Origin of the sequence: Bacillus sp. M13(2017), from assembly GCF_002218325.1 — a bacterium.
Lineage (GTDB): Bacteria > Bacillota > Bacilli > Bacillales > Bacillaceae_G > Bacillus_A > Bacillus_A thuringiensis_K.
This window is the reverse complement of the sequence record NZ_KZ268522.1, coordinates 1-50,238: the sequence shown is the minus strand read 5'-3', so window position 1 is coordinate 50,238 and position 50,238 is coordinate 1. Positions and strand designations below refer to the sequence as shown.

Here is a 50,238-nt window from a genome sequence, read left to right as displayed (position 1 = left end):
GTAAATAGTTTTTTTGTCATTTTCAACATTCTCCGATCCCAATTTTCCTTTTATTATACAAGAAATACCCTATAGAATAGACTTTTTTCAAGTGTCTATTCTATAGGGTACATTTTATTCAGATGCTTTACTTTTTTTTTACATTAGTTTAGACAAGCCTTAATAATAGTTTATTAAAATGAAAGTGTATTCATTCATTATATTCACTGTGTATAAAGTTATAATGATATGAACATTTGCATATTTTAATTTAGTGATAGAAATTTCGTGAAAGGTGGGATATTCTAGTCATAGGTTAACCGGACGACATCATAGGATCCTAACAAAATGTTTACAATAATTCAATTATAAAATGGAGGATTTTATATGAAAAAGAAAGTACTTGCTTTAGCAGCAGCTATTACATTAGTTGCTCCATTACAAAGTGTTGCATTTGCTCATGAAAATGATGGGGCACAGAGATTTGGAGTTATTCCGCGCTGGTCTGCTGAAGATAAACATAAAGAAGGCGTGAATTCTCATTTATGGATTGTAAACCGTGCAATTGATATTATGTCTCGTAATACAACACTTGTAAAACAAGATCGAGTTGCACTATTAAATGAATGGCGTACGGAGTTAGAGAACGGTATTTATGCTGCTGACTATGAAAATCCTTATTATGATAATAGCACATTTGCTTCACATTTCTATGACCCTGACAATGGGAAAACTTATATTCCGTATGCAAAGCAGGCAAAGGAAACGGGAGCTAAATATTTTAAATTAGCTGGTGAGTCTTACAAAAATAAAGATATGAAACAAGCATTCTTCTATTTAGGATTATCTCTTCATTATTTAGGGGATGTAAATCAACCGATGCATGCGGCAAACTTTACGAACCTTTCATATCCACAAGGGTTCCATTCTAAATATGAAAACTTTGTAGATACGATAAAAGATAACTATAAAGTAACGGATGGAAATGGATATTGGAACTGGAAAGGTACGAATCCAGAAGATTGGATTCATGGAGCGGCAGTAGTTGCGAAACAAGATTACGCTGGCATTGTAAATGATAATACGAAAGATTGGTTCGTGAGAGCTGCTGTATCACAAGAATATGCAGATAAATGGCGCGCTGAAGTTACACCAATGACAGGTAAGCGTTTAATGGATGCACAACGTGTTACTGCTGGATATATTCAGCTTTGGTTTGATACGTACGGAAATCGTTAAGTATTTAAAAAAGGTCAAATCTCAGAATAGAGTATTTGGCCTTTTTATCACTATACAATACATGGAGGTATGAAACGTGAAAGGTAAATTGCTAAAAGGTGTACTTAGCTTAGGTGTTGGTTTAGGGGCTTTATATAGCGGAACGTCAGCTCAAGCAGAAGCGTCTACAAATCAAAATGATACATTAAAAGTGATGACGCATAATGTATATATGCTATCAACAAACTTATATCCGAACTGGGGACAAACTGAGCGTGCTGATTTAATTGGGGCGGCAGATTATATAAAGAATCAAGATGTAGTTATATTAAATGAAGTGTTTGATAATAGCGCCTCAGATCGTTTATTAGGGAATTTGAAGAAAGAATATCCAAATCAAACAGCGGTATTAGGTCGTAGTAGTGGTAGCGAATGGGACAAGACGTTAGGAAACTATTCATCTTCAACTCCTGAAGATGGTGGCGTTGCGATTGTGAGCAAATGGCCAATCGCTGAAAAGATTCAATATGTATTTGCAAAAGGATGCGGGCCAGATAATTTATCGAATAAAGGATTTGTATACACGAAAATTAAGAAAAATGATCGTTTCATTCACGTGATTGGTACGCATTTGCAAGCGGAAGATAGCATGTGCGGAAAAACTTCACCTGCATCTGTACGTACAGACCAATTAAAAGAAATTCAAGACTTTATTAAAAATAAAAATATACCAAAGAATGAGTATGTGTTAATTGGTGGTGATATGAACGTAAATAAAATAAATACAGAGAACAAGAATGATTCAGAGTATGCATCTATGTTTAAAACATTGAACGCTTCTGTACCATCTTATACTGGACATACAGCGACTTGGGACGCGACGACAAACAGTATTGCAAAATATAATTTCCCTGATAGTCCTGCTGAGTATTTAGATTATATTATTGCAAGTAAAGACCATGCGAACCCATCGTATATAGAGAATAAGGTGTTACAGCCGAAATCTCCACAATGGACTGTTACATCATGGTTCCAAAAATATACGTATAATGATTACTCTGATCATTATCCAGTAGAGGCGACTCTTTCTATGAAGTAGTTTCAAAAAGTTTCTTCGTAAAGAAGAAACTTTTTTTATTTGCAAACAGGAAAATCACACTTTCTTTCCAATATGTATAAGACATATTGAGAAGAGGAGAGAAAAATGTGGATCGAGGACTTTTTAAAGAAGTTCCATTACCGTGTGCATTTTTGGATGAAGTGGCTTTAGATAGAAATATTCAATCGATTATAGAGTTAAGTGGAAATAAAAAGATTCGTATAGCGAGTAAATCGTTACGCTCTGTTCCGATTATGCAAAAGATTTTAGCTGCAAATGATCGATTTCAAGGTATTATGTGCTTTTCACCTAGAGAGATTTTATTTTTAATAGAACAAGGATTTAATGATTTATTGCTTGGATATCCTGCTTACGATGAAAGAGCTCTGTATGAAATTAGTTTGTTAACAAAGAAAGGTTTCATTATAACTTGTATGGTGGATTGTGAAGAGCATATTGTGTATTTAGAAAACATTGCTGAGAAATCTAAAGGATGTTTTCGTGTTTGTTTGGATATTGATATGAGTAGTCGTTTCTTTCAATTTCATTTTGGTGTACAAAGGTCCCCAGTAAAAAATGTGCAGGATGCGTTGAAAGTAGTAGAAAAGGTGAGAAGGTCATCATATTTAATGTTAGATGGTGTGATGGGTTATGAAGCTCAAATTGCTGGGGTGGGAGATCATATACCGAATCAATGGTTGAAAAGTAAAGTGATTTCGTATTTAAAGCAGAAATCAGTGCTAGAAGTTAAAGAAAGAAGAGAACATATTGTAAAAGCAATACAAAACATTGGTATTGAGCTAAGGTTTGTAAATGGAGGCGGAACAGGAAGCATAAAAACAACCGAGAAAGATAATTCAGTTTCAGAGATTACAGTAGGTTCTGCTTTTTATTCTCCAAAGCTGTTTGATTATTATAAAGAGGTGAAATTTCATCCAGCGGTCGGATTTGCCTTACCAGTTGTGCGGAAACCAGTCCCGTTTATTTACACTTGCCTAGGTGGTGGATATATTGCTTCAGGAGCAGTTGGAAAAGATAAAGAGCCTGAAGTTTGGAGACCGAAGGGTGCAAAACTATTAGCTTTAGAAGGTGCTGGAGAGGTACAAACACCAATTTTTTATAACGGCGAGGAACGAGTGGATATAGGAGAGTCCATATTGTTTCGCCATAGTAAAGCTGGTGAGTTATGTGAGCGTTTTCCTTTTTTGTATCGTGTTAAAAAAGGAGAGATTGTTGGGGAGTATTCAACATATCGGGGGGATGGCCAATGCTTTCTATAAAGGGACAAAAGTGGAGAAATTGGACAGGGAATGTAGAAGGAACGCCGCATTATACGATGTATCCAGAAAGTATACAAGATGTAGTAGAAGTTGTGGGGCTTGCGCGAAAAAAGGGGAAGAAAATTCGTGTTGTCGGTTCAGGACATTCGTTTACACCCCTTGTGCAAACGGAAGAAGTTTTAGTTTCTTTAGATGAATTGAAGGGTATTGTGAATATTGATGCAGAGAAGATGGTTGCTGAAGTATGGGCAGGAACAAAGTTATATGATTTAGGGAAGTTACTTGAGGAAAAAGGTTATGCGCAAGAAAATTTAGGAGATATTGATTTACAATCTATTGCAGGAGCGATTAGTACGGGGACTCATGGAACGGGTATTACCTTTGGGAGTTTATCAACACAAGTTATAGAGATTACGGCAGTTTTATCTAATGGTGAGAGTATAGTTTGTTCGGAAGCTGAGAACGTAGAATATTGGAGAGCGTTTCAGTTGTCACTTGGAATGTTAGGTATCATTGTAAAGATAAAATTGAAGGTTATTCCAGCGTATTCACTCGTTTATGAAAGTGAGAAACAGTCATTATCTACTGTAATGAACAAACTAGAAGAATATAAGAAGCATCGTCATTTTGAATTTTTCGTTTTTCCTTATTCTGATGAAGTACAAGTGAAACTTACGAACGAAACAACGAATAAAGGCAGTGATTTGAAATGGCATAAACTAAAGGTAGAGTTACTTGAAAATAGGATGTTCTCTTTACTATCTAAAGGATGTAAATGGTTTCCTTCTATAAGTAAAGGAGTGAGTCGATTATCAGCTAAAGCTGTACCAAACACAAAAATAATTGGCCCGAGCTATGAAGTATTTGCTACATCACGTACGGTACCATTTTATGAAATGGAGTATAGCATTCCTTCAAAGTATATGAGGACGGTTGTAGAAGAAATCTCAAATCTTATTGAAAAGAAAAAGTATAAGGTGCACTTCCCAATCGAATGCCGCTATGTAAAAGGGGATGATATATGGCTTAGTCCAGCCTATGGAAGAGATTCAGCGTATATCGCTGTTCATATGTATAAAGGTATGAAATATGCTGCTTACTTTGGCGAAGTGGAAAAAATTTTTCTGAAGTATGAAGGGCGTCCGCATTGGGGGAAAATGCATACATTATCGTATGAGCAATTACAAGATATATATCCAGAGTTTCATTCGTTTTTACAGGTGAGGAAATCTCTAGATGAACTTGGAATGTTTTTTAATCCTTATGCAGAAAAGTTATTTATCCCGCTATTTGTCAGGCAGTAAGACCCCCACCTCAAAATTCAGCGGAAGCAAAGAAGTTAGGTCGGGGCTGATTAAAGTTTCACATTATGTATATGAAAAAGCTGACAAATAATTATTTGTCAGCTTTTTTTAGTGTAATTGCATTTCTTGTATGACTAATATGTTCATAAAATAGTAGTTTATCACGGCTAAATACATGAAGTAAAACATGAATAATGAATAGGCCGTTAATGATAAATAGGAATAACAATGTAACGAGTAATACTAAAGGCTCTGTGTGATTTAAAATAGAGCTACTAGAAAGAATATAATTGATTCCGCCTAACGCAAAATAAAATATACCGTAGCGAATAAATAGTTCTTTTAATGTAATACGATTTGATTTTCCTTTCACGTGAATGCGAAGCAATGCTTTCCCAATTGTTTTTCCATTCGTAAAGTATGGAATAATAATAAAGTAAATAAGGATTGAACACGTAATGAAAATGAGTTCATACATATTCGTGTAAGATTGCATATTAGAAACGAAGAAAGAATTCCCTTTGTTTTTAACGACAGGTACGACGATAGATAAGAAAATCCAATCAATTTGCATCGCGATAAGGCGACGAATGAATCCGACTGGTTTCGTTTCCAAATTAATATGACTATCTAACTCGTTTGTCTTCGGAAGGAAGTACGTAAATATTGGTGCAATGATAAAACCAATTACGCCACCTAATGTATTTAAAAATAAATCATCGATATCAAATAATCGGTATGCACAATTGTATATACCGTATAATCCAGTCACTTGTGTTAGCTCAAAAAATAGTGAAAGGAAAAAGGAAATGCAAATTGTTTGTAAGAAACTACGTCGGAAATAATAACGTAAGTAAATGCCGAATGGAACAGTTAATAGAACATTAAAGGCAACTTGTAAAAACGCAGACTCTTTTAATAAGTAGAAATAAGTAGTTGGTTTCGTTAAAACTGCCGATGTATGACTACTAATCTCTTGTATGAAATAAAATGGTGAGAGTTGCATGTGTTGTGTATTAGCCGGTTGTAGGCTACAAGTATCAAACGTTTGTGGCAACGGCAAAATAACAAGAAAATAGGCATTTAATAAGTAAAGTAATAATGAGTATAAAATAAATGAGCGCCATTTATTTAAATAACCGTATTTTCGATAATTAAATATTAAAAAAGGGATTAAAAGAAACATTGCTAAAAAAGGAAATAAAATAAATGCTGTTTTCACTGGAAATAAATATGCAGTCAAAGTAAAACTCCTTTCAATAAAAATTCGTTTATCATTATAGCGCTAAAAATATTTAAATACAAAGTTAAAATTTTTCGAAATAGAAATAATTACTAATTTTATAGGGATTAAGTTATAATAAATTAAATATAAGGATATTGTGATTACATAATTTGAGAGAGGGTACAAGAGATGCGATATGAACTTTTTTCTGTAAGTGGGGATCATATTACGACTTTTGAAAGTGCATGGCGTTTTCAGGAGGGAGAACAGATTTTTGTTCATGATGATCAAACAAAACGAAACTTTATTATTATTCGGCTGACACATGATGTATTTCAACAAAATAAACATGTTATTCGTTTGTATTGTCAAGAGAAGAAAGTGTATGCATAAGAGAAGCCCTCTTACAGTATGAAAAGTAAGAGGGTCCTTATCTCGTTATTTGTGAACAGCCCAATTGATGAGGGCTGATTAAAGTTTCACTTTATCATTTTGGCCCTCGTAAGGAATAAAAAGAGAAGGATTAATGCACATAGGTAGCATTTGATTTGGAAGAAAGGATATAGCCTTGTATTTTGTGCTTCAAAGTTTCATTGCCTTCTTTTTGAGAAAGCCATGTATGGTAATCTTGTTGTGTTTTCCATAACATACGAATCATATACTCTGCCTTATCATTTGTACGATGAACATGTGAAAACTCTATGTTAATACAACCGTTCGTTCCAGGGGAAGGATAATATTGTTTAAGCCCATAAAGTAGCTCATTTTCATATCCGTACTTAATGTGAATGAGTTTAGTAACTATAAACATATAAACACCTCTTTTACGATAATAGTAGGAAAGATAGAATTACTGTAATAGTGAACTTTATAAAAAATATACTATTCAGAAAATTATAAGTAAATAATAGGTTTTAACTTAATAAAGGTATAAAAAAGCGAGTTATTCTATTACACTAGATGACTCGCTTTCAATTTGTAAGTTTTACTTTATAAGAAAATAAGAGTAAGTACACCTACGATAATACAATAGAAAGAGAAATATTTTAAATTTCCTTTTGCCATAATGTTCATAAACCATTTTAGTGAAATATACGTCATGATAAATGTTGCGATGAATGCAACGACATATGGTACGAATAATGTGTCTAGATTTGGATCATTTGCAATGTCTGTAATGCTTAACAATAAGCCACCTAAGCTAACAGGAATGTATAGTAAGAATGAGAAGCGAAGAGCTGTTTCTTGCTTCATACCAAGTAATATTGCTGCTACGATTGTGGCACCAGATCGGCTTATTCCGGGAATCAGTGCGCAAGCTTGTGCTAATCCGACGATGATTGCATCTTTCATAGAAAGGTCGCCATCATTTTTACGACCGCGTAAATTTCTAATAATCCAAAGGCCGACAGCAGTAATAAGAAGGGAAATCCCAACCATCTTCACACCTTTTAAGTACTGATCGATGTAATCTTTAAATAAAACACCAATAAAACCTGCTGGAATGGTTGCCATAACAAGATAAATAATAAAGAAGAAATCTGATTTTGCGTCTTCTGCTCTTGTAAATATATAAGAGAGACCATTCTTTGTTAGACGAATTAAATCATTTCTATAAATAAGTAATACAGCTAATAATGAAGCTGAATTAACAAGTAGTTCGAAGCTAAACCCTTCTATTTTTAGTTCTAGCAAATGTTGTGCTAAAACGAGATGACCACTTGAAGAAATCGGAATTGGTTCTGTTAGTCCTTGGAACAGACCGAGAATTAAATATTTTAAAACGTAGTAAAATTGTTCCATAATAACCTCCTTGTTTATTAGTTGAAAGAAACAACTTTTCCATTATAACAAAGATATGGATGAATATTGAAAAGAAATAAATATTCGAAATAAAATAAAAATCCCTTATAGCAGTATAAGGGATTTTTATTTTTAATTAAGAAGTTACTGTTCCTTGAAGACTTTTAGACAATTGAACATCGACTTTTTCAGCATCATGAATATGATTCATAATAGTAGTATTTAATTTTTGGAACATTTGTTGTGTGTTAGCGAATTCTCGTAATATGTCATCATTACAAGATTTTTGGTTTTCAATAGCCTTAATAACATTTGTAGCACCATTTTGTAACGTTTGAATCATAACTAAAATATTTTCAATTCTAGCATTTGTATCGGCGCTCATTTCTACACCTTCATCGACTAAATGTAAATTATCTTTTGTGTTATCATATGCTTTTTCAATTTCTTCTTGAATTTTTTTCGTTAAGTTGCCGATGTTTTTTGTACTTTCTGCTGTACTTTCCGCTAGTTTTCTTACTTCATTGGCAACGACAGCGAATCCTTTACCGTGCTCTCCAGCACGTGCGGCTTCAATACTCGCATTTAAAGCAAGTAAATTTGTTTGTGCTGCAATGTTTTGAATGACTTCTACAATTTGCTCGATTTCCTTTGAGCGTTCGCTTAGATGATTCATACTATTAGACGTGCGTTGAGATTGTTCACCTAATTTATTAATTACAATAAGTAAGCGGTGAACGGATTCTTTTCCTTCATTAGAGCAGTCAATAATTTCTGCAATAGATTGAATTAAGCTTTGTTCCTTTTGTAACATTTCATTATTTAGCTCATTGGAATGTGTCGTACGTGTTGAAACATTTTCGAAACATGAACTTAATTGTTGAACTAAATTTTGAAGTGTATTATGTTGGTTATTTACAAGTTGATGCTCTTGGACAACACTTTGTACACGATCGTGGATAGTAGAAATAGTCTCTTGTTTTTCAATATCTTTTTGTTTTAATTCTGCTTCTAATTCTTGTATACGCTCTTCTAATTGAGCAATTGTATGTTGGAGTGATTTTTTTTGAGTAAACATGTATTTATTTCAACCGCCTTCGAAAGTTATATTTTCTCTATATTTGGATTTTAGCATCTTTTGTATTTTTTAAATATAGGAATTGTTAAATATTTAAGAATCTATTACATTTTATTCATAATTCTCTTTTTTTTGTCACGAAAAATAAACTGTATTTAATCGTTTTGTAAACAAACTGTAAAATAAATCATGTATAACTGTATAAGAAGGGAGTCGGATTATGAACTATTTTAAGCGAATCAGCTGTCTAGTATTAGCAGGAATTATCGGTCTTTCTAGTACAGTCGCTGTTAAAGCAGAGTCAAACGACGAGAAACTTAACAACATGCAACAGCAATTGCAACAAAACGATGCAGAAATGCAAAAGAAAGAGCAAGAGAAGCAAGCTGTTAGTAAAGAAATTAAAGGTATCGAAAACGAACTACATAATTTAAATAATACAATTGCAAAAAATAAAGAGGATCAAGCTGCTATTCAACGTAAAATCGATGAAACACATAAGCAGATTGAGCAAAAAAAGCAAGAAATTGTCGTTTTGGAGGATAAAGTCCTTGCTCGTAAAGATATTATGAGAAAACGTATGGTTTCTGTTCAAAACAGTTCAAATACAAGTTTAGTAGTAGAAGTTGTAGTAGAATCAAAAAACTTTGCAGACTTCTTACAACGTATGAACGCAGTTTCTACTATTCTAGAAGCTGATAAAGAAATTTTACGTCTACAAGAACAAGATCTTCGTCAAATTGAAGAAGATAAGAAAACAATTGACGAAAAAGAAGCATCTTTAGTAGTAGACAAACAAAAATTAGCAAAAGCGCAAGCTGAACTGCAAGATAACTTGAAAAAGCGTCAAGATAACTTACAAACAGTTCAAGCTAAATATAATGAAGTTGCAAGTCAACTTAATTTAGCAGCGGAAGAAAAAGCTAAAATTGAATCAAATATGAAGACAGTACAAGAAACGATTGCTCGTGAGCAAGAAGCAGCAAGAATCGCAGCGGAAGAGCGTGCAAAAGCAGAAGCGGCTGCAAAAGCAGAGCAAGAAGCTTTAGCGAAAGCACAAGCAGAAATTGCTGAAAAGCAAAAGCAGGAAAAAGCTAGTAAACCAGCTGAACCAGTTGCTAATAATAATTCGAAGGTACAACCTACCAAACCTGCACAACCTGAACCACCTTCTAAGCCAACTGCTGGTGGGAAAGAAATTTATGTAGAAGCTACAGCTTATACAGCTGATCCAGCGGAAAATGGTTATGCACCAGGTCAACAAGTATTTTCTGCATGGGGACACTATAACTTAACTGCAAACCCAGGAATGAAATTAATTGCTGTAGATCCAAATGTTATTCCATTAGGTAAGACTGTAAATGTTGAAGGTTATGGAGTAGCAATTGCAGCCGATACTGGTGGAGCTATTAAGGGGCATAGAATTGATGTTTTAATGCCAGATAAAGGTTCATCAAGTAGTTGGGGCAGAAGAACAGTTAAAGTTACAATTTTAAACTAAAGCGAAATCCAACTTTACAATATGTAAAGTTGGATTTTTTTATAATAATAATGTTAAGTTGAGTTTACATTTTGTTAAGGATAGCATACAATAATGGTGAGAGGTGGTAAATTTGACCATTTTAAACAGAGTAAAAGAATTAAGAGCTCGTTTTAACTTTACGCAAAGCGTATTAGCAGAAAAGGTTGGAGTAACGAGACAAACAATTGCAGCAATTGAAAAAGGGGATTACGTTCCTTCGTTGTTATTAGCACTTACGATTTGTGATGTGTTTCAGTTAAAGATGGAAGATGTGTTTGTTTTAAATAAGGAGGGGGAAGAGGATGAATAGAATTGTTTTTTCTTATATCATAAACGTGCTTTATACTGCTTTAGCATGCTGGACATTTGTTGAATTTTATAGTGTCATTACAGAGTTAGCAGATATAATTAAAAACGAGAAATTCCCATTTGAAGTATGGTTTAATGGAGTACCATTCATTTTATTATTTATTGGAGCAATTATAGTTACAATTTTTTATAGAATTCAAAAGAAAAAATATAAGAATTTATCTTTTTGGATGTATCCATTATTATTTCCACTAGAAGATGAACGTGAAAAAGCGATTACGGATAAAGCTTGCCGAACAACATTTGTATCGTTATGGTTTGTGTTACCTTGTGCAGTTGGATTTTTAACTTTTTCGCCTATTATTAATGAATATCTTCCTGGATACCCATTATATATTATATTTTCGATTTTCTTTATTCAAATGACAGTATTTCACGTATCACTATACAGAAATAAATTAGCTTAAAAAGAAACCTTCTTGCACCGGCAAGAAGGTTTCTTTTCAGCTAATACTTGTACATATGGCGATATTATTTTATCATTTTATATAGAGTAAGATTTTGTAAGGGAAAGGAATTGTATATGAATAAGCAAAGAATTTATAGTATAGTAGCAATCCTTCTATTTGTTGTAGGTGGCGTGTTAATTGGAAAGCCATTTTATGATGGATATCAGGCTGAAAAGAAACAGACTGAAAATGTGCAGGCTGTTCAAAAGATGGATTATGAAAAGCATGAGACGGAATTTGTAGATGCTTCCAAAATTAATCAACCAGACTTGGCGGAAGTAGCGAATGCATCATTAGATAAGAAACAAGTAATCGGTCGTATTTCGATTCCAAGTGTTTCAGTAGAACTGCCTGTTTTGAAAGCTTCTACTGAAAAAAACTTATTATCAGGTGCAGCGACAGTAAAAGAGAATCAAGTTATGGGAAAAGGAAATTACGCACTAGCAGGACATAACATGTCTAAAAAAGGTGTTTTATTTAGTGATATAGCTTCTTTGAAAAAAGGCGATAAAATTTATTTGTATGACAATGAAAATGAATATGAGTATGCGGTTACTGGTGTATCTGAAGTAACTCCTGATAAGTGGGAAGTTGTAGAGGATCATGGGAAAGATGAGATAACGCTTATTACATGTGTATCTGTAAAGGATAATTCTAAGCGTTATGTTGTTGCTGGTGATTTAGTAGGAACGAAGGCGAAGAAGTAAAAAAGAAGGTGAACTCTTTAAAGAGTTCACCTTCTTTTTTACTAATGTTGAGAAATAATAGAATATTTCGGTTCGTATTTAAATATTCTTCTATTTATGTATAATAAAGTTAGAATTCTATATTTTGGGAGGAACAAGAGTGAGACAACAAGTGAAGAAACTTCTTTTAACAACGAGTATAGCGTTATTGGTAGCTCCAATTTCAGCTTATGCGCATCCAGGGCGTACAGATGCTAATGGCGGACATACGTGTCGTACAAATTGTGAGAAGTGGGGATTACAGTATGGGGAATATCATTATCACAATAAACCAGCTTCTAGTAGTGGCGTAACGAGCCCAGCTCCTAGTCAGAATAATAATAGTGCTGTAGAAACTGAGAGACAAGCAGAAGCACAGCGCAATACTGAGGCTGAAAAACAACGTGCTGCAGAAGCACAGCGCAACGCTGAGGCTGAAAAACAACGTAATGCAGAAGCACAGCGTAAAGCTGAAGAAGAGAGACAACGTGTAGCCGAGGAACAAAGAAAAGCTGAAGAGGCACGTAAGCAAGAGGAAGCACAGCGCCAAGCTGATATGGAAAAAGGTCAACTTGAAGGTCAAAAGAATGGAGAAACTGATTTTAAAGCAGGAAAAAATGATGCAGAAGTGCATGTAGCTGGAAAATCTGATGCATATAAACAAGCGTTTAAAGCGACTTATGCAGCCGCATGGTCTTTAGAAGAGCAGAAGAAAACGCATTTTGAAAAAGGAAAAGAACAAGGTTTAGCACAAGAGACGATGGACGATAGTCAAGTTGCTCCAGAGTTTAAGGTAAACTTTGCAGACGGGTTCAAAGCAGGGAATAAAGAAAGAACAGAAAAAATTAAAAAAGAGCAAGCTGAATTAGGGGAAAAGACAGGGAAAGAACTAGCTGAAAAGAATCCTGAAAATAGAGAGAAAGAAGTATACGTGAAGGCATATGAAACAGCGTATGAAAAAGGCTATAAGTCTACAAAAAAGGCAGTAGAAAAGGCTGGCTATAAGTATGCATTTGAAAACTATGATTTAAAAGTTCCTGCTAAGTATGAACGAAATGAATTGTTAAAGAAGTGGTTTACTGAAGGATTTAAATCGAATAAAAAAGCAGCGGAAATTCGAGAAGAAGGGTATAAAAAAGGAGACAGCTGGTTCTCATTCTTCTATAAGAGTTTCGTACCAAGTGAATATAAAGAACATAAAGAGCTGTACGAACAAGCAATAGAAAAAGGTAAAACAGCATAAAAAAGATGAGGAGAAATTCCTCATCTTTTTTAATCCATCCATTTCACTAATTTCTTAGAAATTAATAATAAAACACAACCTAATACAATTGCCACAGCGCCAATAACTGTGAATACTTCAGCGTATCCAAGTGAAGTTGTGAAGCTTGCAAGTTGTCCGCCTAAAATGTTGGCGATACCTGAACTTGCTAGCCATACACCCATTAATAAAGATGCTAATTTTACCGGAGCAAGCGCACTAACCATTGATAGTCCGACAGGTGATAAGAATAGCTCACCTAACGTATGGAAAAGATACGTAAAGACGATAAACAGTAAGTTTGCTTTTTCTGTAATGTTATGTTCATCACTACCTGTTTTTAATGTAGCGATAACGAGAATGATATAACCGATACCGAGTAAGATCATACCAAGTCCCATTTTAGTTGGGATTTTTAAATCACCCTGCTTGCGAGTTGCAAGTTTTGCCCATAATGCAGAAATGACTGGAGCAAGTAAAATAATAAATAATGGATTGACCGATTGGAACCAAGATGTTGGAACTTCCCATCCGAACACAGAGCGGTCTACAAATTTGTTTGTATATAATGTTAATGAGCTACCAGCTTGTTCAAAGCCAGCCCAGAAGAAGACAACGAAGCATGTTAAAATGACAATAACTGCGGTACGTTGTTTTTCTTTTTTTGTTAACGGTGTATCTCCTACTGATGGTTGTCCAGTAGCTGTTTGTAAATCGCGAGTTGGTTTCTTACCGATATTACCAAGGAAGCGATTTGATAGTGTTGTAAATAAAATTTGTCCAATGATCATTCCGATTGAAGCGGCTAAGAAACCGTAACGGAATCCGTAATGTACAACGCCATCAACTGTTGTTTTGAATAAATTTTCTGATAAAAATCCGCAAACGAGTGGAGCTAAAAATGACCCGACGTTAATACCCATATAGAAAATGGTAAATGCACTATCACGTTTTGGATCGTTCTCTTCGTATAATTCTCCAACCAGTGTAGAGATGTTCGGTTTGAAGAATCCGTTACCTATAATAATAAGCGCTAATCCGAGGTATAGACCTAATTGGTTTTGCAAGGCAAATAGTGTAAGGTTACCGATTGCCATTGTTATACCACCAATTGTGATTGCTTTTCGTCTACCTAGAAAACGGTCTGTTAAGTATCCACCAATCATTGGTGTGAAATAACAGGCTCCAGTATAAAATCCGTAAATAGAGAGTGCCCATGCGGGACTAAACCCAAGACCACCGCTTACTAAAGCTGTCGTTAAATATAATGTTAATAATCCTCGTAATCCATAGTAACTAAATCTTTCCCACATTTCTGTAAAGAAGAGTAAGTATAAACCTGGAGGATGTTTCTTTTTTCTTTGTTGTTCTCTTTCTAGTTGTATCGCTGATTCCATGTTATTTTCCTCCTGACACAAACAAAAACAAAGTTAATAATTTTGTACATTTAATATTTTACTTTATTAACTATTATAAGTCAATAAAGGTTGATTTTTCAGAAGAAATTGGAAAAGAGGAATAGCTATAGAATGGGTGTTTCTTTTGTGATAGACTATGGACTATGTTTTCTTTGTAAGGAAGCGGGTTATTGTACTTTTTTATATGTGAAATTGATTTCATAAAAGATGAAATTAAAGAAGGAGAAAGAAATGAAATTGTTACAGAAAAAAGAAATTTTACTTATTAGCCTTATGTTATTCTCTATGTTCTTTGGAGCAGGGAATCTTATATTTCCACCTTTCCTTGGGTATGAAGCAGGAGAACATGTTTGGATTTCATTAGTAGGGTTTATTATATCAGCAACAGGTCTTCCTATATTAGGTGTTATCTCTATTGCAAAAGCAGGAAGCTTTCAAACGTTAGCGGGTAGGGTTCATTCTTCATTTGCAATTATTTTTCCATGTATCGTGTATGTATTTATTGGACCTGGGCTTGGTATACCACGTGCGGGAAGTTTAGCTTTTGAAATGGGGCCAGGTCAGTTATTCCCTGAAGCAGGAAACGGATTATTATTGTTTTACACAGTTATTTTCTTTAGTATTGTTTACTGGTTAAGTTTATCCCCATCTAAATTAATGGGGTTGTTTGGAAAAGTCTTGACGCCGTTATTATTATGTATGATTGCACTCATTTTTATAAAGAGTATGTTTACAACGGTAGGAGATATGAAAGAACCAATAGGGAACTATGGACAAGCTCCTATGTTTCAAGGGTTTTTAGATGGATATTTAACAATGGATGCGTTAGCTGCTTTAATCTTTGGAATTGTTATTGCAAATGCATTACGTGCAAAGGGTATTGAAGATGATAAAGGTTTAGCGAAATATATGAGTATTGCTGGAATTGGGGCAGGACTATTATTATCTATTATTTATGTCATCCTTGGATATGTGGGGGCAATTAGTGGCTCATTAGGAACATTTGATAACGGTGCGAAAGTGTTAGCACAAGTTATGATTACATTATTTGGACAGGGCGGAGTCGTTTTATTAGGTCTTATTTTTACTATCGCGTGTTTATGTGTTTCAATTGGACTTGTTACGTCTTGTAGTCAATTTTTTGCGAGTGCATTTCCGAAAGTATCTTATAAATTGTGGGCATTTATAGTAAGCGTTGTTAGTATGATCTTAGCTAATTTAGGGTTAACGCAAATTTTAAAAGTATCAGTACCAATTCTTGGATTTATTTATCCAATTGCGTTAACGCTTATTATTCTAGGGTTATTCCATCAGTATATTGGAAAGTATACATACGTATATGCAGTAACTGTTTTGGTTGTAGCGATATTTAGTGCAATTGACATTTTAAATAAAAATGTAATGATGAATCAGTGGACGTCAGCATTAAAATACATCCCGTTTTATACAGAAGGTGTTGGGTGGATTGTTCCAGCTATTGTAGGCATGTGTCTTGGTTTTATCGTTAGCATTGTTCTAAATAAGAATAAATGAGTAAAAAGGTGTTTTCCTATTTTGGGAAGACACCTTTCTTTTTTTGGAAAAATACTATTGAAAATGAATAGACTAAGAGTATGATAAAGATAATTGGTAATATATAGGTTCAATGAGAGTTACGAATGAGGGGGGAGCGTATGAAGAAGGATTTGGATAAGAAAATAGAAGCACTCGAAACGGCAATTGAAACAATTCAAGAAGCACTTGCTGAATTAAAAGTAAAGCAAAGGGAAATAGAAGTAGAAAACGCTCAGCAACATGTTAGTAAGAACAAGAAAGAATATATTGAAACGGTAATGGAGGAAAAGCCAAAAGAAGAAATAGTTAAGATAAAAGAGCCTTTGCAAGAACCTGAGGTAAAACAAGTAGATATATCGGCTTTTAAACCAGAGCCATTTAATATTATTAAGTTTTGTCAGACGTGGTTACCGCGTGTATTTGTCGGTATTATGTTGCTTGGAGTGATCTGGTTATTTAAAGCAGGGGTAGATGCTGGTTTATTAACACCAGCGATACGAATTGTGTTTGGTATCGCATTATCTATCGGGTTGTATTATATAGGAGATATTCAAATTAAAAGAGAGCGGCAAGCGTTAGGATTAGTATTAGCTGGAGGAAGTATTACCGGGATTGTTCTAACGACGTTTGCAGCACATTATTTATATGGATTTATTCCGGCCAGTGTCGCGTTTCTCTGTAATATTGCATGGGTTATTTTAGGTATTTATTTAGCGAAAAGATATCAATCGGAATATCTTACTATTTTCGTAGCGGTCGGTGCGTTCTTCGTACCATTCTTGTTAAATAGTACGACTCCTAATCCTTATATTTTCTTTGGATATGAGACAGTATTAACACTTAGTTTATTATGGTATGCGTTGAAAAATCGTTATAAATACTTATATATGATTTCTTACGCTGTTGCAGCCATTGTCCTTTTCGTTTTCTTTGCTGTTATGTCAATGTTAGTAGAGAACTTGCAAATGCAGTTAACGATTGTATATGGTTTGATTCATTTACTATTATTTTGGCATATGTTTACGGAGAGAAGTTTTATACTAGAACCACGTTTGGCGATATTTAGTGCGAATGCAGTGTTCTTTATACTAGCTATTTCAAAAATACCTGATTTTACAACATGGGGATTGATTATTAGTGCATTCGTACATGCCGCTATGTTCGTATGTGAATATAGGAAAAATAGACATTCTACATTTACAAATCTCTTATTTGGTTTCGCAATGGGAGCATTTAGTTTAGCAATTTTATATGAGTATAGTTTAGTGAATGCAGCGATTGTACTATTGTTACAAGGTTTCCTCGGCATGGTCACTTCTATTAAAGTAAAACAACAGATAAAATTGTATGTTAGTGCGACGGTTTACGCAATTGGAATGATACAGACTATTTTTAGCCCGTTTGATCAATTTATTTCGGCAGGCTTTGTTGCTCATCTTATTTTAATAGGAACGTTCTATTATTGCATGAGAGAAGCGAAAGAAGTATTAGCGAGCTTCGGCAAATATATGTATTCTATAGTGCTCTATTGGTTTATGATAATTGTATTTATTACAATTACGAGAATCGGTGAAGTTTTATCTACAGATGGAAGCGTAATTAGTGTATCAGTATCGTTATTATGGATGGTATATGCATTATTTGCGGTTTGGTTTGGAAGAAATAGAAATATGAATGAAATATTATATGCTGGTTTAGTCGTTTTAGTCGTAACGGTAGGGAAGTTATTCTTACTTGACTTACCAGAGGTATCGATGATGATTAGGGCAGTGTTATTCCTAATCGTCGGTAGTATAGGTATCGTTATTTCAAGAATGTTTTTCTCGAAGGAAGAGAAGTGAGAAGAAGGCAATCCATGTATGGATTGCCTTTTTTATTATTTCTTATTAATCGTTACAGTTTCATTATATTTCGTTGTTGTATTTTGGCGTAGACGAAGCGTTGCTTGTCCAGTTGTATTTGAATCAATCTGTACATTTACAACTTTCTCAGCAGAGCCTAAGCTGTTTGTTGTGAAAGAAAATGCACTACTATATCCGAAAGTAGATGGCCAAGTGCCGTTTGCATTTTGTACTTTAGCCACTTGTGTTCCACCAGTAGTGAAGATACCTAAAGAATAGTTGTTATACGTTGTATTAGGTAGTAAGTTATTTACTTGAATCTTCATTTGGAAAATTTCATTGTTTGGTAGAATGCTAGGGTGTGTAACGACGTAGTCGCTTGTTGTTACCGCACCGTTATAACCGTATGAACCTGGTTTAAAAGTATTTGTATTAAACCATTGATAACCTGCATTTGGTGCACTCCAAGGTTCAGGTTGTGGTTCTGTTGATAAGTTTGGCTGTTCAAATGTTTGTAGAGCTGTAGGTGAATCAAGTTGTAAACCATTTACTTGATCTAAACTTGTAAATGTCTCTTTATTTGATAACCAATTTACGATGTTTTCTAATAAAATCGCATCGTTTTCTTCTTTATAACCATCATAAGTTTTCTTTGTTTGACCAGAATCTTCACGAACGTATTTTGGCGTAGCATCTTCAACAGGAGAAGAGTCACCAATAAAGGCAGCTTTTCCAAGTCCTACTTTTGCAATTGCAGCATATGGGCCTTCTGCAATACCACCGCCATTATAAACGCCACTATCAACAGCGTTATTCCATTTTGATGGATTTTCTGGAAGGTAAACAAGTCCTTTTGCTAGTTTTGGGTTTGTAATTGCTAGAGTAGAACCAGCATGCATTGCTACAGACGAAACACCTTTTGTAATTCCGAAAGATTGTTCAGGCGATACAATTGTTTTCGCTGAAACATCACCAAGTGCATTGTAGCGGAAGCGAATACCGAAGTTGTCAGAGAGCCAATCAGAGCTTTCTACTCCTTGCATAGCTTGTGAATTTGCTTCTTCATTAGACATTCCTTTTGCTGGATTATCCCAAGCACCGCGTCTATATCCATTAAATACTTCAGAAGAGTCCCAGCGATTTTTATTACGATCTGCATTGTAATGATCAGCAATAAAGAAGATACTACCACCATTTTTTACATATTGTAACATAGCGTCCTGCTCAGATTTTTTGTAAGGAATATTAGCTTCTGGAACGATAAATACATTGTAATCTTTTAAGTCTTCGTACGTAATAGGTGTTGATTTACGAAGTTCCTTTACGTGATATCCGTTTTTTGCAATGCCGTTTCCGAAGTCAGAAAAGCCGCCGTCAATAACCCAGTCAGCTGTCCCAGCAGTTTGACCGTGTGTATTATCGAATAATACTTTCTTCCCATTGTTTTGATTTACAACTTTTGCAGCAATTTCAGGAGCTGGGTCTAAAGAGCTTTCGGCATAAGTAGACGGTATGAACGAGGTCCCTATACTTAGTGTAATTGCTGTTGCTAAAGAAAATGTAATCCATTTTTTATTCTTCATAGAAGAATCCCCCTAATAATAAATATATGTGCTTTAATAATGTAATTTATTTTTCTGTAAAAATAAAGACGGAAAACATAAAAAATATTAAAAAATTGTAAAAATACCGTGAATTTTGTTGAGAAATATTTATATAGATATAAAAACATCCCTTCCAAGTAATAAGGAAGGGATGTTTTGCTTAACTAATTTTTGAGTTAGGTGTTTCATCAATCTTATGAAACCCTTTCATGTAATATACGATTGCTAAGCCGATAAGCCAAATTGGGCCGACAATCAATGCAATTCGTGTATCTTCTGAATACGCCATTATACCTAATACTAATACAAGGAAAACGAGTGAGAAATATGAGCTTAATGGGTATAAAGGCATTTTATACGATAACTTTTGTTTATTTTGAGTAGGCAAGCTTTTACGGAATTTAATTTGAGCGACTAATATAATTCCCCAAGTCCAAATTGCACCGAAAGTTGAAATGCTAGTAAGCCATGTAAATACCTTTGCAGGTACGAGATAGTTTAATATAACACCAATTAGTAAAACGATAGCAGTTGCTACAATTCCTTGGCTTGGAATGCCATTTTTATTTAAACGACCAAATCTTTCAGGAGCTTTTTTCTGCTGAGCTAATGTATATAGCATACGGCCTGTACTAAATAAACCACCGTTACAAGAAGAAAGAGCTGCTGTTAATACGACAAAGTTAATAATACCTGCTGCTTTTGCGATACCAATTTGTTGGAATGTTAATACGAATGGACTGCCTTTCTCACCCAGTTCGTTCCATGGATAAATTGCCATCATAACGAATAATGCCCCAACGTAAAAGAGAAGAATTCTCCAAAATACGTTATCGATTGCCTTTGCGAGTGTTTTCTTCGGATTTTGAGCCTCACCAGCTGTAACACCGATTAATTCAACGCCTAAATAAGCGAATAGTACCATCTGCATGGAGAGTAGTAACCCAGAAAATCCATTTGGGAACCAGCCACCATGTGACCAAAGATTTGAAATACCAGTAGCGATACCACCGTTTCCGAATCCGAATAAAATAATACCAGCTCCGACTACTATCATACAGATAATTGTGACAATTTTAATGAGAGCAAACCAAAACTCAAGTTCTCCAAATACTTTTACCGATAAGAAGTTAAAAGCGCTCATTAATAATAGAGCAAGTAATGCCCAAGTCCAGCGCGGGATATCTGGGAACCAGTACTGCATATAAATACCAGCTGCTGTAATCTCAGCCATACAAGTAACAACCCATAAGAACCAGTAATTCCAACCAGTAATATAACCAGCGAGTGGTCCAATATAATCATATGCATATTTACTAAAAGAACCAGCAACAGGTTGTTCAATTGCCATTTCCCCAAGCGCTCGCATAATGAAAAAAATAACGAGACCGGCAATCATATAGCCTAGCAAAATAGAAGGACCTGCTAGTTTAATGGCGGAAGCGGATCCTAAAAATAGCCCAACGCCAATAGCTGAGCCCAGTGACATTAAAGTAATATGTCGTTCTTTTAAACCACGATTTAAAGTTCCAGATTTGTTTGTGTGCTGCATAAGAAGAATCCCCCTTGTAGAGTGAACGATATTTGAATGCGTTTACTAAATATTTAACTATTTCAAATTATAAAACATTTCTATCTGTTATGCTACAAAAATAATCATAATGAACTGTACTACATCTGTACTTGTCAGACTTAAACTTAAAATTCTAACTATTAGGTAATATATTGACTCTTCTTTTTATTGATTGTTAAGATTAAGTATTATATTTTCTCACATACTAGTAAGAAAAAGAATGTGTGATAATAATTCAGGTGTAGGAAGGGTACATAAGTATGTTTCAATTACAAAAATATAACACTTCTGTGAAGCAAGAGTTTTTAGCTGGCATCACAACTTTTTTTACATTTGCGTATATTCTTGTCATCAATCCAAAAATATTATCTGATGCAGGTGTACCATTTGACCAAGCGTTTACAGCAACAATTATTGCAACCGTTGTTGGAACAGTAGGTATGGCGATTTTCGCGAATTACCCGATTGTTATTGCTCCAGCTATGGGAATGAATGCATATTTTGCTTATTCTGTTGTACAGAAGGCAGAAGGGATTACATATGTAGTTGCCTTTTCAGCTGTATTTGTAACGGGGATTATTTTTCTTTTATTATCTTTTACTTCGTTTAGGCAAAAGTTAATTTTAGCAATTCCTGATAGTTTAAAGCATGCAATTGCAGGTGGAATTGGACTATTTATTGCTTTTATTGGATTGCGCCTTTCTGGAATTATCGTGGATCATCCGTCTAATTTAGTTACGATTGGTGATTTTCATTCTCCAGCTGTTATTTTAACTTTAATTGGTTTAATATTAGCGGCGGTATTAATGACATTGCGTGTGAGCGGTGCATTATTTATTAGTATGATTGTGACAGGAATTATTGCCTTCTTTACAGGGCAATTGAAGTTTGCTGATAAAATTGTGGCGATGCCTCATTTACCAGAGGGTATCATCGTTTCAAACCCAATCAATGCCTTTTCAGATGTAATTGAATACGGATTATACGGCGTTGTATTTTCATTTTTACTTGTACTTTTATTCGATACAACAGGTGCATTACTCGGTTTAATTAAACAAGCAGGTTTAATTACAGACAATACAGAGAAGCGTTTTGGTAAAGCGTTTATTGCAGATGCAATTGGCGGGACTACAGGTTCTATCTTTGGAACAAGCCCAACAGCAGCGACGATTGAATCGTCAGCAGGTATTGCTGCAGGTGGTAAAACTGGATTAACAGGGATTGTAGTTGTTGGTCTAACAATTATAACGGCATTTTTTAGTCCTGTTATTGCTTCTTTATCAAGTGTAGCCGCTATTACAGCTCCTTCATTAATTATAGTAGGTAGTTTAATGGCACAAAGCATTCGAGATATTAATTGGAATGAATTTGAAGATGCGTTACCAGCATTTTTAATTTTTATAGGTATTCCGTTAACATCTAGTATTGCAAATGGAATCGCAATTGGATTTTTAGTATATCCAGTCTTGAAAATTGTGAAGGGTAAAGGGATGGAAGTACATCAATTACTATACCTATTTGCATTCTTATTTGGATGTCATTTATTCTTATAATATAAATATAGGAGAGGGCCTTCTTATGGGAGGCTCCCTTTTTGTGTATAATAAAGTGAAACTATGGGCAGTAGGGGATATCCTCACTGTGTATTAGCCCGCACCAATCGGGATAAGATGAAAACTTAATTGGTTTCGTAAAATATAAATTACTTAATGGAATATATATGTTACAATAAAGATAGAGGAGGAACATGAATGGCTGTAAGTAAAATAAAAGTCGCGCGTGTTCAGTTAGATTTAACACAGCAACAATTAGCAGAAAAAGTAGGCGTTACAAGGCAAACGATTAGTTTAATTGAGAAGGGGAAATACAATCCATCTTTAGATTTATGTTTAAAAATTTGTTATGCAGTAGATAAAACGTTGAATGATTTGTTTTGGGAGGAAAAGGAATGGTAGGATGAAAATCGTGAAAGATGAACGTTTAATGATTGAAGGGTTAAAACATATTAGATTAGCTTTCATTTTACAAAATATCGTCATACTAGCTATCGTCTTTTACCGCTATGTCTTGCAAGGGGCAGGATATGAAAGTGTTTCGGATTTATTAATGGTATTTATGGGCGGGATAATAATTATTAACTTTTTAAATCTGAAAAATTCAGTGGAAGTGTATGAGCATACGGGCGGAGTGTCGCGTCGTTATTTTATGAAGCTATTATTCATTCCGGTGGGTATTATTATTGGGATTTTAGCTATTTGTATCGTTGTAACACCAGATATTTCGATAAAGGAAATTAGTATGACAGGACTTATTATGTTTGCTTGTTTTTTAGTTCCTAGTTTGTTTATATACATATATATGAAAAAAATAAAAAGAGAAGATTGAAATATAAGAAAGGCTTTCCTGTATTGAGGAAAGCTTTTCTTATATCTTTTTATACAAAACTTTATGAAGGCCAATTGGTTCAATTTCAAAAATTTCACCATGTTCCTGAAAGCCTAAGCGCTTGTAATAGTCAGCTACAGTAATTCGGCCATTACACCATAACATATTTGCTTGACGCTCTTGTAAGATTTGTTCTGCATTCTGAATTAAGGAGCTTCCAGCGTGGTTGTTTCGAAACTCAGGTAATGTGGCCATTCCTCGTAGACGATAATGAATACCGGCTGGTAGGTCAGGATATATTTCTTTTGAGAAGGAAGCGATACTAATTAGTTCATCGTTTATAAATGCGCCTAAGTGGAAGGTGTCTGTTTCATAATCGGAAGGATATTTACAATCTGCTAATGTTTGATTGGGGCGTAAAATTTTTTGACGTAATACGTAAGTTTCAGATCCCTCAATATTTTTCACGATAATCATATTAACATCCTTTCTTATAAGGCTTTTTCTGTTAATTGTATAAAGAAATAAGCAGGTGCGGCGAGAAGTCCGAGTATGCTAGCAGTTCCGAGAAGGAGTGAAAGTAGGAGGCAAGAATATTTTATTCCATTCGATTTTTTCCATCCGTAACTACAAATCTCAATACTAACACCGATGAGAATAATGGCAATGAGTATTTCTGCTAATAATAAAAGAGCTAAAGTTACAATAGACATAATGTGATCCATCCTCATAATATGTGATAGTAACATTTTACCATATGAAGTTAAAAAAATGCCCCTCAATTATGTGAGGGGCATTTTTTTACTCTAATATGTTTTTTAGTGTATCGATATGTTCTTTTGAACCTGTTACAAGTAATGTGTCACCGTGTTGTAGTCTTGTATCACCATGTGGTATTAATGCTTTGTTACCGCGGTAGATTTGAATGACAAGTACATCACCTAAAAACGGGAGGCGGCGAAGCGCAACGCCGTTATATTTATTGCTGCGCAGTTCAACTTCACGTACTGTTTCGTTTGCTGTTGTAATTAAGCGAACGAGACTAGGTTTATCAATAAGTGCACGTAATAAAATACGTGTAGAGTTAATTGTTGAGAATACAGCGATATGTTCTTGCGTTGCTTTTTCTTGTAGAAGTGGATCTTCTACACTTGCAATAACATGTTCAACACCTAGCTCTTTTGCATGTTCTGCCAATAATAAGTTTTGTTCATCATCGCTTGTTGCAACAACGACGCGATCTGCATCAAATGCTGTTTGTTCAGTTAATGATGCGATTGTAATATCATCTAATTTCACGATAGGAAAGTCGTGTGATTTCGCTTCTTCATCATTTATTTTGTTTTGCCGCATCATATATAGCGTTACGTCATAATCTTCTCGTTTTAAATCTAGTGATAACGGAAGGGTAATTCTGCTCGCGCCAATAATAGCTACTTTTGGTTTTGGTGTTTCTACTTTTGGGAACATTTTTTTAAACAATATAGGTGCAAAAATACAAGTAATAACTGCGCTTAAAATAAGAGAGGCAGATAAACTTGGACTGATAATCCCCAGTTTTTCACCAATTTGTGCAGCCGCAATAACTAAAGAAAGTGTCGATGTTAATAAAATTGCACTTCCAAGTACGATATTACGTGGATACCATTTTCTTAAGACGAGTGATGGTAAGAGTTTCGAAATAAAGAGTCCTACAATTAAGATTGGGATCATTAGCATGCTAGAAGGTTCTTTGAAAATAGACCACACCTCTAGATTTACACCAACCATTACGAAGAAAATAGGGATGAAGAAACCATAGCCGATAGAATCAAGTTTTTCCACCATATCTTCATTTGGTGATAATAACGATACAAGTACACCTGCTAAGAAGGCTCCTAAAATATTTTCTGCTCCAACAGATTCCGATAACCCAACTAAGATTAAAATGAGTGCAAAAACAGCTCGTGTATCAATTTGTACACTACCAGCTTTTAAACTATCTAAGTATGGAATGTTTTTAAAGCGTTTTGCAATAAAGTAAATGATAATACCGGCACCGAATAGAATAAGTAAGAGCCACATACTTTGGCCGCTTTCGGAATTTAATCCGACGAAAACAGCGAGTAAAATCATTGTAACTAAATCTGCAATAACAGCAACTAATAAAATGATTTGTCCGATTGCAGTTTTTCCTAGGTTGTTCTCTTTTAATGTTGGTACAACAACACCTAAAGAAATAGTTGAAATAATTAAAGTCATGAACATTGCATTATCTACGAATCCTAGCCATACGAATAGTAATGATAGGGCATAAGATAAGATGAAAATAAATAAGAAGATAATGCTTGCTGCTTGAAATGTATTTGGTTCGTTTGTCGTATTCTTTTTCCCTTTTTGTTTAAAGATAGAAAAATCAATTTCTAAACCGCTTAAGAACATGAGGAAGATAAATCCTAATGTTGATAAAACTTGAAGCCATATATCTGGCTCAATAATATTAAACCCACTTTTACCTACAAAGATTCCTGCAATAATTTCTGCAACGACCACAGGAAGTGCTTTTAATTTAAAGCGTTGTAACAAAAGGGGAACGAAAAACGCGATTGCAACGACAACCATAAGTGATAGAACAGAAGTATGATGTTCCATTGCGTTCTCTCCCTTCAAATAAATATAGTACCTATTTAGCCATATAATAGGTAGAAAAGCAACGCATATGGATTCGATTTCATAAAGAAAGAGTTTTCTTAACATTTGTCATAATAAGTATATTTTTCATGATTATGTTGTTAATTCCGTAATGTGGATGTAATAGGGGAGAGGATAAAAAAAGGACTGCTGAGCAATCTCAGCAGTCCTTTTCATGTACATTACATTGAGAAGAAGATCCATACAGTTAAACCAACAGTTGCGGTTGCAACGAAGAAACTGTAGATCATAGTAAGAATTTGAACTCTTCCTTCTCCTTCTTTTAAATGCATGAACATAATTAATTGTAACAACGCTTGCGCAACAGCCATTATGATAATGGTAGTTAAGATCGTTGATAGTGGCAGGTTTGTGTAAAGTGCCACGTATAGAGCTAGAAACGTTAGTGCAAGCGATAAAATAAATCCGAAAACGTGTGACCAAGGGAATCCGCTATGCGCATGCCCGTTTGCTTGATTGTTATTTTGACTCATTTACGCCACCATCCCGTTCAAGTAAACTAGTGTGTAAATAAAGACCCAAACTAGATCAAGGAAATGCCAGTATAAGCTGATAATAAATACTTTACGAGCTGTAACTGGTGTTAAACCTCGTTTTAAAATTTGGATAATAACACAAATTGCCCAAATGATACCGCCTGTTACGTGGGCTCCGTGCGTTCCAAGAAGAACGAAGAATCCAGATAGGAAAGCACTTGTTTGAATTGTTGCGCCTTCACCAATATACATAATGAACTCTTCAATCTCGAAGAATAGGAAGCCTGCACCTAAAAGTAATGTAAGGACGAACCATCCAAGCATCGCTTTTTGGTTGTGCTTACGCATTTCGTGAATCACGATACCACATGTGAAACTACTTGTTAAAAGTAGTAATGTTTGAATTAAAAGCGTTTTAAGTTCAAACAGTTGTGCTGGTGTTGGACCATCTGCCGTACGACCAGCAAGTACTAGATAAGAGGCGAAAAGTGTTGCGAACAGCATAATTTCAGCCCCAAGAAAAATCCAGAATCCTAGGATATTCAATCTGCTTTGTTCGGATTGATATTCCAAAGGTAAGCTTTTATCTAAAGCCGCCATATCATTTCACCTCTCATGCTACATGTTCTGATTTTTTAATTTCATCAACACTAATATAGTAACCTTCATCGTAATCGAATGAACGATAGATTAAGCAAGCTAAAATACCAATGCCGCCGATTGCTGCAAGCCAGAACCAGCTAAATACTAATGCGAAACCTGCAAGACCGAAGAATCCAGACGCAATAATAGGCACACCAGAGTTACTTGGCATGTGAATTGGTTTGATGTCTTCTTCTGCTGGTGTAACTGTTTCCCCGCGCTTCTTCATGTACCAGAAAGCATCAGCTTCTTTAATTTCAGGAAGTTTCGCGAAGTTGTAATGTTGTACAGGAGATTGAGTAGCCCATTCAAGTGTACGGCCATCCCATGGATCTCCAGTTGTGTCACGTTCACCGTGACGAGCACTCCAAATTACGTTGTAACAAAGAAGTAGGAAACCAATACCCATCATTACCGCACCAACAGATGCGATTTGGTTTAGCCATCCCCATCCAAGACTTTCAGAGTAAGTGTACATACGACGAGTCATACCATCTAAACCTAAGAAGTACATTGGGAAGAAACAGATGTTGAATCCGCTCATAAAGATCCAGAATGTCCATTTACCTAGGCGTTCATTTAACATATGACCAGTCATTTTTGGATACCAGAATGTAAATCCAGCAAGCATAGCGAATACTGTACCTGCGATTAATACGTAGTGGAAGTGAGCAATTAAGAAGTAGCTGTTATGGTACTGATAATCAGCTGCTGCCATACCAAGCATAACCCCTGTAACCCCACCGACTACGAAGTTTGGAATAAATGCCAATGACCAAAGCATTGGAACTGTAAAACGAATACGTCCTTTATACAGCGTAAACAACCAGTTAAAGATCTTAACACCGGTTGGAATCGAAATCGCCATTGTCGAAATCGAGAAGAATGAGTTAACCGCTGGACCTGCACCCATCGTGAAGAAGTGGTGAAGCCATACGACGAAACTTAGTAAAGAAATTGCAACCATTGAGTATACCATCGCACTGTAACCGAATAGACGCTTACGTGAGAATGTACTAATGATTTCAGAGAAAATACCGAATGCCGGTAAAATAACGATATATACTTCAGGGTGACCCCATACCCAGAATAGGTTGGCCCATAACATTGGCATACCGCCGCTCGCCATCGTAAAGAAGTGAGCATCGAATAGACGGTCAAATGTCATTAATGCAAGAGCAACTGTTAATACTGGGAAAGCGAAAATAATGATAATTGTTGTAATTAAGATTGACCAAGTAAACATTGGCATTCTCATTAAAGTCATACCAGGTGTACGCATTTTTAAGATAGTAACAAGGAAGTTAATACCTGTCATTAACGTACCGAGACCTGAAATCTGTAATGCAATTGCGTAGTAGTTATTTCCTACACCAGAAGTAAACTCTGTACCTGCCATTGGGAAGTAAGAAGTCCACCCAGCGTCTGGAGAACCACCGATTACGAAAGCGATGTTGAATAACATTGCTCCGACAAAGAATAACCAGAAACTTAAAGCATTTAAGAACGGATATGCAACGTCACGAGCACCAATTTGTAATGGTACTACAAGGTTCATTAATCCCATAACGAATGGCATTGCCATGAAAAGAATCATTACTGTACCGTGTGTTGTAAAGATCCCGTTATAGTGTTCAGCGTTTAAATAAGTTGTTTCTGGGAATGTTAACTGTGCACGGATCATTAAACCATCCATACCACCACGGAATAACATGATAACCGCAGAAATAATATACATAGCTCCGATTTTTTTATGGTCAACAGTTGTCAACCATTCGTCCCAAAGCCATTTCCATTTTTTATACTTTGTTAGTACGAAAATGATTGCTAATGTCACAAGAACGATAGAAGCGTCTGCACCGTAAATAATCGGGTCACCTGTGACAAAGAATTCATCAAGCTTCACTGTGTTCACTCCAATCTGTTGGAATAATAGCTATTATTTTTTGTTTTTGTAGTAGTTGTAATCACAATATTCAAGTGATTTTGGATCTACATAACTTAAGTGGTGACTAGAGAATGTCATACGACCAACTACACCAGGTTTAACAATTTCGTTGTACTTATCTTCTGTTAGTTTAGGAGCAGTTTGTTGTACTTCTTTAACCCACTTGTCATATTTCTCTTTAGTTTTTGCTTCAACTTCGAACTCCATGTGTGTGAATCCTTCACCAGAGAAGTTCGCGCTACGACCTAGGTAAGAACCTGGCTTATCAGCTTGTAAATAAAGATCCATAATCATGCCATCCATTGTGTACTTCATACCACCAAGTTCTGGTACCCAGAAAGCATTCATTGGGCCGACAGAAGTCAGTTTGAATTGAATTGGTACACCAGCTGGGATGTTTAAATAGTTAACGGTTTCAATTTTTTCCTCTGGGTAACTGAATAACCATTTCCAGTTTGCAGATGTAACATAAATTTCAACTGGTTTAATATGTTTGGACTCTTTCGGCACCTCTTCAGAAGCATAAGTTGCTTTTACTGTTGGAATCGATAATGCGATAACGATAATAACAGGAACAAGCGTCCAAATAATTTCTAGTAATGTGTTACCGTGTTGTTCAGGTGGCTCATAGTCCATATTCTCTGGTTTTTCACGATAACGAATCAAGATGACTGTAAACAGAATGAATACAATTGCGATAATTAATGACATAAGCAAGAATGACCAAACAATTAAATCATACTGTGCTTTTGCAACAGGTCCTTGCGGATTTAATACTGCGAGTTTTTTATCACAGCCACCGAGGAACAGAAGTAATGATAACGGAAGAAGCGAAGCCAACTTCCAAAACGCTTTCTTTAGTTGCACGATTGAAAATCTCCTTTCTCCTTGGATTGAAACTATGCCAATAAAACAATATAAACCTATTAATTTATAGAAGGCAATAGTTTTTGATATATTGTTAAAAAATAGACACAAATGCACACTTTTTAAGGTGAATATCATTTGTAACTTGATTACATTGTAAACTATTTTCCAGAGAAAAACGTGATTGTGAAAATTTTAAGATAAATAAAGTTATACCAGGATATCCAAGAAATAGAAAAAAGCTATCTTATCATAAGAAAGATAGCTGAATGTTTTGTATATTTAGTTTATTTATCGTGTGACAGTTCGCGGCTGTTCAAGTGTGACAATTTTTTTATATTTAACTTGGTATAAAATGTAACAAATAATCATAAATGGAATGCCACAATAAAGAGCAATTCTTTGATCTGGAATGAAAGCCAAACTAACAAATGTAATGAAATTGAGCGAGAACGCTACGATTGGAACTAGTGGATAGAGCGGTGTACGATATTTTAAATCATTTATGTCGCCACCATTTTTCACGAAATTTCTACGGAAGAAAAACTGTGAAGCGGCGATTGACATCCAAACGACAACGGCAGCCATTGCTGCAATAGATGTTAAAACTAGAAAGACAGTATCTGCTGCAAATACACTTGTTAATAAGGAAAGGCTAGCAAAAATCAGACTGAAAATTAATGCATTTAGCGGTACACCTTTTTTAGTTAATTTCGTAAATGCTGGGCTTGCCATTCCTTGTTTTGCCATCGCCCACAGCATACGAGAATTTGCGTATAGACCAGAGTTAGCAACGGATAATACAGCTGTAATAATAACAAAGTTCATAATGTCCGCTGCATATGGGACACCGGCTACATCAAAAACAAGTACAAACGGACTTTCGACTAGATTAGCCTCTTGCCATGGGAGTAAACCTACAACAACTGATATCGCTAAGACGAAGAAGAAGAGAGTTCGCCAAATTGTATTTTTGATCGCTTTTGGAATTGTTTTTTCAGGATTTTCACTTTCTCCTGAAGCGATTCCGATTAATTCTGTTCCTTGGAAGGAGTAATTTACTGTAATCATCGTAAGAAGAACAGCTAATGCACCATTTGGAAATAGCCCGCCATTTTCAGTGAAATTATGAAGCATCGGAGCTGGCTTTCCATTAAAGTCTAGTAAACCGAACATAACAGCCCCACCAAGTACAATGAAAATAACGATTGTTGCGACTTTTACACTTGCGAACCAAAACTCTGCTTCTGCATATGCTTTTGCTGATAAAGCGTTTACGAGGAAGAGCGCTGCTGCAAATGTAACGCACCAAATCCATGAAGAAACGTCTGGAAACCAGCGTTTCATTAAAATACTTACAGTTGTTAACTCTACACCAACTGTAACAGCCCAATTTAACCAATACATCCAACCGACAACAAATCCAAAACCAGGTGAAATGAATTTGCTTGCATAGCTTTGGAATGAACCTGCTTCTGGCATAGCAACAGATAATTCACCAAGACATAACATCGTTAAATACATAACAAATCCACCGACTAAAAATGCAAGAATAGCGCCACCAGGTCCGGCATTATGGACGATTTGACCAGATCCCATAAATAGCCCGGTTCCGATAACACCACCGAGTGCAATCATAAATAGGTGTCTACTTTTCATTGTTCGTTTTAAATTTGTTTGTTCAATTTGTTGATTCATATGCCCCTCACCCCGTATTTTCTTGAATGTGTGAACTTCATTTTATTCTGAGTTTTTAATCATTAGTGGGGGATGCAACACACACTCGGTTTATTTGCTATGAAATGAATGGAGTATGTAAAAAACGAACTATGACTAAATACTCTAAGAATGTTTGTTAACATGGTGATATCTTCACTATGTTAACAATTTTGATTTTAGCAAAATATTCTGGAAATGTATATTTATTTTTCTTTTTATTAAAAATAATTAGAATTTTTAAAATTAATTTTATGAGCGATAATTCACATGATCTTTCTAGCAAACTAGTAAGAAGAAAGGTACAATGATAAGAGTTGTGTCTGTAAAATAATAATTAATGGAGTTTTGTTTATAATGAAAAAGTTAAAATATCTTTTTGTTTTTGGTATTATACTTGTTGCTGCATTTTTTATAGGGAAAGATAAAATCATGCAAAAGGCGCAAGTTTTACGCTTAGAGTTTCTATCTGAAATGAAAGAAGCAGCTATGATTGAAGATGTTCCGTTTATTAAACAATTACCAGAATTACCTCGAGGATGTGAAGTGACAAGTTTAGCTATGTTGCTGCAATATAAAGGTGTACAAGTAGATAAGATGCAACTTGCTAGCGAAATTTATCGTGTTCCATTTGAACAAAATGGTTTGCGTGGAAATCCTTACGAGGGATTTGTAGGAAATATTTATACAAAGGCAAAGCCTGGATATGGTGTATACAATAAACCAATCTTTGATTTAGCAGAAAAATATGTTCCTGAAAAAGTAATTAATTTAACAGGTAGAGACATGCAAGATATATATAAAGTAATTAGTTCTGGCTCCCCGGTATGGGTCATTATTAATACGACGTTTAAGCCGATAGCTGAAAGTAGTTTTGAAACATGGAATACGAGTTCAGGCGAAGTGAAAATTACATATTATGAGCATAGTGCAGTAGTAATTGGATATGATCAAAACTTTGTATATGTAAATGATCCTCTGAAAAATAATCCACGTTTGGCTGTTCCACGAGCAGAATTTGAGAAAGCTTGGGAGCAAATGGGAAAACAAGCGATTACTATTTTATAATAAAGAAAAAGTCATCTTTTGGATGGCTTTTTCTTTTTGTTTTATTGTAATTGAAAATTCAGAAGATTCTTTTAAAAGTTAACAATTCACGTTATAATAACATTTAACTTGGTGAAGAAGGAGTGAAGGGGTATGGATGTTGCAAAGGAACTTGTTTTGTCAAAAAATCAGTTAGTTGAGTGGAGAAGGCATTTTCATAAGTATCCAGAGTTATCTTTTCAAGAAGAAAAAACATCGCAGTTTGTGTTCGATATACTTCGGAAATGCCCATATTTAGAAGTGTCACGGCCGACTAAATATAGTGTGATGGCAAAGTTAGTAGGTAAACAGCCGGGCAAAACAGTTGCGGTTCGAGCCGATATGGATGCTCTTCCTATTCATGAAGAAAATGAGTTTGACTTTATTTCTAAATATCCGGGTGTAATGCATGCATGTGGCCATGATGGACATATAGCGATATTACTTGGGGTTGTACATAAGTTAGTAGAAGCAAGAGAGAAGATTAAAGGGGAGATTCGTTTTCTATTCCAACATGCTGAAGAAAATTTTCCTGGTGGTGCAGAGGAGATGATTGCGGCAGGTGTAATGGAAGGTGTGGATTATATCATTGGTGCTCACCTTTGGGCGTCGTTAGAGGTTGGGAAAATAGGCGTTATTTATGGTCCTGCAATGGCTGCACCGGATGTTTTTAAAATTAGGATAGAGGGAAAAGGTGGACATGCTGGAATCCCTCATGAAACGGTAGATAGTATCGCAATCGGTACACAAGTCGTTTCGCAACTTCAGCAAATTGTATCTCGCCTCACGAATCCATTAGATTCTCTCGTAATATCCGTTACGCAATTTCATGCGGGGACAACTCATAATGTAATACCAGAGCAAGCGGAGATTGAAGGGACAGTGAGGAGTTTAAGACATGAGTTACGAGGTGAAACAGAGAAGAAGATTGAGCGGATTGTGAAGCATATTACGGAATCTTACGGAGCGAAATATACGTTTTCTTATGAATATGGATATCGACCAGTTGTAAATAATTATGAAGTTACAGAGCTTATTGAACAAACGGCATTACAACTTTATGGAAGAGATAGAGTTGTTCGTTTGCAGCCGACGATGGCTGGAGAAGATTTTTCAGCGTTTTTACAAAAGGCACCAGGGGCATTCTTTTTTATCGGAGCGGGAAATAAAGAGAAAGGTATTATATATCCTCATCATCACCCTCGTTTTACGATTGACGAAGATGCATTACCGATTGGAGTGGAAGTCTTTGTATCAGCCATTATGAACTTTATAAGTAAAGGAGAATGAGATGAAGAAAATACACATTCTAGCGCTTATCCCAGTTCTTTGTTTAGTAGTTGGGCCAATATTTGCGAATTCAGTTACTCCTTACGTATTAGGGATGCCATTTTTATTATTTTGGGTATTATTATCAGTGTTTATTACATCTCTTTGTATGGGGCTTGTGTACGTGTTTGATCCTGCTAATAAGGAGGATGTAAAATGACTGCATTACTTATCATTATTTTATTTTTGTTTCTCGCACTATTTTTAGGGATTCGGGCACAACATGGAAAAGATATGAATTTAGAGCAATGGTCAGTTGGGGGAAGAGGATTTGGCACTATTTTTGTTTTTCTCCTGATGGCAGGTGAGATTTATACGACGTTTACATTTTTAGGGGGAAGCGGCTGGGCGTATAGTAAAGGAGCACCTACCTTTTATATTTTGGGATATGGTGCTTTAGCTTATCTTTTATCGTATTTTTTATTACCACCAATTTGGAAGTATGCGAAAGAGCATAACCTTGTTTCGCAGTCGGATTTTTTTGCGAAGAAATATAGAAGTAAAGCGCTTGGACTTATTGTTTCAGTTGTTGGTGTTGTTTCCATCATCCCATATCTTGTTTTACAGTTAAAGGGACTAGGGATTATCGTTTCAGAAGCTTCTTACGGAAGGGTGTCACCTGTTGTTGCAGTATGGATTGGTGCTATTGTTATAACTATATATGTAATGGTTTCAGGTATACACGGTTCGGCTTGGACGGCTGCTTTGAAGGATATTATGATACTGTTTATCGTTATGTTTTTAGGTATATATTTACCGTATCATTATTATGGAGGATTTCAGCCTATGTTTGAGGCTGTAGAAGCAGCGAAGCCGGGATTTTTATCTTTACCTGAAGAAGGAATGAGTATTTCTTGGTTTGTTTCTACTATTATATTAACGGCCCTAGGTTTTTATATGTGGCCTCATACATTTGCTTCTGCTTTTTCTGCAAAAAATGAAAAAGTATTTCGTAAAAATGCAGCAATTATGCCATTGTATTCTTTAGTGTTACTTTTCGTATTTTTTGCAGGGTTTGCTGCTATATTGCAAGTTCCTGGGTTAAAGGGAGCGGATGTGGATCTTTCGTTATTCCGTCTTGCTTTACAAACTTTTGATCCTTGGTTTATTGGAATTATTGGTAGTGCGGGAGTATTAACGGCGTTAGTTCCAGGCTCTATGCTTGTTATGGCGGCTTCTACACTGTTAGCGAAAAATATTTATCGAACGATGGTTCCATCTGCTTCAGATAGACAAGTTGCTAAAGCTGCAAAGTTATTTGTACCTGTAGTAACGCTCGTAGCAGTTTTATTTACATTTAAAGGAGGAGAAACAATAGGAGCCCTTCTATTAATGGGGTACAGTATTGTTACACAACTTTTCCCTGCACTTGTATGTAGCTTGTTTCCACGTCAGGTTATTACGAAGCAAGGAGCGATTGCAGGAATGGGAATGGGGTTATTAGTTGTTGCATATATCACTTTATCGGGCTCTAATATAGCTACGATGTTTCCGAGTTTTCCGCAGTCTATAAAAGATTTAAATGTAGGTATAGTCGCATTGTTAATTAATATGATTGTGATGTTTGTAGTTAGTGGATTTACAAAAAGTGTATCTATAAAGAAAAACAGCATAATAGTAGAAAAGTAATTCGTTTATTAGAGCTATCTTTGAAAAGAGATAGCTCTTTTTTGTATATATTTTCTTCTATTAGCGGAATCTAACTAAAAACTTGTTGAAAAGGAAGTTAGGTGGGGAAATTGTTAGAGCTTGAAGGTAACTTATTTGAAGTTATGAAAGAAATTAGGGATGAGTTAGGTTCACCTAATGATTTAACAATTAGAGAAGTTGCTCTTGCTGGGAGTTTTACACGTTGTGCGGTTGTGTTTTTATGTGGGTTAACAGACAAGGATAATGTTTATAAATATGTCGTTCGTACGCTGCAATACGAAGAAATTCCAAGTGAGGAAGCCGTTGTTCAAACGTTATTGGATCGTTTTATTTCTATCGCAGAAGTTGGTGTAAAGACGAAGTTTCCAGACATTATGAATGCGATTTTAGCGGGAGATACAGTTATATTAATTGATAATATTCAAACTGCTATCGTTATTAATAGTAGGGCTTGGGAGAAGAGAAGTTTAGAACCACCAGTGACAGAAGATTTAATACGTGGACCGAGGATCGGATTAAATGAAGATATTAACGTGAATAAAATGTTAATTCGCCGTAGTTTACGTGACCCAAAGCTGAGATTTCAATCTTATATTATAGGGAAGAGATCCCAAAAAGAAGTAACTTTAGTATATGTAGAAGACGTTATTAATCCTTACATTGTAAAAGAGTTAGATCGGCGTCTTCAATCAATAGTGACAGATGTCGTTTTTGAGACGGGAACGATTGAGCAGTTAATTCAAGATAATAATTTGTCACCGTTTCCACAATTTTTGAACACAGAAAGGCCTGATAATATTGTGGCCTCATTAATGAAAGGTAAGGCGGCTATTTTAGTGGATGGATCACCGTTTGCTCTTATTGCGCCATTAGTATTTGTTGATATTTTTCAATCTGTGGAAGATCATTATGAGCGCTGGGTAATTGGGACTTTATTAAGAATTTTGCGGATGGGTTCTGGTATAATTGCGATTTTAATGCCAGCGATGTATGTAGCGCTCGTCTCATATCATCAAGGACTTATTCCTTCTAAATTGGCTTATTCAATTGCTGGAGCAAGAGAAGGGGTTCCGTTTCCTGCATATATTGAAACGTTAATGATGGCATTAACGATGGAGCTAATACGAGAAGCAGGAATTAGGTTGCCGAAACCGATGGGGCAAACAATTGGGATTGTAGGTGGTCTTGTAATTGGAGAGGCAGCGGTGAATGCAGGAATTGTAAATCCATTTTTAGTTATCATTATTGCGGTTACAGCTATTGCTACATTTTCACTTCCAGTGTATAGCATCACAATTACGTTTCGGATTTTACTTTTCGTCTTTGTATTAGCAGCAACGGCTTTTGGGTTGTATGGAATCATTCTAGCTCTTATTGCGCTTGCTGTTCATATTACAAATTTAACAAGTGTTGGTGTACCGTATACAACTCCAATTGCTCCTGCATTTTATAAAGATTGGAAAGAGGAGTTTATTCGCATGCCAAAATCAATGTTGAAAGAGAGACCGGAATATTTACAAACGAAAGATTCTACAGTACGTCCAAAGGAGCGAAAATAATTGAAACCATTTGAGTATGGCGATGAAGAAATTGGATCTCGGGAAATTGGGTTTGCGGTATCATCGACCATTATTGGTATAGGAGCATTATCTATGCCAAGGGATATTGCTAACCAAACTTTATTTTCAGATGGTTGGATTATTTTGCTTTTGGGTGGATTGATATGTGCAGTTTTAGGCTGGTTTGTAACGAGGGTGGCTATTTTATTTCCAAAACAAAACTTTGTTCAATATACGAGTGCACATTTGACAAAGCCGGTAGCATACACGATTAGTATGGTTTTAGTATTAACGTTTGCTGCTTTGACAGCATATGAATCGCGAATGATTTCAATTATTTCTCAAACGTATTTATTTAGTGAGACACCGATACAACTACTGTCTTTCTTCTTCTTACTAGTTGTTATTTACGGAATAGCAGGATCAAGAGCGGCCTTATTAAGGTTAAATGTTCTATTTTTACCTATTGTTTTAATTGCGATAGTGCTTCTTTCTTTATTGAATATAAATTTAATGGAAATAAACAATTTATTTCCAGCTTTTCAAACGGAAGTAAGTCAGTACGCTGTTGGGGTTAAAAATTCTATATTCACATTTATTGGATTTGAGGTAGCTCTGTTTTATGCTGTGTTGTTGAATGATAAGACAGCGAAAAAGGCACCAATGGCAGTTGCAAAAGCCGTGATAGTAAATGTGCTCTCATATATTTTAATTTATGTAACTTGTATTAGTGTTTTTACGTATATGACAACTCGTGGATTGACATATCCAACAATTGAATTAGGGAAAGAAATTGAAATTGGTGGAGGCTTTTTAGAAAGGTTCGATGCAATTTTTTTTACGACTTGGATTATTACTATTTATAACACTACAGCAATGTATTATGACGTCGCATCTTTATTGTTTTGTGCCATGTTTCCGAAAGTGAAGAAACATATTTTTATTTTCGGAAGCGCGCCTCTGATTTTTATGCTGAATATGCTCCCTGGTAATTTAGATACGTTATCAAGTTACGGAACGTATTTAGCGTGGATAGATATGGGGTTTGTCGTATTAGCTCCTTTGCTAGTTTTTATTGTATATAAAATAAAAAGAAGGAATGGTAGAAATGAAAAACCTTCTTAAAATTATAATGGTTATGGTTTTAGCTGGATTTATAAGTGGGTGTTCTGAACTAGAAGAAATAGAAGAAAGAGGATTTGTAGTAGGCGCAGCTTACGATATTGTGAAGAAAAAGAAATCAAATCCGATTATGAAAGGGACGTATCAGATGGTACTTCCCAGTAAGTTAGCACAACAAGGTGGACAGGGCGATGGAGATAGTGAAAATTATATTAACGTAAGTGCGAAAGCAGATAGCGTCTTCGAGCAAATAAGAATAATTGCTAAAAAAATTAGTCGAACATTATTTTTTCCGCATATACAAGTCATTATTTTTTCGGATGAATTACTAGCGAATCCGTATGTTTTGCAAAATACGTTAGATGTATATTTTCGTGATCATGAAATGAGAAGAAATATTCGTTTGTTCGTTTCCAAGAAAAATGCAGAATCTATTTTAAAACAGAGCGCCAAACCTGAAAACTTACCGGCGCAGTACATTGATATGTTAGCTGAACATCCTCCGAAAAACGCTCAAATGATTGAGGCGGCGAGAATTGGTGAGGTACAAGGGAAAATGATCGCAGATCGAAGTTTTGCATTACCTCTCTTAGGATTAACTAAACAAGGAGTACAAATGGAAGGAGCGGCATTGATCCGTGGAAAGGATAATAAGTGCGTTGGAACTTTGAGTGGAGAACAAACATTAGGAATGAACTATGTAATAGGTAAAAAAATTGGAGGTTTCTTTACTGTTCGTAAAAAGAATCAGCTCATTACATATGAAATTCATAAGTTGCGCCGAAAGATTCAGGTGTCTACTGAAAATGCTACAAAACCGAAGTTTGATATTCATTTGTCCACAGAAGGCATATTAGCTGAGTTACATTTTAATGAACCGAAACAAGTGATGAATGAAAAGTTTTTAAAGAAAGAGATTTCAAAGGAAATGAAGAAGCGTATTGAAAAGTCTATACAGCTTGTTCAAAAAAAATATAAGGTAGATGTATTGGAATTAGGAGAGGTATATAAGAGGCATAATTATAAAGAGTGGAAGAAAATTAGTAAGAATTGGGATCAAGGTCAGAATTATTTTAGTAATGCTGAAATTAATGTTCACGTTGATCCAACAATTGAACATTCAGGTTCAGCATTACCAAAGAAAGTGAAGTAAGGTGATGGAAGTTGTTTACTGGATTAGGAATTAGTTGCACAATATTAATAGCGATTCTTCCAGGAGCCATATACTTTATTCATAAGAAACTCACAACGTATGGAGCGCAACCTTGGAATACTGATGTGCAAAAAAAGAAACCTGAATGATTTCAGGTTTCTTTTATACAAAGCATATGTGAAGGGGGATACCTTCTATGTATGCTTTGCTTTATACAAGCCCTAACCAATGTACCAATTGTGTAGAGAGGAATGTCACAACAATAGCGATAACGGTAGGGATTGCAAACGATAAGAATGTCCATTTTGCACTTTTTGTTTCTTTATATATGTTAACCAGTGTTGTTCCACATGGGAAATGAAGAAGTGAGAACAACATTGTGTTTAACGCTGTTAACCAAGTCCAACCATTTTCTAAGAATAAATTTTTAATTTGATTAAAATCATCTATTTCAGTTAAAGCCCCGGTTGATAAGTAAGACATTAATAAAATTGGGATAACAATTTCATTTGCTGGTAGTCCAAGAATGAACGCAGCTAGAATAAAGCCATCAAGTCCTAACATTTTAGCGAATGGATCCAGGAAGTTTACAAAATACATAAGTAGACTTGTATCACCGATGAAAATATTAGCTAGTAACCAAGTTAATGCAGCCGCAGGGGCAGCTACAACAACAGCTCGTTTTAAAACATAGACTGATTTATCGAGTGTTGCACGCACAATTGTATTCCAAACCTTTGGCTTACGGTACGGCGGTAACTCAAGTGTGTAGTGAGTTGGAACGCCTTTTAAAGCTGTTTTTGATAGTACCCAAGAAACGGTTAATGTCATAATAATACCAAGTCCAACCATTCCAACTACAACGCCGGCAGTAACAAGTGTTTGCATACTACCTGTATAACCAGCAGCCATAAATAATGAGGCCATTAAAATTAACATAGGCCAGCGACCGTTACAAGGTACGAAGTTGTTTGTTAAGATTGCTAGCATACGTTCACGTGGTGATTCAATGATACGTGTTGACATAATGGCTGCTGCATTACAACCAAATCCCATTGCCATTGTTAAAGATTGTTTCCCGTGTGCACCGGATCGTTTGAATAAGCGGTCCATATTAAACGCGACACGTGGTAAGTATCCGTAGTTTTCTAATAGCGCGAACATAGGGAAAAAGATTGCCATAGGTGGTAACATAACGCTAATAACAGCACCGATACCACGGAATAAACCAAGTATTAAAATGCCGTGTAACCATTCAGGTGCATGTGCTGCTTGGAACCAAGATGTTAAATATCCTTCGGCCCATCCGAAGAATTCGGCAATCATATCAGATGGTACGTTAGCGCCTGCAATTGTAAGATAAAAAATAATAGATAAAATACCAAGCATAATTGGGAATCCCCATATTGGAGATGTGAAAACTTTATCTAGTTTTTCGGAACGATATAATTTATCAGTATTTGTATATTGGACGGATTCTTTACATATGCTTGCAGATGTTCGGTAAATATCTCCGACTATATCATCTCGTATATCTTCTTTTGAAAGTGTTTGTGCATGTTGAATAATATAGTCTAATGGAAGAGCTTTACTGGCTGAGTGAGATTCCATTAATTACGACCTCCCTTACAAGTGGTTCATTATGGTGTTTTTGAAGTGTAGTTAAGAAATTTTTATCTCCATCTAGTATACGTAACGCAATCCAACGTGCTGGATACGTATCACCGAACACTTTATAAATTTGTGGTTCTAATTCCTGAATCATATTTTCGATTTTTTCGCTGTAAGTAATTTTAATTGGTGTTGGAATTAGTTTTTTATTTGCTACTTTTGCAATAACATTTAGCAAATGACCAATACCTACTCGGTTACGTGCTGAAATTTTAACGACAGGCACACCAAGTGATTTTGCTAATTTCTTTTCATCGATAACGATGCCTTTTTTCTCAGCTTCATCAATTAAGTTAATACAAATGACTACGTTACTCGTCATTTCAATCACTTGAAGTGCTAAATTTAAATTTCTTTCCATTGCAGTTGCATCTACAACGACTACAGTTACTTCTGGTTTTTCAAATATAATATAATCCCTTGCTACTTCTTCATCCGCAGAGTTTGAATATAGTGAGTAAGTTCCAGGTAAATCTATTAATGTATATTTACTTCCGTTATGTTCATATTCCCCTTCAGCTTTTAAAACAGTTTTTCCCGTCCAGTTGCCAGTATGTTGTTTTAAGCCTGTTAAAGTATTAAATAATGTACTTTTCCCGGTATTCGGGTTACCAGCTAAAGCGATACGATGTTTGCTCATCTGAAATCATCTCCTATTAATACCCCGAAAATAAGGGAGCTTTCTTCTTTGCGCAGTGCAATAGTTGTGTTGCTTACTTGATAAGCAACTGGATCTCCAAGTGGACTGCGTTGCAATACTTTAATCGTTGCCCCAGGGATAAATCCCAAATCTAATAAACGTCGTTTCATAGTTCCTTCTAATTGTATCTTCTCAATTTGTACAAACTCTCCTGTTCTAAATTCGGAAAGTGGTTTTTTATTAGCCGATACCATAAAAGTTACCTCATCTCTATATTGTTAGTTTAAGTTTAAAAAGTTTCCTAAGGTAAACTTTTTGTTAGTAATATAGTAGACCACGTTGGATTATGTTGTCAATTAGTACTTTAAAAATATTCATTTAATTTTAGAATTGTTCCAATTTATTTAGTTGTACTAAAAAATATTACTGAAATTCTTTTTAATGTTCACAAATTAGGCGTGTAAAAGTTACAAAATGCGCGGAATTGTAAATCTAACTTTAACTAGAAAGGGAAAAGATAGAAAAACATTTACATTGAATTTACATTGTTAAGAATAAATTTACATTACAGCATAGTTAGTGTGGTTTTTGTTGGATTCTTTAACTATAAATGTTGGGATTCCTAGCTTTTAAAGAGTATTATCGTCATTTACTTAAAATTAAAAATTGCTTAACACTCACATAATATTGTTGTCCTACAATGAATTTGTGTTCGAAAGAAAATGAATTCGAAAAGCGATAATCCAAATGGGGGTACAAGACATGGTTATGAAAAAAGGTATTAAATTTTCTTTAGCAGCTTTAGTGGTGGCAGGAGCGTTAGTTGGATGTGGGAAAGCAGAAGATACAGCTAGTAAAGAAACTGCTAAAGGAAGCGATAATACAAAACAAGAGTTATCAGGTACGATTGCAGCAGCTGGTTCTACAGCTCTTCTACCTCTTGCGGAGGAAGCTGGAAAGAAATTCATGGAGAAAAATTCAAAAGTTTCTATTCAAGTACAAGGTGGCGGTAGTGGAACTGGGATTAACCAAGTAGCATCGGGTGCAGTACAAATTGGTAATTCAGATGTTCCATCAGGAGATAAAATAAAAGATGCTGAAAAAGCGAAAGAATTAGTAGATAACAAGGTTGCGGGTATTGCATTCGCACTTGTCGTAAATAAAGATGTAAAAGTTGATAACTTAACAGTGCAACAAGTACAAGATATCTTCACTGGAAAAGTAACAAACTGGAAAGAGGTAGGCGGGAAAGATGAAAAAATCAACGTAATTAACCGTCCGGCTTCATCTGGTACACGTGCTACATTTGAAAAGACAGTTATGAAAGAAGCAAAGATTAATGATGGAACTGGTACGACACAAGATTCTAACGGTGCAGTAGAGCAAGCGATTAACTCTACTCCAGGTTCAGTAAGTTATTTAGCGATGTCTTACATGGTTGGCGACAAAAAAGGTGCACTACAAACAGTGAAAATTGATGGTGCTGAACCAAAAGTTGAAAACATTTCGTCTGGTAAATATCCATTCTGGTCTTACGAGTACATGGTAACAAAAGGTGAAGCGAAAGAAGCAACAAAAGCTTACATTGATTATGTAAAAGGTAAAGACTTTGAAAAGCAAGTAGAAGATATGGGTTACATCCCAATGTCTAAATTAAATAAGTAATAAAGTTTATGGGGCTGGCTGCAAGGCCAGTCCTGTTCATTTCAATCTATGAAGTGGGGTCTGACCTGTGATGAAGGGGAAAAAACAAATTAATTACGTAAAAAGTGAATATATAGGAAGATCGCTTGTTACGTTTTGTGGTATTTTTATTGTTTTAATTACATTAGCTATTATCGCGTTTATTTGTGGTAAAGGTATTCAATCTTTTACACAAAGCGGTATTTCATTTACTGAGATGTTAACATCCACAAAATGGAATCCAAATGCTGACGAAGGAACCTTCGGGGCTTTGATTTTCATTGTAGGTTCAACAGTGGTTTCGTTAGGTGCGGTTATTATTAGTGCGCCAATTGCTATAGCTCTTGCTATATTCATGAATTTAATTTCGCCGAAGTTTGGAAATAAAGTATTGAAGCCTGTTTTAGAATTATTAGTTGGTATTCCTTCGGTTGTATACGGGTTATTAGGGGTTACGATTTTAGTGCCGCTATTACGTGATTCGTTTGGAGGAGTGGGCTTTAGTTTAATTGCAGGTATTGTTGTATTAAGTATTATGATTTTACCTACTATTGCTAGTATCGCTTCTGATGCAATACGCTCTGTTCCATTTGATTATTTAGAAGCTTCTTATGGTTTAGGGTCAACGAAATGGCAAGCGGTTAGCCGAGTGATTGTTCCTGCTGCGAAAAAAGGGATTTTAACAGGTATTGTTTTAGGTTTAGCGCGTGCTTTTGGTGAAGCATTAGCGGTTCAAATGGTAATCGGGAACACAATTAAATTACCAGAAGGAATATACAGTCCGACAGCAACGTTAACTGGTATTTTGACAATGGACATGACAAATACATTAAACGGAACTGCTTGGAACAATGCGCTATGGACTTTAGCGATGATTTTACTTGTTATTTCATTCCTGTTTATTTTAGTAATTCGAGCGATTGGGCAAAGAGGTGAGCGATAATAATGAATGCAAGAACGGTAAATAAAGTTTGGACAGGTATCTTTTATGCAGTTGCAGCTTTTGTTGTAGCTTTACTAGTATTCTTAGTGTTTGAAATTCTGCAAAAGGGATGGGGATTTTGGGATCCTAATTTCTTGTTTGGAGAACCAAGTAATACAAGAGCTGGTGGTGGGATTGGTCCACAGTTATTCAATTCCTTCTACATGCTTGTTATAACGCTTGTTATATCTATTCCTCTTGGTTTAGGTGCTGGAATATATTTAGCGGAGTACGCAAAACAAGGACGTTTTTTAAATTTTGTTCGTTTATGTATTGAGACAATGGCGTCTTTACCTTCGATTGTTGTTGGTTTATTCGGTTTGTTAGTGTTCGTTACAATGACAGGCTGGGGATACACAGTAATGGGTGGTGCTCTTGCTTTAACTATTTTAAATTTACCAGGTTTAACACGTGTTTGTGAAAATGCGATTTCAGAAGTTCCTCATAATGTAAAAGAGGCAAGTCTTGGATTAGGTGCAACGAAGTGGCAAACGATTGCTCGTATTATTATCCCATCGTCATTACCGCAAATTATTACAGGTATTATTTTAGCGGCGGGTCGTATATTTGGAGAAGCGGCAGCATTAATTTACACAGCGGGTTTAACATCGCCGATTTTAAATTCAGCAGCGGATTTCTCAAGTCCTGCGCATCCTTTAAATCCGTTTAGACCAGCTGAAACATTAGCGGTTCACATTTGGAAATTAAATTCTGAAGGAGTTATTCCAGATGCGAAGTTGATTGCGACAAAATCTGCAGCTGTATTAATTATTATGGTATTATTATTCAATGTTATTTCACGCTTGGTAGCGTCTATATTACACAAGCGTTTTACAGGAACGAAAAGAAAAAGTAAAACGACGAAGAAGGTAAAAGCGGCATAAGTTACAAAGGAGAACTCTCTATTTATAAGTAGGGGGTTCTTTTGTATTTTAATATAGAAGGAATGGATGTAATGATTGTTGAATTTGTAATTAATTATAAAGAAGAACAGATGTAATTTAGAGAGGAGTTTTAATTTGTTTTTTCTGCAAATGTCAGGTTTTCCTGGGTCAGGAAAATCGACAGTTTCTAAGTATATAGCGAAATCAACAGGTGCTGTAATTGTAGATCATGATGTTTTGAAATCCGCGTTGTTAAAATCATTAAAAGTAAAAGGAATTGAATCAACGATTGTTGGAGGGCTTGCGTATGATGCCGAATGGGTATTGATTGATTCTTATTTAGAACAAGGGCATAGTGTTATATTGGATAGTCCGTGTTTATATGAGGGAATGGTTGAAAAAGGGATTGAACTATCAAATAAACATGGTGTGAAATATAAATATATTGAGTGTTATCTTAATGATATGGAAGAGATTAATAGGAGACTGCAAACACGTAAGCGTATGATCAGTCAAATTGAAAAGGTGGAGTCGGAAGTAGGTTTTAAAAAGTGGTTAAATGGTAGTAAAAGACCTTCAAATAATGAATATCTTATTGTGGATTCTAGTAAACCTATAGAGCGATATGTGGAAAAAATGATGCATTATATGATTAAGTAGAGAAAAGGCGTTATCTTCATTTTTGAAGATAACGCCTTTTGTTTTTAAATATCAGGTGTTTCTGTAGAAGTGCTGATTTTCCTACGGGAGCGTCTTTTTCTCCCAATTTTATCTAACAGTTCATACATAACTGGAACGACTACTAATGTAAGAACAGTTGAGACTGCCAAACCACCGATGACAACGACGGCTAAACTTTTTGATACCATACTTCCTGCTTGGGATTGGCCAAATAGGAGTGGGAGCATAGCAACGATTGTTGTAATAGCTGTCATAATAATTGGGCGTAGTCTAGTAGAACCTGCTTCAAGTAAGGCTTCTTTTGTTTCCATCCCGTGTTCCCGATTTTGTTGGACTCTTTCTATTAATACAATAGCGTTTGTAACAACAATACCGATTAACATTAATGCGCCAATTAAGGAATTTACATCAACAGGTGTTCGTGAAATGAGTAATCCTAAAATACCACCGACAGTAGCTAGCGGCAAGGAGAATAGGATTGCAAAAGGAGCACGTGCTTGCCCGAAGGTGATAACCATAATTAAATATACAATACCGATTGCAATCCCCATAATTTTGAATAAATCTGTAAAATTCTCTTGCATAGATTCAGTAGCTCCTGCGATATTTACTTTTGCACCGCTAGGTAAATCTAAGTCAGTTATCGCTTTATTTACTGCTGTGTTTACTTTGCTCAAATCTTCATTTGAAGCTTCGGCGGTAATTTGGATTGTTTCTTTTCCATCTTTATGGAAAATTTCTGTTTGCGTTTGTTTTTCTGAAATAGTTGCGATGTCTTTTAAAGGTATTGGGCCATTAATAGGTGATAGTATGTTTGTATTTAAAATATCTTCTTGTTTATTAATGTTTTCTTTTTTGTGTTCTATCATAATAGTAGTTTTTTCGTTATTAATTGTAATTTCGCCAATAGGTGATTTCTTCATAAGGAATGCTACTTGTTGCGCAGCTATTTCTGGTGTTAAACCTAGTTGTTCAGCCTTTGTTTGATCAATATGAATTTGCCATTCTTTCTTAGAGTCTTCTAAATTTGTTTTTACTTTAGAAAGATCATCCATGCTTTTTAGTTTTGTTTCAACGATAGTAGCCGCCTCTTTTAAATTCGCTTCGTTAGTAGCTGTTACGTTAAATTGTAAGTTATTGCCGCCGCCAGAGCTTGAATAACTTGTTTTTATATAATCAAGTTCAGCAGGCTCAAAAGTTTTATTTTCCTTTTTTAACTCTTTAATATATTGATCAATATCAGAACCTTTTTTAAAGACTACGAATATACTAGCGAGGTTATTTTTAGTTGTTTGCCCCCATTGTGCATCTTCTGCGCTAGATCCCATTCGTAAAATAACGTCTGTTATATCTGAATTAGAAAGTAATTTCTTTTCAAAATCAAATGCTTTTTGTTTTTGAGATTCAGCATTATAATCTGCTGGAAATGTCATGTTAATAGATAACATTGTGTCGTCTTCAGATTTTATGTTTGCTTTCGGTAGTAATATATAGGCTGCAATTGATCCTACAAATAATAAAAATGCAGTAAGTAGAATAATGAATTTATGAGAAAGAGCCCACTTTAACGTAGCGACATATCGTGATGAAGAACTTGGCTTTCGATGCTTTGTTTTTTTGAGTAGTAAAAAAGCCATAAGTGGAACAACTGTTAGTGCAACGATTAAGGAGGATAGAATAGAATATACAACTGCTAATACCATAGGTAACATTAATTTTCCGATTGCTCCTGATACGAGGCCGATAGGTAAAAAAACAGCAACCGTTGTTAAAGTAGAAGAAGTAATTGCGACTGCGACTTCTTTCGTTGCATCGAGAATGATATCTTTAGAGAAAGAATCTTTTTGTAAACGGCGGAAAATATTCTCGATGACAACGATACTATCATCGACGAGACGTCCAACTGCAACAGCTAAACCACCGAGTGTTAAAATGTTAAGCGTAATGTTAGATTGATGTAGTAAAAAGAGTGTTAATAAAATAGATAATGGAATACTGACAACAGCGATGAGTGTTGTTCGGAAGTTACGTAAAAAGATTAAGATAATTAGAGTTGCAGCGATTGCTCCAAGTATTACTTCTTTTCCCATGTTAGTAACAGCATTTTCAACTTGTTCATGGGTTGAAGCCAAAAGTTTAATAGAAAATTGATCTTTATATTCCTTATCTATCTCTTTAACTTTTTTATCAATCTCTTTTCCAATGGCAACTGCATTTTTACTCGGTTCTTTCATGATGATTAATCCTGTGCCTTCTTCTCCGTTTATATGTGAGATTGTATCGTAGTGTTGTTTAATTTCAATTTGAGCAATGTCTTCCAATTTCACCTGGGGTGCCACAGTGATGTTTTTAATGGCATTTACATTTTTTATGTCCCCAATGACGCGGAGGTTGTATTCTTCCTGATTAACAGTAATTGCCCCAGCTGGAGTAGAAGTTTCTTTTCCTTGTAAAACAGTTAGTACCTGCTGTGATGTTACGTTTTTATTTTTTAATTGGTTCGGATCAAGTACGATAGATAATTCAGAGGTGGATTTTCCGAAAAACATAACGTTGGCAACACCATCAATGTTTTCGAGTTGTGGTACGATTTCTTTTTCAATTTGTTTTTCATCTGCTTTTGAAAAACCGTTTTGTTTCTGGATAGTAATTTGAGCGAGTGGAATCATAGAAGTGTTTAATTGACTAACTACGGGCTTGGTTACATCTTTAGGTAATTTAATTGTATTGACGGCTTTTTCGACTTCGCGTGCTGCATCTTTCATGTTTGCTTTTGATGTATACGCAATGTCAATACGTGATAATCCCTCGTATGTAGAAGAAGTAATGGTGTCGACGTGTTCTAAATTGCGAAATTGTTTTTCGAGAGGATCAGTTACATCCTTTGTCATCGTTTCAGCGTCGAGTCCTTGAGATAAGGTTGTGACGGTAATTGCCGGATTGTCGATACTTGGTAAAAATTCCATAGGTAATTTAGAGCCGGAATAAACACCGAGTATGGAAATGAGAAAGATCATGATGATAATGGCAGCTCGGTTTTTTAATGAAAACTTTGTTAACCTATCCATAAAATAATTCCTCCATTGGTTTATTTATAGTTGAGTGCGTCCTTTCTTACTATATAACAAAAAATGGATATTTTTCATTAATTAAATGTAAAAAAATTCTAACAATACCCTTAAATTTATATTAGGATTGGAATGTTGTTAATTTGTAGGGGGGAATTTTCGAATGAGAAGGAAGGGGATAATGCGCGTGAGTGGCTGTTTAATGTAGATGGGATTTTTCTTACGGCTAATTTGTATAGTTATTTTATAGAAGGATAATTATTATAAACCTTAATATAGAAGAGAATGAAAATTTGGGAAGGTATTGTGAAATTCAATTTTGTTGAATGAAGTGTAGTAGTATACAATCAGAATAACTATTTTTAGTAGAGAGGATAATAGTTATTTCTATAGAAGAAAGTAGGGTAGATAATTTTTTTATATTTTTATAAAAAAACACTTGTTATTTAAAAAGTGTGATGGTATATTAATAAACGTCGCTGATGCGGAAACGCAGAAAACGACAAAAAAGAAATTTTAAAACTTAGTTGACATCGAAAAATGAAGATGTTAATATGATGAAGTCGCTTCTGAAGCGACGGACAAGTTCTTTGAAAACTGAACGAAACAAACAACGTGAAACGTCAATTTTTATTTTAGATGCTAGACAAACTAACTTTATTGGAGAGTTTGATCCTGGCTCAGGATGAACGCTGGCGGCGTG

At 35.3% G+C, this 50,238-nt stretch carries 46 protein-coding genes and 1 pseudogene; 27 read left to right on the top strand and 20 right to left on the bottom strand.

Going from position 1 to position 50,238, the window contains the following annotated elements; all coding sequences use genetic code 11:
- Positions 1 to 366 precede the first annotated feature (366 nt).
- The 4 genes from cerA to CGQ22_RS29325 all read left to right on the top strand — a co-directional run bounded on the left by cerA (position 367) and on the right by CGQ22_RS29325 (position 4,880).
- Positions 367 to 1,218 carry a phospholipase CerA gene (cerA, locus tag CGQ22_RS29340; RefSeq protein WP_000730995.1) on the top strand — a complete coding sequence of 284 codons (852 nt, stop codon included), beginning with the start codon at positions 367 to 369 and terminating at the stop codon, positions 1,216 to 1,218.
- Positions 1,219 to 1,294: 76 nt separating this feature from the next.
- Complete coding sequence (gene sph, locus CGQ22_RS29335; protein ID WP_000676791.1) at positions 1,295 to 2,296, top strand: sphingomyelinase C; 1,002 nt, start codon at positions 1,295 to 1,297, stop codon at positions 2,294 to 2,296.
- A 107-nt stretch (positions 2,297 to 2,403) separates the two neighbouring features.
- Complete coding sequence (locus CGQ22_RS29330) at positions 2,404 to 3,576, top strand: amino acid deaminase/aldolase (protein ID WP_000373793.1); 1,173 nt, start codon at positions 2,404 to 2,406, stop codon at positions 3,574 to 3,576.
- Positions 3,564 to 4,880 carry a D-arabinono-1,4-lactone oxidase gene (locus CGQ22_RS29325; RefSeq protein ID WP_000948945.1) on the top strand — a complete coding sequence of 439 codons (1,317 nt, stop codon included), beginning with the start codon at positions 3,564 to 3,566 and terminating at the stop codon, positions 4,878 to 4,880. The genes CGQ22_RS29330 and CGQ22_RS29325 overlap by 13 nt, the downstream gene beginning before the upstream one ends.
- 91 nt (positions 4,881 to 4,971) lie before the next feature.
- Here CGQ22_RS29325 and CGQ22_RS29320 read toward each other — a convergent pair whose 3' ends face one another.
- On the bottom strand, positions 4,972 to 6,123 hold the full coding sequence (locus tag CGQ22_RS29320) for a VanZ family protein (protein ID WP_000128028.1): 1,152 nt from the start codon (positions 6,121 to 6,123) through the stop codon (positions 4,972 to 4,974).
- A 171-nt stretch (positions 6,124 to 6,294) separates the two neighbouring features.
- On the opposite strand from CGQ22_RS29320, the gene CGQ22_RS29315 reads away from it, so the two are divergent.
- On the top strand, positions 6,295 to 6,498 hold the full coding sequence (locus CGQ22_RS29315; protein ID WP_001268332.1) for a hypothetical protein: 204 nt from the start codon (positions 6,295 to 6,297) through the stop codon (positions 6,496 to 6,498).
- 130 nt (positions 6,499 to 6,628) lie between these two features.
- On the opposite strand, the gene CGQ22_RS29310 is transcribed toward CGQ22_RS29315, so the two are convergent.
- The 3 genes and pseudogenes from CGQ22_RS29310 to CGQ22_RS33060 form a co-directional block, all read right to left on the bottom strand.
- The gene (locus CGQ22_RS29310; protein ID WP_000471251.1) at positions 6,629 to 6,916 is read right to left on the bottom strand and encodes an antibiotic biosynthesis monooxygenase; all 288 of its coding nucleotides are present in this window, start codon (positions 6,914 to 6,916) and stop codon (positions 6,629 to 6,631) included.
- A 179-nt stretch (positions 6,917 to 7,095) separates the two neighbouring features.
- A complete protein-coding gene (locus tag CGQ22_RS29305; RefSeq protein WP_089149709.1) occupies positions 7,096 to 7,908 on the bottom strand; it encodes an undecaprenyl-diphosphate phosphatase in 813 nt (270 codons plus the stop codon).
- A gap of 136 nt (positions 7,909 to 8,044) precedes the next feature.
- Positions 8,045 to 8,575: pseudogene (locus CGQ22_RS33060) on the bottom strand (methyl-accepting chemotaxis protein); the annotation flags it as partial.
- A gap of 631 nt (positions 8,576 to 9,206) precedes the next feature.
- Here CGQ22_RS33060 and CGQ22_RS29295 point away from each other — a divergent pair.
- From CGQ22_RS29295 to CGQ22_RS29275, 5 genes are all read left to right on the top strand, one after another.
- Positions 9,207 to 10,487, top strand: coding sequence for a 3D domain-containing protein (locus CGQ22_RS29295; RefSeq protein WP_001105790.1), 1,281 nt, complete (start codon positions 9,207 to 9,209; stop codon positions 10,485 to 10,487).
- 112 nt (positions 10,488 to 10,599) lie between these two features.
- Positions 10,600 to 10,818, top strand: coding sequence for a helix-turn-helix transcriptional regulator (locus tag CGQ22_RS29290; RefSeq protein WP_000154019.1), 219 nt, complete (start codon positions 10,600 to 10,602; stop codon positions 10,816 to 10,818).
- On the top strand, positions 10,811 to 11,284 hold the full coding sequence (locus CGQ22_RS29285; RefSeq protein WP_001080041.1) for a DUF2178 domain-containing protein: 474 nt from the start codon (positions 10,811 to 10,813) through the stop codon (positions 11,282 to 11,284). The genes CGQ22_RS29290 and CGQ22_RS29285 overlap by 8 nt, the downstream gene beginning before the upstream one ends.
- A gap of 116 nt (positions 11,285 to 11,400) precedes the next feature.
- Positions 11,401 to 12,033: a class A sortase gene (locus tag CGQ22_RS29280; RefSeq protein ID WP_001041724.1), complete on the top strand. Its 633-nt coding sequence runs from the start codon at positions 11,401 to 11,403 to the stop codon at positions 12,031 to 12,033.
- Positions 12,034 to 12,172: 139 nt separating this feature from the next.
- Positions 12,173 to 13,294, top strand: coding sequence for a YHYH domain-containing protein (locus CGQ22_RS29275; RefSeq protein WP_089149708.1), 1,122 nt, complete (start codon positions 12,173 to 12,175; stop codon positions 13,292 to 13,294).
- A 29-nt stretch (positions 13,295 to 13,323) separates the two neighbouring features.
- Here CGQ22_RS29275 and CGQ22_RS29270 read toward each other — a convergent pair whose 3' ends face one another.
- Positions 13,324 to 14,709 carry a peptide MFS transporter gene (locus CGQ22_RS29270; RefSeq protein ID WP_000443145.1) on the bottom strand — a complete coding sequence of 462 codons (1,386 nt, stop codon included), beginning with the start codon at positions 14,707 to 14,709 and terminating at the stop codon, positions 13,324 to 13,326.
- A 252-nt stretch (positions 14,710 to 14,961) separates the two neighbouring features.
- On the opposite strand from CGQ22_RS29270, the gene brnQ1 reads away from it, so the two are divergent.
- Positions 14,962 to 16,263, top strand: a complete 1,302-nt coding sequence (gene brnQ1, locus CGQ22_RS29265; protein ID WP_000771693.1) for a branched-chain amino acid transport system II carrier protein BrnQ1 — start codon at positions 14,962 to 14,964, stop codon at positions 16,261 to 16,263.
- Between the two features lie 140 nt (positions 16,264 to 16,403).
- Positions 16,404 to 18,125, top strand: coding sequence for a DUF2339 domain-containing protein (locus CGQ22_RS29260; protein ID WP_000710922.1), 1,722 nt, complete (start codon positions 16,404 to 16,406; stop codon positions 18,123 to 18,125).
- A 35-nt stretch (positions 18,126 to 18,160) separates the two neighbouring features.
- On the opposite strand, the gene CGQ22_RS29255 is transcribed toward CGQ22_RS29260, so the two are convergent.
- Together CGQ22_RS29255 and CGQ22_RS29250 are read right to left on the bottom strand one after the other, a co-directional pair.
- Positions 18,161 to 19,708: a DNA-binding protein gene (locus CGQ22_RS29255; protein ID WP_000791503.1), complete on the bottom strand. Its 1,548-nt coding sequence runs from the start codon at positions 19,706 to 19,708 to the stop codon at positions 18,161 to 18,163.
- Positions 19,709 to 19,889: 181 nt separating this feature from the next.
- Positions 19,890 to 21,281, bottom strand: coding sequence for an amino acid permease (locus CGQ22_RS29250; RefSeq protein ID WP_001164897.1), 1,392 nt, complete (start codon positions 21,279 to 21,281; stop codon positions 19,890 to 19,892).
- A 281-nt stretch (positions 21,282 to 21,562) separates the two neighbouring features.
- Between CGQ22_RS29250 and CGQ22_RS29245 the strand changes: the two genes are divergently transcribed.
- The 3 genes from CGQ22_RS29245 to CGQ22_RS29235 all read left to right on the top strand — a co-directional run bounded on the left by CGQ22_RS29245 (position 21,563) and on the right by CGQ22_RS29235 (position 23,687).
- Positions 21,563 to 22,855: an NCS2 family permease gene (locus CGQ22_RS29245; protein ID WP_000487193.1), complete on the top strand. Its 1,293-nt coding sequence runs from the start codon at positions 21,563 to 21,565 to the stop codon at positions 22,853 to 22,855.
- Positions 22,856 to 23,053: 198 nt separating this feature from the next.
- Positions 23,054 to 23,257, top strand: coding sequence for a helix-turn-helix transcriptional regulator (locus tag CGQ22_RS29240; protein ID WP_000301183.1), 204 nt, complete (start codon positions 23,054 to 23,056; stop codon positions 23,255 to 23,257).
- A gap of 1 nt (position 23,258) precedes the next feature.
- The gene (locus tag CGQ22_RS29235) at positions 23,259 to 23,687 is read left to right on the top strand and encodes a hypothetical protein (protein ID WP_000706629.1); all 429 of its coding nucleotides are present in this window, start codon (positions 23,259 to 23,261) and stop codon (positions 23,685 to 23,687) included.
- Positions 23,688 to 23,726: 39 nt separating this feature from the next.
- Here the strand turns inward: CGQ22_RS29235 and CGQ22_RS29230 are convergent, their stop codons facing one another.
- The 8 genes from CGQ22_RS29230 to CGQ22_RS29195 form a co-directional block, all read right to left on the bottom strand.
- The gene (locus CGQ22_RS29230; RefSeq protein WP_000587679.1) at positions 23,727 to 24,164 is read right to left on the bottom strand and encodes a GNAT family N-acetyltransferase; all 438 of its coding nucleotides are present in this window, start codon (positions 24,162 to 24,164) and stop codon (positions 23,727 to 23,729) included.
- Positions 24,165 to 24,178: 14 nt separating this feature from the next.
- Positions 24,179 to 24,436, bottom strand: coding sequence for a DUF4022 family protein (locus CGQ22_RS29225; RefSeq protein ID WP_003300023.1), 258 nt, complete (start codon positions 24,434 to 24,436; stop codon positions 24,179 to 24,181).
- A gap of 52 nt (positions 24,437 to 24,488) precedes the next feature.
- Complete coding sequence (locus CGQ22_RS29220) at positions 24,489 to 26,318, bottom strand: monovalent cation:proton antiporter family protein (RefSeq protein WP_000399958.1); 1,830 nt, start codon at positions 26,316 to 26,318, stop codon at positions 24,489 to 24,491.
- A 221-nt stretch (positions 26,319 to 26,539) separates the two neighbouring features.
- Positions 26,540 to 26,851: a cytochrome aa3 quinol oxidase subunit IV gene (gene qoxD / locus CGQ22_RS29215; protein ID WP_000081349.1), complete on the bottom strand. Its 312-nt coding sequence runs from the start codon at positions 26,849 to 26,851 to the stop codon at positions 26,540 to 26,542.
- Positions 26,852 to 27,454, bottom strand: coding sequence for a cytochrome aa3 quinol oxidase subunit III (qoxC, locus tag CGQ22_RS29210; protein WP_000729317.1), 603 nt, complete (start codon positions 27,452 to 27,454; stop codon positions 26,852 to 26,854). It lies immediately after the preceding gene.
- Between the two features lie 13 nt (positions 27,455 to 27,467).
- Positions 27,468 to 29,402, bottom strand: coding sequence for a cytochrome aa3 quinol oxidase subunit I (gene qoxB, locus CGQ22_RS29205; protein WP_000762377.1), 1,935 nt, complete (start codon positions 29,400 to 29,402; stop codon positions 27,468 to 27,470).
- A 33-nt stretch (positions 29,403 to 29,435) separates the two neighbouring features.
- Positions 29,436 to 30,311, bottom strand: coding sequence for a cytochrome aa3 quinol oxidase subunit II (locus CGQ22_RS29200; RefSeq protein ID WP_001176167.1), 876 nt, complete (start codon positions 30,309 to 30,311; stop codon positions 29,436 to 29,438).
- A 291-nt stretch (positions 30,312 to 30,602) separates the two neighbouring features.
- Positions 30,603 to 32,009 carry an amino acid permease gene (locus CGQ22_RS29195; protein ID WP_001075768.1) on the bottom strand — a complete coding sequence of 469 codons (1,407 nt, stop codon included), beginning with the start codon at positions 32,007 to 32,009 and terminating at the stop codon, positions 30,603 to 30,605.
- Between the two features lie 375 nt (positions 32,010 to 32,384).
- Here CGQ22_RS29195 and CGQ22_RS29190 point away from each other — a divergent pair, with 375 nt between their 5' ends.
- The 8 genes from CGQ22_RS29190 (at position 32,385) to CGQ22_RS32220 (ending at position 40,075) form a co-directional block, all read left to right on the top strand.
- Complete coding sequence (locus CGQ22_RS29190; protein ID WP_089149707.1) at positions 32,385 to 33,095, top strand: C39 family peptidase; 711 nt, start codon at positions 32,385 to 32,387, stop codon at positions 33,093 to 33,095.
- Between the two features lie 132 nt (positions 33,096 to 33,227).
- Positions 33,228 to 34,403 (top strand): amidohydrolase, encoded by a 1,176-nt coding sequence (locus CGQ22_RS29185; RefSeq protein WP_000382121.1) that lies wholly within the window; start codon positions 33,228 to 33,230, stop codon positions 34,401 to 34,403.
- A gap of 1 nt (position 34,404) precedes the next feature.
- Positions 34,405 to 34,602, top strand: coding sequence for a DUF3311 domain-containing protein (locus CGQ22_RS29180; RefSeq protein WP_000719836.1), 198 nt, complete (start codon positions 34,405 to 34,407; stop codon positions 34,600 to 34,602).
- Positions 34,599 to 36,071 (top strand): sodium:solute symporter family protein, encoded by a 1,473-nt coding sequence (locus tag CGQ22_RS29175; protein WP_000125940.1) that lies wholly within the window; start codon positions 34,599 to 34,601, stop codon positions 36,069 to 36,071. The genes CGQ22_RS29180 and CGQ22_RS29175 overlap by 4 nt, the downstream gene beginning before the upstream one ends.
- A 101-nt stretch (positions 36,072 to 36,172) precedes the next feature.
- Positions 36,173 to 37,651, top strand: coding sequence for a spore germination protein GerLA (gerLA, locus tag CGQ22_RS29170; RefSeq protein ID WP_003300032.1), 1,479 nt, complete (start codon positions 36,173 to 36,175; stop codon positions 37,649 to 37,651).
- Entirely contained in the window at positions 37,652 to 38,776 is a 1,125-nt protein-coding gene (gene gerLB, locus CGQ22_RS29165; protein ID WP_000801998.1) for a spore germination protein GerLB, read from the top strand. It abuts the gene before it with no gap.
- Positions 38,760 to 39,926, top strand: a complete 1,167-nt coding sequence (gene gerLC, locus CGQ22_RS29160; RefSeq protein ID WP_000793363.1) for a spore germination protein GerLC — start codon at positions 38,760 to 38,762, stop codon at positions 39,924 to 39,926. The genes gerLB and gerLC overlap by 17 nt, the downstream gene beginning before the upstream one ends.
- 11 nt (positions 39,927 to 39,937) lie before the next feature.
- The gene (locus tag CGQ22_RS32220; RefSeq protein WP_000493981.1) at positions 39,938 to 40,075 is read left to right on the top strand and encodes a hypothetical protein; all 138 of its coding nucleotides are present in this window, start codon (positions 39,938 to 39,940) and stop codon (positions 40,073 to 40,075) included.
- A 61-nt stretch (positions 40,076 to 40,136) separates the two neighbouring features.
- On the opposite strand, the gene CGQ22_RS29150 is transcribed toward CGQ22_RS32220, so the two are convergent.
- From CGQ22_RS29150 to CGQ22_RS29140, 3 genes are read right to left on the bottom strand one after another with little or no spacing between them, the layout of a single operon-like run.
- Positions 40,137 to 41,537, bottom strand: coding sequence for a nucleoside recognition domain-containing protein (locus CGQ22_RS29150; RefSeq protein WP_089149706.1), 1,401 nt, complete (start codon positions 41,535 to 41,537; stop codon positions 40,137 to 40,139).
- Positions 41,515 to 42,237 carry a FeoB small GTPase domain-containing protein gene (locus tag CGQ22_RS29145; RefSeq protein ID WP_000033859.1) on the bottom strand — a complete coding sequence of 241 codons (723 nt, stop codon included), beginning with the start codon at positions 42,235 to 42,237 and terminating at the stop codon, positions 41,515 to 41,517. Before CGQ22_RS29145 ends, CGQ22_RS29150 begins: the two co-directional genes overlap by 23 nt.
- Positions 42,234 to 42,491, bottom strand: a complete 258-nt coding sequence (locus CGQ22_RS29140; protein WP_000252987.1) for a FeoA family protein — start codon at positions 42,489 to 42,491, stop codon at positions 42,234 to 42,236. Before CGQ22_RS29140 ends, CGQ22_RS29145 begins: the two co-directional genes overlap by 4 nt.
- Positions 42,492 to 42,999: 508 nt before the next feature.
- Here CGQ22_RS29140 and CGQ22_RS29135 point away from each other — a divergent pair.
- The 4 genes from CGQ22_RS29135 to CGQ22_RS29120 all read left to right on the top strand — a co-directional run bounded on the left by CGQ22_RS29135 (position 43,000) and on the right by CGQ22_RS29120 (position 46,446).
- Complete coding sequence (locus CGQ22_RS29135; protein WP_000245105.1) at positions 43,000 to 43,902, top strand: phosphate ABC transporter substrate-binding protein PstS family protein; 903 nt, start codon at positions 43,000 to 43,002, stop codon at positions 43,900 to 43,902.
- Positions 43,903 to 43,972: 70 nt separating this feature from the next.
- A complete protein-coding gene (pstC, locus tag CGQ22_RS29130) occupies positions 43,973 to 44,863 on the top strand; it encodes a phosphate ABC transporter permease subunit PstC (RefSeq protein WP_000676674.1) in 891 nt (296 codons plus the stop codon).
- 2 nt (positions 44,864 to 44,865) lie between these two features.
- Positions 44,866 to 45,786 (top strand): phosphate ABC transporter permease PstA, encoded by a 921-nt coding sequence (pstA, locus tag CGQ22_RS29125; RefSeq protein WP_000994135.1) that lies wholly within the window; start codon positions 44,866 to 44,868, stop codon positions 45,784 to 45,786.
- Positions 45,787 to 45,921: 135 nt separating this feature from the next.
- On the top strand, positions 45,922 to 46,446 hold the full coding sequence (locus CGQ22_RS29120) for a P-loop nucleotide/nucleoside kinase family protein (RefSeq protein WP_000465766.1): 525 nt from the start codon (positions 45,922 to 45,924) through the stop codon (positions 46,444 to 46,446).
- A gap of 44 nt (positions 46,447 to 46,490) precedes the next feature.
- Here the strand turns inward: CGQ22_RS29120 and CGQ22_RS29115 are convergent, their stop codons facing one another.
- On the bottom strand, positions 46,491 to 49,535 hold the full coding sequence (locus CGQ22_RS29115; RefSeq protein WP_089149705.1) for an efflux RND transporter permease subunit: 3,045 nt from the start codon (positions 49,533 to 49,535) through the stop codon (positions 46,491 to 46,493).
- A 523-nt stretch (positions 49,536 to 50,058) separates the two neighbouring features.
- Positions 50,059 to 50,238: hypothetical protein (locus CGQ22_RS32295; protein WP_217900039.1), on the bottom strand; the 180-nt coding region annotated here is incomplete at its 5' end.

Bases quoted from the DNA above. Each gene is read 5' to 3' on its own strand.
- CGQ22_RS29245 (WP_000487193.1), top strand. From the start codon at position 21,563: ATGTTTCAATTACAAAAATATAACACTTCTGTGAAGCAAGAGTTTTTA.
- CGQ22_RS29195 (WP_001075768.1), bottom strand. From the start codon at position 32,009: ATGAATCAACAAATTGAACAAACAAATTTAAAACGAACAATGAAAAGT.
- CGQ22_RS29185 (WP_000382121.1), top strand. From the start codon at position 33,228: ATGGATGTTGCAAAGGAACTTGTTTTGTCAAAAAATCAGTTAGTTGAG.
- CGQ22_RS29325 (WP_000948945.1), top strand. From the start codon at position 3,564: ATGCTTTCTATAAAGGGACAAAAGTGGAGAAATTGGACAGGGAATGTA.
- gerLC (WP_000793363.1), top strand. From the start codon at position 38,760: ATGAAAAACCTTCTTAAAATTATAATGGTTATGGTTTTAGCTGGATTT.
- CGQ22_RS29260 (WP_000710922.1), top strand. From the start codon at position 16,404: ATGAAGAAGGATTTGGATAAGAAAATAGAAGCACTCGAAACGGCAATT.
- CGQ22_RS29270 (WP_000443145.1), bottom strand. From the start codon at position 14,709: ATGGAATCAGCGATACAACTAGAAAGAGAACAACAAAGAAAAAAGAAA.
- CGQ22_RS29230 (WP_000587679.1), bottom strand. From the start codon at position 24,164: ATGATTATCGTGAAAAATATTGAGGGATCTGAAACTTACGTATTACGT.
- CGQ22_RS29190 (WP_089149707.1), top strand. From the start codon at position 32,385: ATGAAAAAGTTAAAATATCTTTTTGTTTTTGGTATTATACTTGTTGCT.
- qoxD (WP_000081349.1), bottom strand. From the start codon at position 26,851: ATGAGTCAAAATAACAATCAAGCAAACGGGCATGCGCATAGCGGATTC.
- CGQ22_RS29250 (WP_001164897.1), bottom strand. From the start codon at position 21,281: ATGCAGCACACAAACAAATCTGGAACTTTAAATCGTGGTTTAAAAGAA.
- cerA (WP_000730995.1), top strand. From the start codon at position 367: ATGAAAAAGAAAGTACTTGCTTTAGCAGCAGCTATTACATTAGTTGCT.
- CGQ22_RS29235 (WP_000706629.1), top strand. From the start codon at position 23,259: ATGAAAATCGTGAAAGATGAACGTTTAATGATTGAAGGGTTAAAACAT.
- brnQ1 (WP_000771693.1), top strand. From the start codon at position 14,962: ATGAAATTGTTACAGAAAAAAGAAATTTTACTTATTAGCCTTATGTTA.
- CGQ22_RS29135 (WP_000245105.1), top strand. From the start codon at position 43,000: ATGGTTATGAAAAAAGGTATTAAATTTTCTTTAGCAGCTTTAGTGGTG.
- CGQ22_RS29225 (WP_003300023.1), bottom strand. From the start codon at position 24,436: ATGTTACTATCACATATTATGAGGATGGATCACATTATGTCTATTGTA.
- qoxC (WP_000729317.1), bottom strand. From the start codon at position 27,454: ATGGCGGCTTTAGATAAAAGCTTACCTTTGGAATATCAATCCGAACAA.
- CGQ22_RS29175 (WP_000125940.1), top strand. From the start codon at position 34,599: ATGACTGCATTACTTATCATTATTTTATTTTTGTTTCTCGCACTATTT.
- CGQ22_RS29295 (WP_001105790.1), top strand. From the start codon at position 9,207: ATGAACTATTTTAAGCGAATCAGCTGTCTAGTATTAGCAGGAATTATC.
- CGQ22_RS29150 (WP_089149706.1), bottom strand. From the start codon at position 41,537: ATGGAATCTCACTCAGCCAGTAAAGCTCTTCCATTAGACTATATTATT.
- CGQ22_RS29140 (WP_000252987.1), bottom strand. From the start codon at position 42,491: ATGGTATCGGCTAATAAAAAACCACTTTCCGAATTTAGAACAGGAGAG.
- CGQ22_RS29255 (WP_000791503.1), bottom strand. From the start codon at position 19,708: ATGAAGAATAAAAAATGGATTACATTTTCTTTAGCAACAGCAATTACA.
- CGQ22_RS29310 (WP_000471251.1), bottom strand. From the start codon at position 6,916: ATGTTTATAGTTACTAAACTCATTCACATTAAGTACGGATATGAAAAT.
- CGQ22_RS29285 (WP_001080041.1), top strand. From the start codon at position 10,811: ATGAATAGAATTGTTTTTTCTTATATCATAAACGTGCTTTATACTGCT.
- CGQ22_RS29315 (WP_001268332.1), top strand. From the start codon at position 6,295: ATGCGATATGAACTTTTTTCTGTAAGTGGGGATCATATTACGACTTTT.
- CGQ22_RS29115 (WP_089149705.1), bottom strand. From the start codon at position 49,535: ATGGATAGGTTAACAAAGTTTTCATTAAAAAACCGAGCTGCCATTATC.
- pstC (WP_000676674.1), top strand. From the start codon at position 43,973: ATGAAGGGGAAAAAACAAATTAATTACGTAAAAAGTGAATATATAGGA.
- CGQ22_RS29180 (WP_000719836.1), top strand. From the start codon at position 34,405: ATGAAGAAAATACACATTCTAGCGCTTATCCCAGTTCTTTGTTTAGTA.
- CGQ22_RS29240 (WP_000301183.1), top strand. From the start codon at position 23,054: ATGGCTGTAAGTAAAATAAAAGTCGCGCGTGTTCAGTTAGATTTAACA.
- CGQ22_RS29280 (WP_001041724.1), top strand. From the start codon at position 11,401: ATGAATAAGCAAAGAATTTATAGTATAGTAGCAATCCTTCTATTTGTT.
- pstA (WP_000994135.1), top strand. From the start codon at position 44,866: ATGAATGCAAGAACGGTAAATAAAGTTTGGACAGGTATCTTTTATGCA.
- CGQ22_RS29305 (WP_089149709.1), bottom strand. From the start codon at position 7,908: ATGGAACAATTTTACTACGTTTTAAAATATTTAATTCTCGGTCTGTTC.
- CGQ22_RS29145 (WP_000033859.1), bottom strand. From the start codon at position 42,237: ATGAGCAAACATCGTATCGCTTTAGCTGGTAACCCGAATACCGGGAAA.
- CGQ22_RS29220 (WP_000399958.1), bottom strand. From the start codon at position 26,318: ATGGAACATCATACTTCTGTTCTATCACTTATGGTTGTCGTTGCAATC.